Annotated in this window: 44 protein-coding genes and 1 pseudogene (1 of these 45 running past the window's edge); 20 read left to right on the top strand and 25 right to left on the bottom strand. The window is 58.7% G+C overall.

Annotation, left to right across the window (positions count from 1 at the left end):
• Positions 1 to 88, top strand: the end of a protein-coding gene (locus GOQ28_RS05590) for a pyridoxal phosphate-dependent aminotransferase (RefSeq protein ID WP_160355756.1). Its footprint begins 1,079 nt before the window's first position; the window shows 88 of its 1,167 coding nt (coding positions 1,080-1,167); its start codon lies off the left edge, out of view; its stop codon occupies positions 86 to 88.
• A 136-nt stretch (positions 89 to 224) separates the two neighbouring features.
• Here GOQ28_RS05590 and GOQ28_RS05585 read toward each other — a convergent pair whose 3' ends face one another.
• The 5 genes from GOQ28_RS05585 to GOQ28_RS05565 all read right to left on the bottom strand — a co-directional run bounded on the left by GOQ28_RS05585 (position 225) and on the right by GOQ28_RS05565 (position 5,541).
• Positions 225 to 1,751, bottom strand: coding sequence for a tripartite tricarboxylate transporter permease (locus GOQ28_RS05585; RefSeq protein WP_160355755.1), 1,527 nt, complete (start codon positions 1,749 to 1,751; stop codon positions 225 to 227).
• Positions 1,748 to 2,185, bottom strand: a complete 438-nt coding sequence (locus GOQ28_RS05580; RefSeq protein WP_160350014.1) for a tripartite tricarboxylate transporter TctB family protein — start codon at positions 2,183 to 2,185, stop codon at positions 1,748 to 1,750. The genes GOQ28_RS05585 and GOQ28_RS05580 overlap by 4 nt, the downstream gene beginning before the upstream one ends.
• 119 nt (positions 2,186 to 2,304) lie before the next feature.
• Complete coding sequence (locus tag GOQ28_RS05575) at positions 2,305 to 3,306, bottom strand: Bug family tripartite tricarboxylate transporter substrate binding protein (protein WP_160355754.1); 1,002 nt, start codon at positions 3,304 to 3,306, stop codon at positions 2,305 to 2,307.
• 116 nt (positions 3,307 to 3,422) lie between these two features.
• Positions 3,423 to 4,871, bottom strand: a complete 1,449-nt coding sequence (locus tag GOQ28_RS05570; protein WP_160355753.1) for a sensor histidine kinase — start codon at positions 4,869 to 4,871, stop codon at positions 3,423 to 3,425.
• Positions 4,864 to 5,541 (bottom strand): response regulator, encoded by a 678-nt coding sequence (locus GOQ28_RS05565; protein ID WP_160350011.1) that lies wholly within the window; start codon positions 5,539 to 5,541, stop codon positions 4,864 to 4,866. Before GOQ28_RS05565 ends, GOQ28_RS05570 begins: the two co-directional genes overlap by 8 nt.
• Positions 5,542 to 5,976: 435 nt before the next feature.
• Between GOQ28_RS05565 and ada the strand changes: the two genes are divergently transcribed.
• The 3 genes and pseudogenes from ada to GOQ28_RS05550 all read left to right on the top strand — a co-directional run.
• The gene (ada, locus tag GOQ28_RS05560) at positions 5,977 to 7,086 is read left to right on the top strand and encodes a bifunctional DNA-binding transcriptional regulator/O6-methylguanine-DNA methyltransferase Ada (RefSeq protein ID WP_160355752.1); all 1,110 of its coding nucleotides are present in this window, start codon (positions 5,977 to 5,979) and stop codon (positions 7,084 to 7,086) included.
• Between the two features lie 73 nt (positions 7,087 to 7,159).
• A complete protein-coding gene (locus tag GOQ28_RS05555) occupies positions 7,160 to 8,968 on the top strand; it encodes an ATP-binding protein (protein WP_160355751.1) in 1,809 nt (602 codons plus the stop codon).
• Positions 8,969 to 8,986: 18 nt separating this feature from the next.
• Positions 8,987 to 9,346: pseudogene (locus GOQ28_RS05550) on the top strand (response regulator); the annotation flags it as partial.
• Positions 9,347 to 9,432: 86 nt separating this feature from the next.
• On the opposite strand, the gene mnmE reads toward GOQ28_RS05550, so the two are convergent.
• Positions 9,433 to 10,791: a tRNA uridine-5-carboxymethylaminomethyl(34) synthesis GTPase MnmE gene (gene mnmE / locus GOQ28_RS05545; protein ID WP_160355750.1), complete on the bottom strand. Its 1,359-nt coding sequence runs from the start codon at positions 10,789 to 10,791 to the stop codon at positions 9,433 to 9,435.
• A 111-nt stretch (positions 10,792 to 10,902) separates the two neighbouring features.
• Between mnmE and GOQ28_RS05540 the strand changes: the two genes are divergently transcribed.
• From GOQ28_RS05540 to GOQ28_RS05500, 9 genes are all read left to right on the top strand, one after another.
• The gene (locus tag GOQ28_RS05540; RefSeq protein ID WP_160355749.1) at positions 10,903 to 12,489 is read left to right on the top strand and encodes an ABC transporter substrate-binding protein; all 1,587 of its coding nucleotides are present in this window, start codon (positions 10,903 to 10,905) and stop codon (positions 12,487 to 12,489) included.
• A gap of 18 nt (positions 12,490 to 12,507) precedes the next feature.
• Positions 12,508 to 13,482 (top strand): ABC transporter permease subunit, encoded by a 975-nt coding sequence (locus tag GOQ28_RS05535; protein ID WP_160355748.1) that lies wholly within the window; start codon positions 12,508 to 12,510, stop codon positions 13,480 to 13,482.
• Complete coding sequence (locus GOQ28_RS05530) at positions 13,479 to 14,402, top strand: ABC transporter permease (protein WP_160355747.1); 924 nt, start codon at positions 13,479 to 13,481, stop codon at positions 14,400 to 14,402. Before GOQ28_RS05535 ends, GOQ28_RS05530 begins: the two co-directional genes overlap by 4 nt.
• 10 nt (positions 14,403 to 14,412) lie before the next feature.
• A complete protein-coding gene (locus GOQ28_RS05525) occupies positions 14,413 to 15,516 on the top strand; it encodes an ABC transporter ATP-binding protein (protein ID WP_160350004.1) in 1,104 nt (367 codons plus the stop codon).
• Complete coding sequence (locus GOQ28_RS05520; protein ID WP_160355746.1) at positions 15,503 to 16,606, top strand: ABC transporter ATP-binding protein; 1,104 nt, start codon at positions 15,503 to 15,505, stop codon at positions 16,604 to 16,606. The genes GOQ28_RS05525 and GOQ28_RS05520 overlap by 14 nt, the downstream gene beginning before the upstream one ends.
• Positions 16,607 to 16,669: 63 nt before the next feature.
• Complete coding sequence (locus GOQ28_RS05515; RefSeq protein ID WP_160355745.1) at positions 16,670 to 17,869, top strand: M20 aminoacylase family protein; 1,200 nt, start codon at positions 16,670 to 16,672, stop codon at positions 17,867 to 17,869.
• Positions 17,870 to 17,998: 129 nt separating this feature from the next.
• Entirely contained in the window at positions 17,999 to 18,172 is a 174-nt protein-coding gene (locus GOQ28_RS05510) for a hypothetical protein (RefSeq protein WP_160350001.1), read from the top strand.
• A gap of 245 nt (positions 18,173 to 18,417) precedes the next feature.
• Positions 18,418 to 19,500 (top strand): calcium:proton antiporter, encoded by a 1,083-nt coding sequence (locus tag GOQ28_RS05505; protein WP_160355744.1) that lies wholly within the window; start codon positions 18,418 to 18,420, stop codon positions 19,498 to 19,500.
• 43 nt (positions 19,501 to 19,543) lie between these two features.
• Positions 19,544 to 20,137, top strand: coding sequence for a low affinity iron permease family protein (locus tag GOQ28_RS05500; protein WP_236844244.1), 594 nt, complete (start codon positions 19,544 to 19,546; stop codon positions 20,135 to 20,137).
• 30 nt (positions 20,138 to 20,167) lie between these two features.
• Here the strand turns inward: GOQ28_RS05500 and GOQ28_RS05495 are convergent, their stop codons facing one another.
• The 5 genes from GOQ28_RS05495 to rpmH form a co-directional block, all read right to left on the bottom strand.
• The gene (locus GOQ28_RS05495; RefSeq protein ID WP_160355743.1) at positions 20,168 to 21,625 is read right to left on the bottom strand and encodes a catalase; all 1,458 of its coding nucleotides are present in this window, start codon (positions 21,623 to 21,625) and stop codon (positions 20,168 to 20,170) included.
• A 186-nt stretch (positions 21,626 to 21,811) separates the two neighbouring features.
• Positions 21,812 to 23,494, bottom strand: coding sequence for a membrane protein insertase YidC (gene yidC / locus GOQ28_RS05490; protein WP_160349998.1), 1,683 nt, complete (start codon positions 23,492 to 23,494; stop codon positions 21,812 to 21,814).
• A gap of 61 nt (positions 23,495 to 23,555) precedes the next feature.
• Positions 23,556 to 23,828, bottom strand: a complete 273-nt coding sequence (gene yidD / locus GOQ28_RS05485) for a membrane protein insertion efficiency factor YidD (RefSeq protein ID WP_160349997.1) — start codon at positions 23,826 to 23,828, stop codon at positions 23,556 to 23,558.
• Positions 23,825 to 24,214 carry a ribonuclease P protein component gene (locus GOQ28_RS05480; protein ID WP_160349996.1) on the bottom strand — a complete coding sequence of 130 codons (390 nt, stop codon included), beginning with the start codon at positions 24,212 to 24,214 and terminating at the stop codon, positions 23,825 to 23,827. Before GOQ28_RS05480 ends, yidD begins: the two co-directional genes overlap by 4 nt.
• Before the next feature lie 48 nt (positions 24,215 to 24,262).
• A complete protein-coding gene (gene rpmH, locus GOQ28_RS05475) occupies positions 24,263 to 24,397 on the bottom strand; it encodes a 50S ribosomal protein L34 (RefSeq protein ID WP_003800771.1) in 135 nt (44 codons plus the stop codon).
• A 273-nt stretch (positions 24,398 to 24,670) separates the two neighbouring features.
• On the opposite strand from rpmH, the gene dnaA reads away from it, so the two are divergent.
• The 3 genes from dnaA to gyrB all read left to right on the top strand — a co-directional run bounded on the left by dnaA (position 24,671) and on the right by gyrB (position 29,801).
• The gene (gene dnaA, locus GOQ28_RS05470; protein ID WP_160349995.1) at positions 24,671 to 26,137 is read left to right on the top strand and encodes a chromosomal replication initiator protein DnaA; all 1,467 of its coding nucleotides are present in this window, start codon (positions 24,671 to 24,673) and stop codon (positions 26,135 to 26,137) included.
• Positions 26,138 to 26,139: 2 nt separating this feature from the next.
• Positions 26,140 to 27,249, top strand: coding sequence for a DNA polymerase III subunit beta (gene dnaN / locus GOQ28_RS05465; RefSeq protein ID WP_160349994.1), 1,110 nt, complete (start codon positions 26,140 to 26,142; stop codon positions 27,247 to 27,249).
• Between the two features lie 98 nt (positions 27,250 to 27,347).
• Positions 27,348 to 29,801 (top strand): DNA topoisomerase (ATP-hydrolyzing) subunit B, encoded by a 2,454-nt coding sequence (gene gyrB / locus GOQ28_RS05460; RefSeq protein WP_160355742.1) that lies wholly within the window; start codon positions 27,348 to 27,350, stop codon positions 29,799 to 29,801.
• A gap of 305 nt (positions 29,802 to 30,106) precedes the next feature.
• On the opposite strand, the gene GOQ28_RS05455 is transcribed toward gyrB, so the two are convergent.
• The 4 genes from GOQ28_RS05455 to GOQ28_RS05440 all read right to left on the bottom strand — a co-directional run bounded on the left by GOQ28_RS05455 (position 30,107) and on the right by GOQ28_RS05440 (position 39,641).
• The gene (locus GOQ28_RS05455; protein ID WP_160355741.1) at positions 30,107 to 30,895 is read right to left on the bottom strand and encodes an aminoglycoside phosphotransferase family protein; all 789 of its coding nucleotides are present in this window, start codon (positions 30,893 to 30,895) and stop codon (positions 30,107 to 30,109) included.
• Positions 30,896 to 31,197: 302 nt separating this feature from the next.
• Entirely contained in the window at positions 31,198 to 32,991 is a 1,794-nt protein-coding gene (locus tag GOQ28_RS05450) for an alpha/beta fold hydrolase (RefSeq protein WP_160355740.1), read from the bottom strand.
• Positions 32,992 to 33,113: 122 nt separating this feature from the next.
• Positions 33,114 to 37,427 carry a caspase family protein gene (locus tag GOQ28_RS05445; protein ID WP_160355739.1) on the bottom strand — a complete coding sequence of 1,438 codons (4,314 nt, stop codon included), beginning with the start codon at positions 37,425 to 37,427 and terminating at the stop codon, positions 33,114 to 33,116.
• Positions 37,428 to 37,448: 21 nt separating this feature from the next.
• Positions 37,449 to 39,641 (bottom strand): caspase family protein, encoded by a 2,193-nt coding sequence (locus tag GOQ28_RS05440; RefSeq protein WP_160355738.1) that lies wholly within the window; start codon positions 39,639 to 39,641, stop codon positions 37,449 to 37,451.
• 205 nt (positions 39,642 to 39,846) lie between these two features.
• On the opposite strand from GOQ28_RS05440, the gene GOQ28_RS05435 reads away from it, so the two are divergent.
• Both GOQ28_RS05435 and GOQ28_RS05430 read left to right on the top strand, forming a co-directional pair.
• A complete protein-coding gene (locus tag GOQ28_RS05435) occupies positions 39,847 to 40,410 on the top strand; it encodes an AAA family ATPase (protein WP_236844243.1) in 564 nt (187 codons plus the stop codon).
• A 181-nt stretch (positions 40,411 to 40,591) separates the two neighbouring features.
• The gene (locus tag GOQ28_RS05430) at positions 40,592 to 42,064 is read left to right on the top strand and encodes an MFS transporter (protein ID WP_160355737.1); all 1,473 of its coding nucleotides are present in this window, start codon (positions 40,592 to 40,594) and stop codon (positions 42,062 to 42,064) included.
• Between the two features lie 108 nt (positions 42,065 to 42,172).
• Here the strand turns inward: GOQ28_RS05430 and GOQ28_RS05425 are convergent, their stop codons facing one another.
• Positions 42,173 to 43,198 carry a linear amide C-N hydrolase gene (locus tag GOQ28_RS05425; RefSeq protein WP_160355736.1) on the bottom strand — a complete coding sequence of 342 codons (1,026 nt, stop codon included), beginning with the start codon at positions 43,196 to 43,198 and terminating at the stop codon, positions 42,173 to 42,175.
• 274 nt (positions 43,199 to 43,472) lie between these two features.
• On the opposite strand from GOQ28_RS05425, the gene GOQ28_RS05420 reads away from it, so the two are divergent.
• The gene (locus GOQ28_RS05420; RefSeq protein ID WP_160355735.1) at positions 43,473 to 44,129 is read left to right on the top strand and encodes a DedA family protein; all 657 of its coding nucleotides are present in this window, start codon (positions 43,473 to 43,475) and stop codon (positions 44,127 to 44,129) included.
• Here GOQ28_RS05420 and hpxZ read toward each other — a convergent pair.
• Both hpxZ and GOQ28_RS05410 read right to left on the bottom strand, forming a co-directional pair.
• Positions 44,117 to 44,491 (bottom strand): oxalurate catabolism protein HpxZ, encoded by a 375-nt coding sequence (hpxZ, locus tag GOQ28_RS05415; RefSeq protein WP_160355734.1) that lies wholly within the window; start codon positions 44,489 to 44,491, stop codon positions 44,117 to 44,119. The genes GOQ28_RS05420 and hpxZ overlap by 13 nt on opposite strands.
• Positions 44,492 to 44,563: 72 nt before the next feature.
• Entirely contained in the window at positions 44,564 to 45,034 is a 471-nt protein-coding gene (locus tag GOQ28_RS05410) for a cupin domain-containing protein (protein WP_160351135.1), read from the bottom strand.
• 263 nt (positions 45,035 to 45,297) lie between these two features.
• Here GOQ28_RS05410 and GOQ28_RS05405 point away from each other — a divergent pair, with 263 nt between their 5' ends.
• On the top strand, positions 45,298 to 47,568 hold the full coding sequence (locus tag GOQ28_RS05405) for a bifunctional diguanylate cyclase/phosphodiesterase (RefSeq protein WP_442862081.1): 2,271 nt from the start codon (positions 45,298 to 45,300) through the stop codon (positions 47,566 to 47,568).
• Positions 47,569 to 47,674: 106 nt separating this feature from the next.
• On the opposite strand, the gene GOQ28_RS05400 is transcribed toward GOQ28_RS05405, so the two are convergent.
• From GOQ28_RS05400 to GOQ28_RS05370, 7 genes are all read right to left on the bottom strand, one after another.
• A complete protein-coding gene (locus tag GOQ28_RS05400) occupies positions 47,675 to 48,649 on the bottom strand; it encodes a Bug family tripartite tricarboxylate transporter substrate binding protein (protein WP_160355732.1) in 975 nt (324 codons plus the stop codon).
• Between the two features lie 25 nt (positions 48,650 to 48,674).
• Positions 48,675 to 49,340, bottom strand: coding sequence for an RraA family protein (locus GOQ28_RS05395; protein WP_336603743.1), 666 nt, complete (start codon positions 49,338 to 49,340; stop codon positions 48,675 to 48,677).
• On the bottom strand, positions 49,337 to 50,155 hold the full coding sequence (locus GOQ28_RS05390) for a carbon-nitrogen hydrolase family protein (RefSeq protein ID WP_006220099.1): 819 nt from the start codon (positions 50,153 to 50,155) through the stop codon (positions 49,337 to 49,339). Before GOQ28_RS05390 ends, GOQ28_RS05395 begins: the two co-directional genes overlap by 4 nt.
• A 12-nt stretch (positions 50,156 to 50,167) precedes the next feature.
• Positions 50,168 to 51,085 (bottom strand): LysR family transcriptional regulator, encoded by a 918-nt coding sequence (locus GOQ28_RS05385; protein WP_160351133.1) that lies wholly within the window; start codon positions 51,083 to 51,085, stop codon positions 50,168 to 50,170.
• Positions 51,066 to 51,989 (bottom strand): TauD/TfdA family dioxygenase, encoded by a 924-nt coding sequence (locus GOQ28_RS05380; RefSeq protein ID WP_160351132.1) that lies wholly within the window; start codon positions 51,987 to 51,989, stop codon positions 51,066 to 51,068. The genes GOQ28_RS05385 and GOQ28_RS05380 overlap by 20 nt, the downstream gene beginning before the upstream one ends.
• A gap of 318 nt (positions 51,990 to 52,307) precedes the next feature.
• Entirely contained in the window at positions 52,308 to 54,698 is a 2,391-nt protein-coding gene (locus GOQ28_RS05375; RefSeq protein WP_160355731.1) for an ankyrin repeat domain-containing protein, read from the bottom strand.
• A gap of 146 nt (positions 54,699 to 54,844) precedes the next feature.
• Positions 54,845 to 57,671 (bottom strand): autotransporter outer membrane beta-barrel domain-containing protein (locus tag GOQ28_RS05370; protein WP_160355730.1); only part of this gene is annotated, 2,827 nt, incomplete at its 5' end.

The following is a 57,671-nucleotide window of genomic DNA, read 5'->3' as shown; positions in this document are numbered from 1 at the left end:
GGCCTCTAATCACGGCCTGGTGCGTTTTTGCTTCGCGAAGAAGGATGGCACACTGGATCAGGCAATCGAGCGCCTGAGGGGCGTTTAAAGCGGTCTGCGGGGGCGGCTTATGTCGTCACCGGCATGTAAGCCGCCACCCGACGACGCGGCCTTCACCCGCCCCAACGACAAAAGGACGGAAAACCTGAAGTTTTCCGTCCTTTTCTTTATTGCCTTTTTACCGTTCAGGCAGCCGGATTCGCGGCCTTGCGGCGTTCACGCAGCTTACGCAACGATTGCGGCACGATCACCACCGCCAGGGCGGCAATCCACAGACCGATCGACACATTGCTCTGGAACAGCACGGACACGTTGCCATCGGTGATCGACAGCGCGCGGCGCAAGTTCTGCTCCATCATGTCTCCCAGTACCACGCCAAGCACCAGCGGCGCCATGGGTACACCGAACTTGCGCAGGAAGTAGCCGATCGTACCGATGCCCACGACCAACAACAGGTCGAATGTCCCCGCGTTGATCGCGTACACGCCGATGAAGCTGATGCTGAGAATGCCAGGGACCATCAGCCAACCCGGCACCGACAACACTTTCGAGAACACGCGCACCATCGGCACGTTCATGATGAACAACAGCACGTTGGCGATAAAGAGCGAGGCGATCAGACCCCACACCAGTTCCGGCTTGGTGTCGAACAGCACAGGACCCGGCGTGATGTTGTAGAGCGTCAGCGCGCCCATCATCACCGCAGTCGTGCCCGATCCCGGTACACCCAGCGTCAGCATCGGCACGAACGAACCGATGGCCGAGGCGGTGGCGGCCGATTCCGGCGCAACCAGACCACGCATGTCACCCTTGCCGAATTTGGCGTCGGGGTCCTTGTTTTCGATGATGCGCTTTTCTTGCGAATAAGCGACGGCGGCCGCCACACTGGCGCCGGCACCCGGCAAAACACCCACGCCGAAACCGACCAGCGAGCTGCGCACGATGCTCCACCAGGTGAAGGCCAGCTCTTTCAGATTGAAAATCTTACGGCCGCTGGATTGCACTTCGACGCTTTGACCGCCCGTGACTTTTTCCAGCATCTCCAGCATTTCGGCAACCGCGAACAGCGCAATCACCACGACCACGAAGTCGATACCGTCGGACAGATGAACCGAATCGAAGGTATAGCGATACACGCCGGAGTTGGAATCAACGCCGATGGTCGCGATGCCCAAACCGATCATCGCGGCGAGCACGCCCTTGATGGGCTGCTTGCCAAGCAAGCTGGTCAGGCAGCAGAACGCAAACACCATCAGGACGAAGTATTCCGCCGGACCGAAAGCCAGCGCCCATTTCGCCAGCAAGGGGGCGAGCAGAATAATGCCGGTAACCGAGACAATCGCACCTACGAAGGCCGAAGCCGCCGACAGCGACAGCGCCACGTTAGCCATGCCTTGACGCGCCAACGGATAACCGTCCAGCGTGGTCATGATGGCGCTGGCCTCGCCCGGCACGTTCAGCAGAATCGAGGTGATACGACCGCCATATTCCGCACCCACATACACGGCGGCCAGCAAGATCAGTGCCGTTTCCGGCGGCAGGTTCATCGCGAACGCGATGGGGATCAGCATCGCCACGCCATTGATCGGCCCCAGACCGGGCAACACCCCGACCATCGTACCGATGAACGAACCGATCGCGGCCACCAGCAGGTTGGTCAGCGAAAAGGCAACGCCAAAGCCTATGGACAAATGATCGACAATGCCGCTCATAGCAGATCTCCCAACAAGCCGGCGGGTAGCACCACGTCCAACGCTTTATCAAACAACAAGAAGAAGAAAACACCCATGATCACGCCGCCCAGGGCACTCTTGCCCCAGCCACCGCCGAACAAGCGTCCGACGTATACGGTCATCAAGGCCGTTGCGATGACAAAGCCCAGCCACTGAAACAGAAACGCATAGGCCGCGGCACCCAGCACCATCAGGGCGATGCGCGGGTTCGCGCCGGGAGGATTGCCTTCGACGGGGTTACCACCCTTGATCGCCAGACGCAGGCCGCAAAGCCCGATAATCAGCGCGATCAATAGCGGAAATGCGCGCGGCCCAACGGGTTCGTAGGCGAAAGGCGCCTCGATATCCCAGCCTGCCCAGGTCATCAGGGCGGCCAGAACCAGGGCACAAATGCCCAGTGTCCGATCAGTCATGATCTTTTCTTCCTGAAATTCGGCGTGCCGTGGGTTGATAGTGCGAGCGGATGCTCATGACGGCACGCGGGACGGGTGCGCCGGATAACGGCGCACCCCAGACGGCAATGCGCCTTCTGTTACTTCTTGATCAGGCCAAAGCTATCGGCCAGTGCATGGTATTTCTTGACTTGCTCTTTGACGTAGGCGTCCAGCTCGGGACCCGTCTTGGCAAACGGGAAGAGACCTTGCTGATCACGCAGCTTGGCGTATTCCGGGGCAGCCATGGTTTTGTTGAAAGCATCGACCCAGAACTGATAGGCCTCGTCCGACACTTTCGGGCCAACGTAGAAACCACGGATGATGGGCCAGTTGATGTCGTAACCCTGCTCTTTCGCCGTCGGGATGCTGTTCAGCTTGCCCGGCAGACGTTCGTCGTTGAAGACAGCCAGCACACGAATGGGGGCGCCACCTTCAAGCATGGTGAACGCTTCCGCCGCATCACCCATGTAGGCCTGAATATGGCCACCACGCAAAGCGGTCACCGCCTCGCCGCCGCCTTCAAAGGCCACGAAACGCATCTTGCGATAGTCCACACCTGCCGCCTTGGCGGTCAGAGCAGCTTTCATCCAGTCCTGGCTACCCACGGTGCCACCGGCGCCCAACACGATCTTGGAAGGATCTTGTTTGAAGGCTTCCATCAGGCTCTTGAGGTCCTTGTACGGCGAATCATCGCGCACGACGGCCACGCCGTAGTCGGCGCCAATGCCCGCCAGCCAGCGCACGTCGTCGACGTTGTATTTGCCGAACTTGCCTTGAGCCAGGTTCAGCAGGGAACCACCCGAGAACGCCACGATGGTGCCAGGCTCATCGGGATGCTGAGCCACGATGTTGTTGTAGGCAACCGCACCAATGCCACCAGGCATGTAGACGATGCGCATAGGCTTTTGCAGCGCGCCGCTCTGCTTGAGGCCTTCGACAGCCAGGCGGCAGGTCAGGTCAAAGCCACCGCCAGGCTGGGCGGGCGCAATACATTCCGGCCGACGCGGTTCGTCGGCGGCTTGAGCGCCGGCAGTCATGCCGAGAGTCATGGCGCAAGCGCCCATTACCGCGGCGAGGCGGGCTTTCGAGAAGAGTTGCATTGTGCGGTCTCCGTGAATCGCTTTTTAGATGTCATCGTGAGCGGATCAAGTCTGCAAAAACACAGACAGTGATCGACGGAACCGAACCGTACCTAATCCAGCCTTTCCGGAACCTTTCAATTTTCAAGAATTTCGTGCGGCGTCGCAGCAATCCGGCTAGAAATAAGGGTAAACCCTAGTGCCACGCGCAATCCGGGCAATGGTTTCCGGTTCTCTAAAACCATCCATCCGCCATGTAGTTTTACGATGGTGCCAACGATTGCAAGGCCCAGGCCGGCGCCGGGTCGGTTCTTCCCGGCCGCGCCTCGGCGAAAGCGCACGCTAGCCTGCGCGATGTCCTCGGGCGACATTCCCGGGCCGCTATCCTCCACGGTGACACGAGCGAATTTTTCGTCCGCATAGACGCGTACCGTGACCTGCGAGCCGAATGGGGCATAGCGGATCGCGTTGTCCACCAGATTGCTCAAGGCCTCGCGCAGCAGCCAATCTATGCCGGGAATACAAACGGGGAATTGCCCGCCTTCCAGGCCCAGATCAATGCGCCGGGCCCGCGCGGCGGGCAGCAGCGTCCGAATGACGCTGTGGGCGATCTCGCCCAGATCGACGTTATCGGGCACCAGACCCGCTTCGCCCAGCGAGGCGTTCTTGGCCCGGGCCAGGGCCAGCATCTGATTCGTGGTGCGTACCGCGCGGTCCAGTCCTTCCTGCATGGCCACCAGGGCTGTGCGTATCTCCTCGGGGTCGGTTTCCCGCAGTGCATAAGCGATCTGGGTACGCAAAACCGACAAGGGTGTGCGCAATTGATGCGAGGCGTCGTCCAGGAACTGCCTTTGTAGCCTCGCCTGGGCCGCAAAACGGCTCATGTGAAGGTTTACGGCGTCCACCAAGGGGGCAACCTCCCCTGGGATGTCCGGAGCCTCTACGGGGCTTAAATCGTCTGCCGAACGCTTTTCCACATCCTGCCGCAATCGCTCCAACGGACGAACCGCGCGAAAAACACTCCAGACGACAACCAGCACCACGATGAGAATCACCACGAAATCGCGTTCCAGCGCGCGTAGCAGTGACTGGTTCAAGAAGTTTTGCCGCGAATCCAGCGTTTCAGCGACTTGAACCACCACTCTGCCGCCCTGGTTGTTGTAGAGCGGGGGGTCCATCGGCCGCGCGAGCGCGGCCACGCGTAGCGAAAGGCCCTGATATTCGGCGTCGTAGAACTGTGGTTGGCCCGAAATCAGCGGTTTGTTCGGCAGTGGCAGCAATTGGTTGCCGATTTCGGCAAGGCCGTCTTCAGTAGCAATGCGGAAATACACATTGCCATCGGCCGTCAGCTCAAAAAACTCCAGCATCAGATATGGCTGCTCGAAGCTTAATCCCCCGCTGGCTGTGGATATGTTGTGATCGATAGATCTGAGCGCGCCCGCCAGGGCGCGATCGTAGGCCTGATCCACCTGCGATCGCAGTTGATAATTCGACAGCCACAAAGCTATCAACATGATCAGCACCAAGGCGGGAATCAGCCACCAAAGCAACAACGATTTCAGCGTCTGAGGACGCGGGTTAAGCATCGGGTACGGTCTCCAGGGAGTAGCCCATCCCTCGTAATGTCACGATTTGCACACCGGTATCCGCCAATTTTTTGCGTAGTCGGTGAACCAATACCTCGATCGCCTCGAGATTGATGTCCGAATCGTCGGTTTGTATGCGATCGAGGATTTGTTGTTTGTTGATAGGTTCTCCACTGCGTTGAATCAGTACACGCAGTACGGCATGTTCGCGTGGGGATAACCCCAAAGGTTGACCTTTTACCGTAAAGCGCTGTGCAGAAGTATCCAGCGTCAAATCGCCCAGAGATAGCCGCGGATGTTCACGTCCGCGGCTGCGCCGGATCAGCGCAATCAGTCGCGCCTCGAGTTCTTCGAGCACAAACGGTTTTGGCAAGAAATCGTCGGCGCCCTCATGGAGGGTGCCGACTCGTTCAGCAAGTGAATCGCGCGCAGTAAGAACAAGTACCGGAGTTCGGTCATCGCGAGCGCGGATTTTTGCCAACAGGGTATGGCCGTCCATGCCCGGCAGACCTAAGTCCAAAACGACGGCATCGAACTCTTCCACAGCCAGACGCCTTTCGGCGACCAGGCCGTCGTCAGCCCATTCCACGACAAAGCCAGCATGGCGGGCCAGGCTGCGGGATAACCAGCGAGCCAGTTCTGATTCGTCTTCGATGAGGAGGATACGCATAGTTGAATTGTGCACTGGCGGCTGGTGGGAACGAATATATGTTTTTCCCTTTTCTTTTTCTTTATATAAAGATTAATGATTAATAGAGCCTGTGGATAACTGCATCAACTCGAAAAATCCATTTTATTTCAAACGCTTGTGGACAATTTTGCTTGTGCAGCAGTTCTGTTTGAAGCTGAGGACCCACTTGAACAACTTTTGGCCGATGGAAAGAAACCGATCCTTGTCCAACTTAGGTCCACACGCTGTGCACAGCGGGCGTTCTTAGAGGTTATCCACAGGCCACTTATACCCAACTGAAGCTGAATATCTATGAGTGTGAATACTTACTCACAGATGGTTGTGGGCAACTAATTTGGGCGCAAGAACCAGATTGCTGACCCCTCAACCGCGGACTATCGTGACGGCGTGTCGAGGGATATCAAGGAGCGCACCATGCTGACCGTGTATGACGATGCAAACGCCACGCCAACTGGCGCCTATGCCACGGACGATCAGCGCTGGCAGGCGGTCCAGCGGCGCGATGCGGCCGCGGATGCGTATTTCGTGTATGCAGTGCGCACGACGGGCGTTTACTGCCGACCCAGTAGCGCGAACCGCCTGCCTCGGCGGGAAAACGTGCTGTTTTTTAAATCGGCGCAGGCGGCGCAAGAGGCCGGATTTCGTCCTAGTCGACGGCGTAGCGCCGATAAGACCAGCGCTGCTACCCGGCGAGCGGAGCTGGTGGCGCAGGCGTGCCGCTGGATAGAACGTGCAGATCCCGCGCCAACGCTCGCGACGTTGGCTGAGCGGTTCGGGGTGAGCCTCTACCACTTTCAACGTGTGTTCAAAGCAGAAACCGGGCTTAGTCCGAAAGCCTACGCGCAGGCGTTCCGCGCAAATCGTCTACGTGACCAATTGCCGGGCTCCCCTACTGTGTTTAGCGCGATGTATGAGGCGGGCTTTAATTCGGCAAGCCGGTTCTACGCGGAGTCCGAGCGGATTCTTGGCATGCGTCCGCGTGACTATCGAACCGGGGGCGCGAATGTGGATATCCGCTTTGCGGTTGGGGAATGCTCGCTGGGGGCGATTCTGGTGGCCCGTAGTCAGCGAGGTCTTTGCGCGATTTGGCTGGGCGACGATCCCGAGCGGCTGGTGAAAGACCTGCAAGACCGGTTTCCACAGGCCACCCTATGTGGCGACGATGAAGAATTCGCGTCCTGGGTTGCCCAGGTCATAGGCTGCGTGGAGTCGCCTGGGCTGGGGATAAATTTGCCCTTGGATGTGCGTGGGACCGTATTTCAGCAACGAGTATGGCGTGCGCTGCAGGAATTGCCGCCGGGGACGACGGCTACCTATGCCGATATCGCCGCGCGCATCGGCGCGCCCAAGGCGGTGCGCGCGGTGGCGCAGGCTTGCGGAGCGAATCAGCTGGCGGTGGCGATTCCCTGCCACCGCGTGGTCCGCCGGGATGGCGATATCTCGGGGTACCGCTGGGGCGTGGAAAGAAAACGCGAACTATTGCACCGAGAAAGCGCAGTGAAATCAATCGTTTCTTGCGATTGACACTAAAAATTTCAGTTGTTGTCAGCTGTGGGAAAACATATACACTGCCCCACTTACACGCTGCCAGCACGCCATGACGCCTTCAGAATTCTTCGTGGGTTTAGACGGGTTGCCCACATTACGAGATCGCCTACCCACCCGCGTGATCGGGGGTTTGGTGTGCACGTTGATTGTGGTGCTGATGTTGTTGGCATGGACCTTGTCGCTTTCGCGAGGTCTGGAACGCGCGGTGGGGACGACGAAAGAACTCAGCAGCGTACGCTTGATGGCAAATCAGATCGCGATTGAGCTGCTGCGACCCGACAGTGCCCACCCGGACGCACTACAACAAGCCTTGCTGGTGCAAGATCAGGCGTTGGCGGGGTTGGCAGGACATAGTTTGACTAAACCCACACACCTACCGGCAGTGCCTCATATCCGGCACCAGTTGCGCCTGGTTGAGGAAGTCTGGCTGCACAAACTCAAGCCGGCGGCCATGCAGGCTGAAAGGAGTGGCGACGCGCAAGGCTACCTGAATGCGGTGCGGGTGTTTCTTTCCGAATCCGACCGGCTGGCGGGCATGATCGATATGGATATCGATAAGAAACGCACGCTGCTGCGATTTTTGCAGGGCGCGATCGCGGTGATCGGCAGCGTGGGCACGGCGCTGACGATTTACTTTCTGTATGTTTGGATTATTCAGCCGATGCTGAATCTACGCGATGGTTTGTACCGACTGACCGAAGGCGAGTTTCATACGCGTTTGCCAGTCAAAACGCGCGACGAGTTCGGCGTGCTGGCGCACGGGTTCAACCAGATGGCCGATAAGCTCGAACAGCTGTATCGCGAGCTGGACCTGGGCGTGCGTACCAAGACCGCAGAACTGGAAAAACAGAATCGCGAGACCGCTTTTCTCTATGCGATCACCGCGTTTTTAACGCTACCGAACGATAGCGAATCGATATGCCGCCTCTTTCTGCAGCGTGTGATCAGCGAGTTCGGTGCAGCGGGTGGCTCGGTGCGTGTGACAGATTTAGATGAAGGTCCCGAGCGCGTGATAACCGAGGGCGAGGTGGCGGCGCAAGAAAGCGCGGATCCCCAGGCGACCTTTGATATCGCAACCCGTGACGAGGAATTGGGTACATTCACGCTGCACTTCGCGAGCCAACGACAACTGTCGCCAAGTGAAGCGCGATTGCTTAAAACCTTGGGCCAGCACCTGGGTATCGCATTGGATAACCGACGACTGGAAGCGCAAGCGCGCAAACTCGCGGTCACGCAGGAACGCAGTCTGATGGCGCAAGGCTTGCATGACAGCATCGCACAGGGGCTTAACTTTCTGAAGATGCAGTTGCAGATGCTTGAGGATGCCCTGGCGCGCGGCGACGATAGGGATGTGCGAGACATCGCACAGTTGCTGCGTATGGGTGTTGATGAGAGTTATCAGGATGTGCGCGAGTTGTTGGTGAACTTTCGCACCAAGCTCGATCAAGTCGAGCTGCCCGATGCGATCGACGAGGCAATACGTCGTTTTCGTCGGCAGACGGGCATCGACGTACATCTGGATATGCAGTACCACACGGGTTTGCCGCTATCTCCTGAGCAACAGCTGCAGGTGCTCTTCATCATGCAGGAAGCATTGTCGAATGTGCGCAAGCATGCGCAAGCGGACCACGTGGATGTCATCGTGCGCAATCACGATGATTTCGAAATGCGTATCGTGGATAACGGTCGCGGCTATGCGCAAGACGATGTCGCGAGCCGCGAGGAAAATCATATTGGTCTGCATATCATGCGAGAACGCGCGGCCCGGGTGCACGCGGTGCTGCAATTGCGTTCACAACTTGGTCAGGGAACAACCGTGGAAGTGACCCTGCCCCATACCGAAAAATCCGTTGTTTAATCCCAGCGACCTTCACTCATGGCGATTCGTATTCTTCTCATTGATGATCACAGCTTGTTTCGCTCAGGCGTCAAGCTTATGTTGCAACGTCAGCCCGATATCGAGATTGTGGCAGAGGCGGCTGATGGCGTGGAAGGCATCAAGCGGGCGCAGGCATGTCATCCCGATGTGATTTTGTTGGATTTGAATATGCCGGGGTTGTCGGGACTGGAGACCTTAAAGCTCTTGGTGCAAGACGTGCCCGATGCCGCCGTGATGATCCTGACGGTATCGGAAGAGGCAGACGAGGTCGCACAGGCGATGCGAGATGGCGCGTGCGGGTTCTTAAGCAAGAATATCGATGCGGTCGAGTTAGTCAGCGCGGTGCGGCGTGCGGCGCAGGAGAGAGTCGCGAGATAGTGTTTTGATCGACCGCGGATGGAAACACGCGAGCATGGCGCCATGCATGGCACCATGCCGTGGATTTATTTCCCGATACAAAAACTCGAGAAGATCTCGCCCAACAAATCATCGCTGGTGAATTTGCCGGTAATGCTGCTCAAGCTGTCATGCGCGAGCCGCAGTTCTTCGGCGAACAGATCCAGAACACGATCATCTTGTGCCGCATGTTCGCCAGCGTTGGCAAGATGTTCGGCGGCATCTTGCAGTGCTCGCACGTGACGTTCGCGCGCGAGCCATGGCGATTCCGCCCCTGGGTTCCAGCCGGCAATAGACAATAGCTTTTCACGCAGTGCGTCCAGCCCCAAGCCTTCGCGCGCGGAGATGCCGAGCTGCTGTGCGCCGGGTACGAATGGCTTATCCAGCAAATCCACTTTGTTGTAGACGGTCAGTAACGGCGTACGTTCGGGCAAGCGCGCAATGATTTGCGCGTCGAGTTCATCGCCGGGTTGCGTCGCGTCCTGCAGATGCAGGATGACATCGGCGCGTTCGATTTCTTTCCAGGTGCGGTCTATGCCGATACGTTCGACCGTGTCTTCGGTTTCGCGTAATCCGGCCGTATCCACGATATGTAGCGGCACGCCATTGATGTGAATTTCCTGCACGACGCGATCGCGCGTGGTGCCCGCGATGGGCGTGACGATCGCGATGTCGTCACCGGCCAGCGCATTGAGCAGGCTGGACTTGCCGACGTTGGGTTTGCCGGCGAGTACAACGTGCAAGCCTTCGCGCAAGATCACGCCTTGACGTGCTTGTGCGATCAATCGGTCAAGATCGTGCGCGAGCGCTTCCAGTGTGGGACGCGCCTGGTATTTTTCCAGGAAGTCGATTTCCTCTTCGGGGAAATCGAGTGTGGCTTCGACCAGCATGCGCAGATGCACGATGCGGTCCGACAGAGCATTGACCTGTACTGAAAATTCGCCTGATAAGGACGCCATCGCGCCCCGTGCGGCGGCCACCGACGATGCGTCGATCAAATCGGCAACGGCTTCGGCCTGCGCCAGATCCAACCGGTCATTGAGAAACGCGCGGTGCGTGAATTCACCCGGTTCGGCCAGACGCAAACCGATATCGGCGCCCGCCTCCAGACAACGATCGAGAATGCGCCGCAATACCGCCGGCCCGCCATGGCCCTGCAACTCGAGCACGTCTTCGCCGGTGTACGACTGGGGCGCGCGGAAATACAGGGCGATGCCTTCGTCCAGCCGTTCACCATCTTCGGCGGTAAAGGGCAGATAGTGCGCGTGGCGTGGTGTCAGCTCGCGGCCAAAAAGCTTCCGAATGAATGACGACAGATCCGGGCCGGAAACTCGGACGACACCGATGCCGCCGCGGCCGGGAGCCGTGGCGATGGCGACGATAGGAACCTGATGAGAGACGGACATGGGAGCGAAGAATGAATACGGCAATAAGGGAATATAACTGTTGCGCGCGCACTATTTTGCTGGTTATGGTGTCCGGGCAGTCCAATCGATAGGTCGGCTAGGGAGAGCAAGATGGCATCTCGTTGGTTACGTTTGATGGTGGGCGGCACGGTGGCAACGGTCATGGCGCTAGGCGCGGTGACGGTGGCCGCGGCGCGCGATTTGGTCGTGGCGCTGAAAACCGAACCCAGCTCGATGGACCCTCAATATCATGCGTTGACACCGAATACGCAGATATCGCAGACGCTATTCGACCCTCTGGTGCGGGCCGACGCGAAACTGCAACCGATTCCCGCGTTGGCGGAGTCATGGACGAACGAGGGTAATGTCTGGACCTTTAAACTGCGGCCCAATGTGAAGTTCTCGGATGGGTCGCCGTTCACGGCCGAGGATGTGGTGTTCTCCTATGACCGTATTCCCAAGGTGCCCAACAGCCCCTCCCCGTTTACCTTGTATCTCGGGTCAGTCGCCAAGACCGAAGCCGTCGACCCGCTGACGCTGCGCATCACGACCAAATCGCCCGCCCCCAATCTGCTCATTAATCTGGCGCAGCTGCCGATTTTGTCGAAAACGGCGGCCTCTGGTCCCGCTCCGGAGGGCAAGACCACGACGGAACTCAATAGCGGCAATGGCCTGGCTGGCACCGGCCCGTATAAGTTTTCTTCGTGGAAACGTGGTGCGGAGCTGGTGTTCGAGCGTAATGAGCACTATTGGGGTGAGCCGCCGGCCTGGGACAAAGTGATCTACCGGCCCATGTCCAATGCGGCCGGGCGGGTCGCCGCGCTGTTGGCGGGCGATGTGGACATGATCGAAGATCCCCCCACCGATGATCTGGCCAATCTCAAAAAGAACAACAAGCTCTACATCGAAGAAACGCCCTCCGTGCGCGTGATGTACGTGGCCATGGATCAGCATGCCGAGCCGACACCGGGGATTCCGGGGCTGCAGAAAAACCCGTTAAAAGATAAACGCGTCAGAGAAGCTTTGTCCCTGGCGATCAATCGCGAAGCCATTGTGGATCGAGTGATGGGGGGCGTGGCCAAGCCCGCGGGCAATATGCTGCCCTACCCCATGTTTGGCGCATCGAAAGAACATGCCGAGGCACCCAAGGCCGACATTGAAAAGGCCAAGGCTTTGTTAAAAGAAGCGGGCTATCCGTATGGATTTTCCATCACGCTGGGAGCACCCTCGGGCCGTTATGTGAACGACTCCAAGGTGGCGCAAGCGGTCGCATCCATGTGGTCGCGCATCGGCGTCAAAACCAGTGTCGAAGCGTTGGCGCCCTCGGTGTTTTTCAAAAAGCGCGATGGTTATGAGTTCAGCGCTTATCTGGCGGGCTGGTCGGTGACCAGTGGCGAGATGCTCAATCCGCTGGCCTCGCTCTTGATGACGCGTAACCCGGAGGCGGGCGAAGGCACCACCAACCGTGGGCGATATTCGAATCCGGAGATGGACAAGCTCGCACGCGAGGCGGCCGGCACCATGGACAATGACAAGCGCGCCGCGCTCTTGCAGCAGGCCAGCAATATGGCGATGGATGACTTTGCGCTGTTGCCCCTGCATTTCGAGCTGTCGGTGTGGGCCATGAAGGACGATATCCGCTACGAGGGCCGTCCGGATCAAACCACGCTGGTGCAATACGCCACGCTAAAGAAATAGCCGGGAGCGATAAGCAACGTGCTGGCAACCATCATCCGCCGCCTGTTGCAGACGCTGATCGTACTGCTGGTCATGTCGGCGCTGGTGTTTGCCGGGATTTATCTCGTCGGCGATCCGGTGTCGATGTTGGCCAGCCCGGAGGCGACCGATGCGCAGCGCGAGGCTATCCGTACATCGCTGGGCTTGGATAAACCGTTATGGATGCAGTATGCGGTGTTCCTGGGCCATGCGGTGCAGGGTAATTTTGGCAATAGCTTTCTGACGGGCGAACCCGCCATGCGCTTGATTCTGGAGCGCATGCCGGCCACGCTGGAACTGGCGACGGTAGCGATGTTGCTATCGGTGCTGATCGGTGTGCCGCTAGGCATTATCGCGGGCTTGCGGCCGCGCGCGGTGGGATCACGCGCCATCATGACCGGTTCGGTGTTGGGTTTTTCGCTGCCGAATTTCTGGGTCGGTCTGATGCTGATCATGGTGTTCGCCGTCGCATTGGGATGGCTGCCCGCCAGCGGCCGTGGCGCGACGGTGCCGGTGTTTGGTGTGCCACTAAGCGTGCTGACATTGAGCGGCTGGGCTTGCCTGATCCTGCCTGCCGCGACGATTGCGTTGGCCAAATGCGCGATGATCATTCGCGTCACGCGCGCGGCCACGCGCGAGGTCCTGCCGATGGACTACATCAAATTCGCGCGCGCCAAGGGGCTGGGCGAAATCCGCGTGTTGGGCGTGCATCTGTTGAAAAACATTTTGATCCCCGTCGTGACCATCGCCGGTCTTGAGTTTGGGCAAGTCGTGGCCTTTGCAGTGGTGACAGAGACGGTATTTTCCTGGCCGGGCATGGGCAAGCTGTTGATCGACTCCATCATCAATCTGGACCGTCCCGTGGTGGTCGCCTATTTGATGCTGATCGTGTTTTTCCTGGTGGTGCTGAATTTGCTTGTGGATATCTTTTATACCGTGCTGGACCCGCGCGTCCGGCTGGAGCGCCGGGCATGACGACACCCGTGATTCCCGCAGCCGCGGACATTAAACCCGCCCCCGTCGAAACGCCGTTGCGCCGCTTTGTGAAGGATTTCTGTGCGAGCAAACTGGCGCTGCTGGGGCTCGTGCTCTTGATCGTCACCGTGGGCGCGGCCGTGTTCGCACCATGGATTGCGCCGCAGGATCCGTTCGATATCGGCAACCTGGATATCCTGGATTCAAAACTGCCGCCCGGCAGCGAAAGCAGCGACGGCAGCATGACGTACTGGCTGGGAACGGACGGACAAGCGCGCGACGTGTTCTCGGCGATTCTGTATGGCCTGCGCACCAGTCTGATGGTGGGCGCGATATCGGTGCTGGCGGCCTTTGCGATTGGCGCGACGGTGGGCTTGATCGCCGCTTACTTTGGCGGTCGGGTGGATGCGGTGCTGATGCGGGCTGTGGATATCCAGTTATCGTTCCCGGCCATCCTGGTGGCGTTGATCTTGCTGGCGATTCTCGGCAAGGGTGTGGATAAGGTGATCATCGCGCTGGTGGTCGTGCAATGGGCCTATTTCGCCCGGGCGGCGCGCGGCGCAGCCCTGGTCGAGCGGGGCAAGGAATACGTGGAGGCCGCCCGCTGTCTGTCGCTGCGTTGGGGGCGCGTGCTGTTTCGTCATGTCCTGCCCAACTGCATGCCGCCGCTAATCGTGATTGCGACCATCGACCTGGCGCATGCGATCGCGCTGGAGGCGACGTTGTCGTTTCTGGGCGTGGGCGTGCCGGTGACCGAGCCTTCGCTGGGGATGTTGATTTCCAATGGATTCGAGTATCTGTTGTCGGGTCTGTATTGGATTTCTTTCTTTCCCGGCATTGCGCTGGCGATCGCCATCATCGGCATCAATCTGGTGGGGGATCATCTGCGCGATGTGTTGAATCCTCATAACGTGGCATGAGGCGCGGGCGATGAGCGAAAGCGATCCCGTCGTGCAACACGACTACCACGAGCCAAATGCGGCTGACGCTGCTAGCGGGCGGGTCAGTCATCACCCGGAGGACCTGGACCCTCATCCTGTGGATAACCTGCCGGCCGGGACAGCGGTATTGCGCGTGCAAGGGCTCAAGACCCACTTCTTCACGCGTGGCGGCGTGGTCAAGGCCGTCGATGGTGTGGACCTGTCCGTGGGGCCCGGCGAGATCGTCGGGCTGGTCGGCGAATCCGGCTCGGGCAAGAGCATCACAGGGTTCTCATTGCTGGGTTTGGTTGACGCGCCGGGCCGCGTGGTGGACGGGGAAATCCTGTTCAAGGGCGAGGACCTGCGCCGCGCCTCGCCGCAGCGCTGGCGCGCAATTCGGGGCAGCGAGATCGCGATGATCTTTCAGGACCCGATGATGACGCTCAACCCGGTGCTGCGCGTGGATACGCAGATGATCGAAACCGTGTTGGCGCATCGCCGCGTCAGCCGCGCCCAGGCCAGGGGCCGCGCGTTGGAGGTGTTAACGCAGGTGGGCATCCCCTCGCCCGAAGAGCGGCTGCGCGCTTATCCACATCAGCTGTCGGGCGGGATGCGTCAGCGCGTGGCGATCGCGATTGCGTTGTTGAACTCCCCTCGCCTCATCATCGCGGACGAGCCGACGACCGCGCTGGATGTCACGATACAAGGGCAGATTCTGTACGAGATGCAAAAGCTCTGCCGCGAGACGGGGACGGGGTTGATCTGGATTACCCATGATCTGGCCGTGGTGGCTGGATTGGCCGATCGCGTTGCGGTGATGTACGCGGGGCGTGTGGTCGAAACCGGAGCGACGGCTGACGTGATCGGGCAGCCTCTGCATCCCTATACCCAGGGTTTGATCGCCTCGATTCCCACGCCGCAAACGCGGGGTCAGCCGCTATCTCCCATCGCGGGGATGACGCCATCGCTCTTGAATCTGCCCGAGGGATGCGCGTTTCGCTCCCGCTGTCCGCGCGCCACACCGACTTGTAGCCAGTCGCCCCCGGCGCAGGAGCATCGCCCGGGGCATTGGGCGCGTTGCTGGCATGTGGAGAACTCGAATGCATACGTCTAACGGCCCCCGCGCAGATTCCGAACGGGCAGCCGTCGCGGCGACACCGCTGTTAACGCTGCGTGGCGTTGAACAGCACTTCGTCCAGCCCGTCGATCTGGCCGGACGCATCGCCAATCTGTTCGGCGCGGGGCTGAAAACCTTGGTGGTGCAGGCAGTCGGCGGCGTGGATCTGGAGGTGTATCCCGGCGAAGTCATAGGCATCGTCGGCGAGTCCGGCTGCGGCAAATCGACGCTGGGCCGGATGGTGTGCGGGATATTGCCACCCACCGGGGGGGAAATCGTCTACCGTGGCGTGCCCCTGGCGCGAATGTCGGCCGCCCAGCGGCGCGAATACGAGCTGGGCGTGCAGATGATCTTCCAGGACCCGTACGCGTCGCTCAACCCGCGTATGCGAGTGCTGGACATTATTGGCGAGGCACCCGTCGCTCACGGCCTGATACGGGCGCGCGACCAGGCCGATTACGTCGCCGAACTCATGCGGCAGGTCGGCCTGGACCCAAGTTATGCACAACGTTATCCACACCAATTTTCCGGGGGACAACGGCAGCGGATCGGCATCGCGCGGGCCTTGGCGTTAAAGCCCAAGGTCATCGTTTGCGATGAGGCCGTGGCGGCACTGGATGTCTCGATCCAGGCACAGGTGCTGAATCTGTTCGCGCGCTTGCGCGAAGAGCTGGACCTGACCTATCTTTTTATCAGCCACAACCTGAGCGTGGTCAGTCACATCTCGGATCGCGTGGCGATCATGTATTTGGGGCGTATAGTGGAGATCGCGGCGACGGACGATGTGTTCTCGCGCGCGAATCATCCCTATACGCAGGCATTACTGAAGGAACTGCCGGATCTGCGGCCCGGACGGCGCAATTACCAGCCTATTAAAGGTGAATTGCCCTCGCCGCTGGCGCCCCCGCCGGGATGCGCGTTTCATCCGCGTTGCCCCCATGCAATGCCGCGCTGCGCCGAGGAACGTCCGTTACTGCGCGCCGTGGGCCCCGGCCATGCGAGTGCCTGTCACCTCAATGACATGCCAGGTTGGGACGGCGTGGAGCGCACCCCCGATGCGCGTATAGCAGGTGTGCTACAAGTCTGAGATTACCGGGCGGATCCGTATGGGAACCCCCTATTTTGCTTTTACCTTGCGTGACCGAATGCCATGAAAACTTTAGACGAAATCGAACGTGCCCATGCCGACCTGACCGCCTTGCGACGCGACATCCATGCGCACCCGGAGCTGGCGTTTAACGAGACACGCACCTCCGCGCTGGTAGCCGAACGGCTGCGCGCCATGGGGATGGAGGTTCATACCGGGCTGGGCAAGACCGGCGTGGTCGGCGTGCTGAAATCCGGCACCAGCGAGCGCAAGATCGGCCTGCGCGCCGATATGGATGCGCTGCCGATGCCGGAACACAACCGCTTCGAGCATAAGTCCACCATCGAAGGCCGCATGCACGGCTGTGGCCACGATGGGCACACGACGATTTTGCTGGGTGCGGCAGAGTACTTGAGCAAGCACCGTAACTTCGACGGCACCGTGCATTTTATTTTTCAGCCCGCCGAGGAAGGCGGTAACGCCGGTGCGCGCGCCATGATGCAAGACGGGCTGTTCGAGAAATTCCCGTGCGATGCGATCTTTGGATTGCACAATATGCCGGGCATGCCGGTGAACCAGTTTGGTTTCCGCCCTGGCCCTGCCATGGCGTCGAGCAACCGCTGGGACATCACCATCCGTGGCGTGGGCGGTCATGCCGCGCAGCCGCATAATGCGGTGGACCCTATCGTCATCGCGGCAGACATGGTGCACGCGCTACAGACCTTGATTTCGCGCCATAAGGACCCCTTGGAATCGGCGGTGCTGAGCATTACGCAGATCCATGCCGGCGACGCCTACAACGTGATCCCCGGCGAGGCCGTCTTGCGCGGCACGGTGCGCACCTATACGGTCGATGTGCTAGACCGTATCGAGGAAGGCATGCGCCGCATCGCCACGACCCTCCCGCAGGTCTACGGCGCGACGGGCGAGCTTGATTTCGTGCGCGCCTATCCGCCCCTGGTGAACTGGGAAAAGGAAACGGCTTTCGCCGCCGAGGTGGCCCGCGAAGTCTTTGGCGATGAACAGGTGGACTTCAATATCCCGGCCTTTATGGGGGCGGAGGATTTTTCGTTCTATCTGGAAAAAGTCCCTGGCTGTTATTTGTTCCTAGGCAATGGCGACGGCGATCATCGCATCGCCAGCTATCACGGCATGGGGCCGTGCCAGCTACACAATCCCAACTATGACTTCAACGACGCCCTGCTGCCGGTAGGCGCGACGTACTGGGTCAAGCTTGTGGAAAAGTATTTGGCTCGTAATTAAGGTGCCTGAAGGCCGCGCGCTTTGCGGCGCGGCCTATATGACGAAAGGCTCTGATCAAACTGCTATTACGTAGTTTGGTTATGTGGCGTGCTTTCGCATAATGGATCGCTCTAGCATTCGGAGCGATCCATGTCTCGTCAATCTGCGCCGTCCTCGGCCGCCCAGCGCGTCGTAAGCGCCACGCTGCTCGCCCTGGCTATCGCGGTGATGGCCTTGGTATCGCCTACTCCGGCCTTGGCCGATGGTGTCGCCATCGGCGCGCCGGCTTGCTCGTTTACTGCGCACCCATCGACCCTCCCGTGATCGCATCAGGGTTGCATCAAACTCCACCTGTTTAAAAAAGCCCCCGTTATCCCAGGCATGACAGTTGCTCGGAAGTTCGGCGTTGCCGACTTTTCCACGTTTTATGGGTTTGCTTTGTCATGCGGCGCTCAGTTGCCGGGATGCCCGCCGCGAGGAGGCTGGCCTGCCGCAGCGCCAGCCCCTCACCACTATTGGACCTGATCGTATCCCCGCTGTAAGCTGCTTGACGACTACGGGGGATCATCATGCAGGCATTGCTCTCGCACGAGCGGCTTCTGGTTGTTGCAGGCGTGGCCACGGCGGTGGCGTATGTGGCGGGCGACAGGCTCATCACCAATGGCTCAACCGTGGCTATCGCGTCGACGGTAGTGCTGGTGCTGGCGATCATCTGTGCATCGCAACGGGTCGCGTATCACGCCGAGCAACTGGCGCATCGATTGGGCGATCCGTACGGCACGATGGTGTTGACGTTGGCGGCCGTGTTGGTCGAAGTCGTGGTGTTGGCGATCGTGATGTCGCACGAGACCTCGCCTACGCTGGTGCGCGATACGATTTATGCCGCCGTGATGCTCGACATCAACGGCATTCTCGGTCTGGCCGCGCTGATGGGCGGCATCAAACATGGCGAGCAGGCCTACAACGACGACTCGGGCCGCGTCTATACCGTGATGATTCTCACGGCCATGGCGATATCGATGATCATGCCGGAGTTCGTGCCGGCGGATCGCTGGCACCTTTATTCCGGGTTCACGATCTTTATCATGATCATGCTGTATGCCGTCTTTCTGCGCATGCAGACCGGGCCGCACAGCTATTTCTTCAGTTATGCCTATCCGGAAAAACGGCGCCCGGTGGTCAAGACCGTGCCTGGCCCGGACACCGTGTGGTCGGTGGGGCTGTTGATAACCGGTGTGGTGCTGATTGGCGCATTGTCGGAAGTCATGGCGCAATCGTTGAACGTCTCGCTCGCGAACGTCAATGTGCCGCCCGCCCTGCCCGCGTTGGTGGTGGCGTTGATCTCGGCCAGTCCGGAAATGCTCACAGCGTTGCGTGCCGCGTTGGCCAATCGCATGCAGTCCGTTGTGAATATCGCCTTGGGGGCGTCTTTATCCACAGTCATCTTGACGGTGCCCTTGATGGAGGCGCTCGCGCTGTTCACCGGTCAGCCTTTCGAAATGGCCATGACGCCCATTCAGACCATGATGGTGCTGATCACGCTGGTGATCACCGCGATCAATCTGAACGACGGACAGACCAACGCTATCGAGGGCATGACGCATTTCGCGTTGTTCGCCACCTTTCTTATGTTGACGGCGCTAGGGCTGTAGGCGACTCAGGCAGCCGCCGCAGCTGTCGCTGTAGGAGTTTGCCTTGAACCAGAATATCGATGCCACCGGGCAGGACAAGGCCACGGATCCTTGCCCGCCACAGTCCATTCCTATGCTGGAAGCCTGCCGTTCGCGCATCGCGCGGATGTTCGACCATTTCGCGAGCGGCGTGGCGCGCGCCACCGGTTCGCCGATTGCCTTTGCCTGCGCGATGATGGCGATATTCGTATGGGCGCTAGCCGGGCCCAGCGCCGGGTTTTCGGAAGTGTGGCAGCTGGTGGTCAATACGGGTACGACCATCGTTACCTTCCTGATGGTGTTCTTAATCCAGCAGAACCAGAACAAGGACAGTCGCGCGGTGCATGTGAAGCTCGACGAGCTTTTGATCGCGCTCAAGGGTGCCAACGAGAAGCTGGTCGATATCGAGGATATGGAAGAAGACGAGATCAATCGCGTCGCCGCCCGATATCGGCGTTTGGCCGTGGCGGCGCGCGATGGGCGTACGTTGAACCGGGCGATGGATGGAACTACCCAGGTGGTCGATGGTGAACCCGCGTCCGCCTCGCGTAGAACGCGTCAGGGGCGGCGACCCGCTCGCGGACCACGCGGCTTTAAAGCCGCGCGACGCGAGGGATAGAAGGGGCTGGGCCGCCGTGCCCCGGTCTGCTTATTTCTCGCCGGACCATTCCAACCCTAAAGCGGCAGCGACGCCCGCGCCGTACGCCGGATCGGCGAGCTCGAAGTGACGGATTTGGCGACGTTGGATTTCCTCGGGCACGCCGGCCATCGCGCGCGCGATATTGCCAAAGAGCCGTTGTTTCTGATCGTCGCTCATCAAACGGAACAACGCGCCAGGCTGCGAGTAGTAGTCGTCATCCTCGCGGTGATTCCAACGATCCGCGGGTTGCCCATCGAGACCCAATGGAGGCTCGGCCACCTCAGGCGTTTCCTTCCACTGACCGAAGCTGTTGGGCTCATAGTTCAGCGTACGACCGCCATTACCATCCACACGCCCCGCACCGTCGCGATGGAAGTTATGGAACGGGCAGCGTGGCGCGTTGACGGGGATCTGATGGTGATTGACCCCTACGCGATACCGCTGCGCGTCACCGTACGAGAACAAGCGGCCTTGCAGCATCTTGTCCGGCGAGAAGCCAATCCCAGGCACGACATTAGCGGGCGTAAACGCCGCCTGTTCGACATCGGCGAAGTAATTTTCCGGGTTGCGATTCAGCTCGATCGTGCCTACGTCGATCAAAGGGTAGTCGGCATGCGGCCAGACCTTGGTGAGATCGAACGGATTGATATGGTAGGCGGCGGCCTCGGCTTCCGGCATGACCTGGATTTTCATTGCCCAGCGCGGGTAGTCGCCACGGTCGATATGGTCGAACAAGTCGCGTTGCGCGCTTTCACGATCCTGGCCCACGGTGTCTGTTGCCTCGGCATCGGTGTAATAGGTGATGCCCTGCAGCGACTTGAAGTGGAACTTCACGTAGAAGCGCTCGCCATCGGCGTTGATCATGCTGAACGTATGCGAGCCAAATCCATGCTGTTCGCGATAGTTTTTCGGCAAGCCCCGGTCGCTCATCAGGATGGTGACCTGGTGCAGCGATTCAGGATTCAAGGACCAGAAATCCCAGGCCGCGGTGGCGCTGCGCAGGTTGGTGTAGGGATCGCGTTTCTGGGTGTGGATAAAGTCCGGGAACTTGATCGGATCGCGGACAAAGAACACCGGCGTGTTGTTGCCCACCAAATCCCAATTGCCCTCTTCCGTATAGAACTTGATGGCAAAGCCACGCACATCGCGCTCGGCATCGGCAGCACCCCGTTCGCCCGCCACCGTGGAAAAGCGGATAAAGATCGGGGTCTGCTTGCCCACCTCCGAGAACAGTTTGGCCCGGGTATAGCGAGTGATGTCGTGGGTGACAGTGAGCGTACCGAAAGCGCCCGAGCCCTTGGCGTGCACGACGCGTTCGGGGATGCGTTCGCGGGCAAAGTGAGCGAGCTTGTCGATCAGCCAAACGTCCTGCAGCAACACCGGACCACGGGGGCCGGCGGTCATCGAATGATTGTTGTTGGAGACGGGGGCGCCAGCGGCGGTGGTGAGGGTCTTCTTGTCGGTCATTACGGCTTCCAATCTGTGGGACACAAGTCTGTGTCGAACACTTCAGATCATAGAAGCAGTCAATGCGTTTACGGAAATTGATTTATTTATTAAATCTGATAGCGACAGGCTAAACCGGTCCCTACAAACGACGACAGCCCCGGCGCGTCTGTACGCCGGGGCTGTCGTTCAACCGCTAAGCCTTAATCAGCGACTGGCTGGAGCTGCCGATTGCTTCGTGATGCTGCGGGTGATGACCCACTGCTGAGCGATGGACAGAATGTTGTTCACGCACCAGTACAGCACCAGACCGGCCGGGAAGAAGAACATCATTCCACCAAACACCAGCGGCATGACCATCATGACCTTGGCCTGGATGGGATCCGGCGGCGTCGGGTTCAGCTTGATCTGCAGGAACATGGTGGCCATCATGATCGCGGGCAGAATGAAGTACGGGTCACGCACCGACAGATCGGGCACCCACAGAATCCACGGTGCGCCGCGCATTTCCACGCTGGCCAACAGCACCCAGTAGAGCGCGATGAACACCGGGATCTGCACCAGCATGGGCAAGCAGCCGCCCAACGGGTTGATTTTCTCGGTGCGGTAGAGCTCCATCATGGCCTGATTGAGCTTTTGACGGTCGTCGCCGTACTTCTCTTTCAGGGCTTGCAGACGGGGCGCCACTTGCTTCATGCGGGCCATCGAACGATAGCTGGCCGAGGCGAGCGGGAAGAACACGGCCTTGATGATGACCGTCAACGCCACAATCGACCAACCCCAGTTGCCCAGGAGGCTATGCAGCCAGGTCAGCAGTGCGAAGAGCGGCTTGGCGATGATGGTCAGCCAACCATAGTCCACCACCAGCTCCAGCCCGGGGGCCAGCGCCGAAAGCGCCTTTTGATCCTGCGGACCCACCCAAAGGTGCGCGTCCACCTGGGCGCTCGCGCCAGGTTGCAGCGTGCCGGCGGACTCGATCGTACGGGCTGCGAACAGATTGGGGCGAACTTGCAGCAGCTCGTTCACGCGCTCTTTGCCCTCTGGCGGCACCCACGCCGTCACGAAGTAGTGTTGCACGACCGCGATCCAGCCGTTGTCGGCCTTCTTGATGTAGTCGGACTTGTTCTTGGCGATGTCCGAGAAGGAAACCTTCTGGAATTTCTCCTGCTCCGAGTACACGGCCACACCAGTGAACGTGTGATAAAAGCTGGACGTATCGGCCGGGTCGTTGCCATCGCGCTCGAGCTGCAGATACACCGAGGGCGAGAGCGGCTGATCGGACACGTTGGTCAGGCCATGCTGGACATCGATGTCATAACGGCCTCGGTGCAGGCTAAAGGTCTTGGTGACCTTCATGCCACCCGATTCAGCCTCGAACACCACATCAAGCGTGTCACCGGACAGGGCACGCTCGGTAGAGACCAGACGGAACGGCGTTTGGTGATGGGGGAAGCTCTGACCGCCAGGCGCGCCGACCACACCCGATTGCGCGACATAAATCAGTCCGGCGGACTGATCGAGCAGCACCGTGGGCTGATCAGGCTGACCCGGAGCCGGGAATTTCAACAATTCGGCGCGAATCAGCTGCGCGCCGACCGTGTCGAACGTCAGGCGCAGCACGTCGGTCGTGATGACCACCTGTTCGGCCTTGGGCGGCATGGCCGCCGCTGGCGTATCGGGGACCGTATTGTTGGCCGCGGTCGCGGGCACATTCGGCACCGACGGTGTGGCGGCTTGTCCATTAGCGTTGTCGCCCGAAGCTGCGGTTTCGGTTGCAGCAGGCGGCGTGCCGAACAGCGACTGCTTGCCGTTCTGCACCTGCCAGTTGTTCCACAGGAGCAACAGCGAGAAGGAGAAAATCATCCAGAGGATGGTTCGTCGGATATCCATAGTGCCTACGGTAGGGATGCGGGCCGGCCCGAAACGGAGCGGCAAACCCACAAGTTTAGCGTCAATTGGGATCCGTGCGGCGGCCATGCCGGCAGCATGAGGCCCCATCGGAATGATGTGCGGGCGGTACCGGGTCGAGCCCGCCCACCGTCCAGGGATGGCAACGTCCGATTCGGCAAACCGCCAGCCAGAAGCCGCGCAGCGCGCCGTGAGTTTCTATCGCCTCGATGGCGTATGCCGAACAGGTCGGTGTAAACCGGCACTGCCGGCCCAGCCAGGGACTCAAGAAAAATCGGTAGAACCGGATCGGCGCAATCAACAGGGCTTTGATCACGATTTGGGCCCTCGCGGCTTGGCCCGCGCAAACAGCGCGTCCGCATCGGCACGCGCCGCGCGTTTTAACGCCGTCAGTGACGCAGGGGCGACCTTGCTGTGCAGACGCACAACATAGTCTTGAGGGGGCAGCTGCAAGCGGCAGTGACGGAATGCCTCGCGTATGACACGCTTTAAAGCGTTACGCGTGGTGGCATGCGCGGCGAACCTCTTGGCGATCACCATGCCCAGGCGCGCCTGTGGCATCTGTTCCGTGGGCGCATCGCCAGGTGCGGCGGCGCTGAGCACGAAGAAAGCCCCTCGGGCTAACCGACGCGCTTTTAACGCGGCAGTGAACTCAGAGGGGCGATGCAGCCGCGCCTCTGGGGGAAGCGTGGCGCGCGGCATGGACAACCGGGGATCGGTGCGTAAAACGCGGATAACCCGGTGCTGGCCTTAGACGGCCAGGCGCTTGCGGCCCTTGGCGCGGCGAGCGTTCAGCACGGCACGGCCGCCGCGGGTTTTCATGCGCACGCGAAAGCCATGGGTACGCTTGCGGCGGGTAACGGAAGGTTGGTAGGTGCGTTTCATGGACGATCCACAAAAAGAACAAAAGTCAGAAGGGACCTGCCCGACGGGTTCTTGGCCACCACACCATACATCGTGTTAGCCCACATAACGGAGGGGTCGCCCCCACGTAGTAAAAGAACCTTCTGACAGACAGAATTCGGAAAAGCCCATCATTTCAGCAAGTTTCCTCTGTTTTGTCAAACAGTTACGCACGTTGGTAACAGAACAGCCTTAGTAAGCCTGTGGATAACCTACCCCCAACCAAGGTAGAATCGAGGTTTGCACAAGAGCGACATGAAAGAATTTTGGCAGACCTGCGTCAGTCGTCTAGAGCAGGAACTCCCCCCCCAACAGATCAGCGCCTGGATCAGGCCGCTGGTTCCGCTTGCGTACGACGAAACGCAGGCCGTGTTGCGCATAGCCGCTCCGAACCGCTTCAAGCTGGACTGGGTGCGCAAGAACTTTTCGACTCAGATCGAGGCCCTGGCCACCGAGTGGTATCAACGCCCCGTGCAGGTGGTGTTCGAGCTGCCTTCGAGCAGCGCGGCCGCCCGCATTCCCGTGACGCCGCGCGCGCCCACACCGGCGCCTACCCCAGCAGCCGCCCCACCAGGGATGGCTGCCATGGGCGCCGCACCCGCCGCGGCGGCGCCGGCTATGCCAGCGGCCCCTGCCCCGGCTGCCGCAGTCAATGTGGCCGCCGCGTTGCAGGCCGATGCCGCCGGCGCCGTGTACGAGCGTTCGCGTTTGAACACCGACCTGACGTTCGAGAACTTCGTCACCGGTAAAGCGAACCAGCTCGCGCGCGCCGCCGCATTGCAAGTGGCCGAGAATCCTGGCATTTCCTACAACCCGCTGTTTTTGTATGGCGGCGTGGGCCTGGGCAAAACTCACTTGATCCATGCGATCGGTAACGCCATGGTCGCGGCCGGCACCGGCGTGCGCGTGCGTTACGTGCATGCGGACCAGTACGTGTCCGACGTGGTGAAGGCCTACCAGCGCAAGGCGTTCGATGACTTCAAGCGTTATTATCATTCGCTCGATCTGTTGCTGATCGACGATATTCAGTTCTTCTCGGGAAAAAGCCGCACGCAGGAAGAATTCTTCTACGCGTTCGAAGCGATGGTGGCGCAGCGCAAGCAGATCATCATCACCAGCGATACCTACCCCAAGGAACTGGCCGGTATCGATAGCCGTTTGATCTCGCGCTTTGACTCGGGTCTGACCGTGGCAATCGAGCCGCCCGAACTCGAGATGCGCGTGGCGATTCTGCTGCGCAAGGCCGAATCCGAGGGCGTGCCCATGCCCGAGGAAGTCGCCTTCTTTATCGCCAAGCATCTGCGCAGCAACGTGCGTGAGCTCGAAGGCGCATTGCGCAAGGTGCTGGCTTATGCGCGGTTCCATGGCCGCGATGTAGTGTCTGTCGACGTGTGCAAGGATGCACTGAAGGATCTGCTGTCCGTCTCCAACGGCCAGATCACGGTGGAAAACATCCAAAAGACCGTGGCCGATTTCTACAAAATCAAGGTCGCCGACATGTATTCGAAACGGCGCCCTGCCAATATTGCTTTGCCGCGCCAGGTGGCGATGTACCTGGCCAAGGAGCTCACACAAAAAAGCCTGCCCGAAATCGGTGATTTGTTCGGCGGCCGCGATCACACGACCGTGCTGCACGCGGTACGCAAGATCTCTGACGCACGCGCGAAACAGGCAGAGCTGAACCATACCCTGCACGTGTTGGAACAAACTCTAAAAGGATGACCATGCAACTCGTACAAACCACGCGCGATGCATTGCTAAAGCCGCTGTCGACTGTGGCGGGAATCGTCGAAAGACGTCACACCCTGCCCATCCTGGCGAACATCCTGATGCGCAAAGAGGGCAACCGGGTGGCTTTCATCGCAACCGACCTCGAAGTGCAAATCACGACACATGCGGATTTCGGCGTGGGTCAGGATAACGAGTCCACCACGGTCGCGGCGCGCAAGCTGCTGGACATCCTGAAAGCCCTGCCCGACACCGGCGAAGTCAAGCTCGCATTGGCAAGCAACAAGCTCTCGGTGCAATCGGCCAAGAGCCGCTTTGCGCTGCAAACGCTGGCCGCCAGCGAGTTCCCCACCGTCGCGCAACCGGAAAAATGGGATGTGTCGCTGACGCTGCCGCAACGCACGCTGCGTCACTTGTTGAACATGGTGCACTTCGCCATGGCGCAGCAAGACATCCGTTACTATCTCAACGGTATGCTGTTGGTGTTCGAAGCCGGCCGCGTGCGCGCGGTGGCGACTGACGGTCACCGTCTGGCGCATTGCGCGACCGAGGCCGATGGCATCGAACAGCGTCATGAAGTCATCGTGCCGCGCAAGACCGTGCTGGAAATGCAGCGTCTGCTCGAGGATTCCGACGAGCCGGTATCCATCGATGTGGCGCCGGGTCAGATCCGTTTCCGCTTTGGCGATGTGGAGCTGGTGTCCAAACTCGTCGAAGGCAAGTTCCCCGATTTCACGCGCGTGATTCCGTCGAACTACACGCGTCAGTTCCTCGTCAACCGCGAAGCCCTGCAAGGCAGCTTGCTGCGCGCCGCGATTCTGACCACCGACAAGTTCAAAGGGGTGCGCCTGCAGCTCGCGCAGAACCTGATGAAGATTTCTTCTTCCAACGCCGAACAGGAAGAAGCGCAGGAAGAGCTCGACATCGATTACGGCCACGAGCCGTTGGATGTGGGCTTTAACGTCAGCTACCTGTTGGACGTGCTGTCCAACGTCAAGGCTGAAAACATTCAATGGTCGGTGATGCCCGATGCCAATGCGTCGGCGTTGCTCACCTTGCCTGATGACGACCAGTTCAAGTATGTCGTCATGCCCATGCGGATCTGATCGATTCGCGAGTTGGGCAGATGTCGCGGCGGCGTGTGTTTGACCGCCCGCCGCGCTCCGGTCGCAAGACCGTTTTTTGAAGTGTTAGCGATATAGACATGGCAGATCAGCAGAACAGCAATCCCGAGAACGCCGGCTACGGCGCCGATTCGATCAAGATGCTCAAAGGGCTGGAGGCCGTGCGCAAGCGCCCGGGCATGTACATCGGCGATACGTCCGATGGCACCGGCTTGCATCACATGGTGTTCGAGGTGGTGGATAACGCCATTGACGAAGCGCTCGCAGGTTATTGCGATGACATCGTCGTGACGATCCATACGGATAACTCGATCTCCGTGACCGACAACGGGCGCGGTATTCCCACCGACGTGCATAAAGACGACGAGTTCCACCGCAGCGCGGCCGAAATCGTCATGACCGAATTGCACGCGGGCGGTAAGTTCGATCAGAACTCATACAAAGTGTCCGGCGGTTTGCACGGCGTAGGTGTGTCTTGCGTGAACGCGTTGTCGGAGTGGCTGCGTCTGACCATCCGCCGCGATGGCAAAGTCCATCAAATGGAATTCCGTCAGGGCGAGCGCGTCGCGCCCCTGGCCGTGACCGGCACCACGGACAAGCGTGGCACCGAAGTCCGCTTCCTGGCCGACCCGATCATCTTCACCAACATCGAGTACCACTACGACATTCTGTCCAAGCGGCTGCGCGAGCTGTCGTTCCTGAACAATGGCGTGAAGATCCGTTTGATCGATCAGCGTCAAGGCAAGGAAGAGAACTTCGCGTTTTCGGGCGGTGTGCGCGGGTTTGTGGAATACATCAATCGTTCCAAGACCGTGCTGCATCCGAACATCTTCGCGGTGTCGGCCGAGTCCAGCGCGGGCGGTGTGCCCGTGGGCGTGGAAGTCGCCATGCAGTGGAACGACTCGTATAGCGAGCAGGTACTCTGCTTTACCAACAACATTCCGCAGCGTGACGGCGGCACCCATATGACGGGTCTGCGCGCGGCCATGACGCGGATCATCAACAAGTACATCGCCGACAACGAACTGGCCAAGAAAGCCAAGGTCGAGACGTCTGGCGACGATATGCGCGAAGGCCTGGCCTGCGTGCTGTCGGTGAAAGTCCCCGAGCCGAAATTCAGCAGCCAGACCAAGGACAAACTGGTTTCCAGCGAAGTCCGCCCCGCCGTGGAAGACGCCGTGGCGCGCACGCTGGAGAGCTGGCTGCTTGAAAACCCCAACGATGCGAAAGCCTTGTGCGGCAAGATCATCGAGGCGGCCCGTGCTCGAGAAGCCGCACGCAAAGCCCGCGAAATGACGCGCCGCAAGAGCGTGCTGGAAGGCGCCGGCCTGCCCGGCAAGCTTGCGGATTGCCAAGAGAAAGATCCCGCGCTGTGCGAGCTGTACATCGTTGAGGGTGACTCCGCAGGCGGCTCGGCCAAGCAAGGCCGCGACCGTAAATTCCAGGCCATTCTTCCGTTGCGCGGTAAGGTGCTCAACGTTGAAAAGGCGCGCTTTGATCGTTTGATCGCCAGCGAGCAGATCGCTACGTTGATTACTGCTTTGGGTACCAGCATCGGGCCGGATTTCAATCTGGAGAAGCTGCGTTATCACCGTCTGATCATCATGACTGACGCGGACGTGGACGGCGCGCACATTCGTACGCTGCTGCTGACGCTGTTGTACCGTCAGATGCCTGCGTTGATCGAGGGTGGCCACGTTTATATCGCGCAGCCGCCGCTGTACAAGGTCAAGGTTGGACGCGAAGAGCGTTATCTGAAGGACGATCAGGAAGAAGCGCAGTTCATGCTGCAGCTGGCGTTAAAGGACGCGAGTCTGATCCCGTCGCAAGGCGCCACGCCGATTACGGGCGAGGCGTTGGCGGAGCTGGCGCGTCAGTATGTGCTGGCTGATGCGGTCATCGCGCGTTTGACGCGTTTGTTCGATGTGGATGCGCTGTCGGCGATGGCCGAAGGCGTGGAGATCGATCTGTCGTCGGCCGAGGCCGCCGAGGATTCCGCTCAGCGTTTGACGGCGGCATTGCGCGAGGCCGCGGTGGGTAATGCGGTGACGGTGTCGGCGGAATTCGACGAAGCCAATGAACAGCATCGCTTGATGGTGCGTCGTTTGCATCACGGCAATACTCGCGTGAGCGTGATCGATGCGGACTTCATCAATGGATCGGATTATGCGGTGCTGGCGAAGTCGGCGAAGACCTTCCTCGGCTTGATTGGCCCAGGTGCGGTGATCGCGCGTGGCGAAGGCGACAAGCGCAAAGAACAGTTCGTGTCGGACTTCCGCGAAGTCATGCAATGGCTGCGCAACGAGGCCGAGCGTGGGATTTCGAAGCAGCGGTATAAGGGTCTGGGTGAGATGAATCCCGAGCAGCTGTGGGAAACCACGATGGATCCGAAGGTTCGTCGTTTGTTGCGTGTGAAGATTGAGGATGCAATTGCCGCCGATGAGATCTTTACGACGTTGATGGGGGATGATGTTGAGCCCCGACGTGCGTTTATCGAGACGCATGCGTTGTCGGCTTCGAATATTGATGCTTGATGGTGTAGCAGGACCCATAACGTGAGATTTTGGGAGGCATCTATTGAGACTTTTATCGAAAGATGGGTCATGATAGTGCCGACTGACTTGTCACTTCCTACTGCATGGCTCTGGAAACAACGGTGTAGGTTTTAGGAGTCATGGCTCATTGTCTTTGGGTAAGTCGGCCAGCGTCCTGAGAGCAGTATTTGAGGGCTGTCGCTTATGCGATGGCCCTTTTTGCCTTTAAGTTGTTTGAGTTTTAGGGGTTAGGCAATAACGAAAGACAGTTATCGACCAGAAGCAGACATCGAGGCAGCACGATGTCAGAATTTGGCCAACGCCATTTGAGCGACAGCCAAGGCTGTATCAGGCATGGAACCGTCCTCAAGATGCCACGAGGCGGAAAGACCAGCCCATGCAAGAATCCACTGAAGCAGTCGCCTATGGTCAAGGCCCGCTGCGGCTGCGACGACATTCACTCTGCAGGAAAACCGCTCCGGATTGACTGCAGTCTTGAAGTCGGTATTGCAGAAGAGATTGGCATAGTCAAAGCCGCGCTCTCCCACTAGCCCCTTCGGGTCAATGGCTAGCCACCCGCGCCGGCCGAAATCGAGGATGTTGTTGTGGTGTATGTCCCCATGAAGTGCACGAACATCCTGCGGTGAAGTCAACAGTTCCCGTGCGGTCGCTGCGGCGACAGCAAAGATTCCGCCATGTGCCGTGGCGCTAGCCTCAAGTCCGCGAAACCACTCGGACAGGGCCGTGAGTTGTGGCGGCTCCTCAGGCCTCGGCGCGTGCAGTTTGGACACCACCGCGCAGATGATTCGGCATGCTTCTTCGTCGTGTCCATCGCGGACCAGTTCGGCGAGCGCCACGCCACCCTCTGCACGCTCCAATAGGAGTGCCGCTCCTTCATGGGCTAGAACTCTGGCCGCACCTTCGCCGCGCCACCAACCCATCAAGGCAGCACCTAACTTTTCCTCTTCTTGGGCCGCAACTTTCAGCATTGCCGGCATCCCGTTGTATTGAACTGGCAAAAGGTGCCCGCCGTTCGTCACGACAAGCGAGCCATCGGGAACGAGACCCCAGCGATTTATGTACTCGTTAATCATCCCGCTACGTTACTACGGGATAGGAATGAATCCGAAGCCTGCGTGCGTGCTCCGGTAACACCCCTCATTTTTAACGGCACGCATATTAGCAACGCTATGCGGCAATGGCCAACCGCTGTGTGCAGGTTATGCTGCCCAGGGCCATACTTGGGCGTTCGTCAATGGCTCCGGCGCCCGGCTAAACAGCCGCTCACGCGGCTTGATGCGCAGATTCAACTCGAGTTCGCGGTAGTTTCGAGACACCCGCTTATCGGTTCAGTTAAAGCCCCGGACATTGCTTGACATGACGGACAGCCCCAATCCTATCGACGAGGCCCTGCTGACTCGATCAATTGCTCGAGGGCTTGCGTGATCTGTTGCCACTCTTGTTGCGCTTGTGTCACGCTGCTCGCCTGTGCATCAAGCGCCATTTGCTTTGCGTAATCCAGTGCTTGTGGTCCACGCGCATGCCAGAGCGACATCGCCGAGAGCCAAACCGAGCCATTGCAGCGTGCTGGATCGAACTGCCAGTGTTCGCCTCGATTTGAAGCTCGAGGTACCAGACCACAACGACTCTCGGGACCTTGAGCCACTGTAAACAGACTCAGAAGATCAGAAAGCGCCGAAGCATCATTCGCAAAATAGGAATGACCCAGGACATCATCTCCAAGCGCTGTCATATCGACGGTATCGATCGCGTTCATCACGAGAATATCATCGCCCGCCTGCCCCGCTCTGGGCCGGCTGCCGTGCAGTTTGCGTGACACCGAAAGCGCCAGATCCTGATCTGATGCGTACAGGGTCAGGCGCTTAGCAATCGGCCTGATGGTTTGCACCATTTCCGAAAACAGTCCTGCATCCACATCCGGTGCCGTGAAAATGATCTGATCAAAGGCGGGCTTTGATTCCTGGGCATGACGTACAGCGTACAGCTCCAGGGCATCCGTCAAAGCGCGGTTGCCCATGGAATGGGCGACTAGATGTATGCGTTTGGCGCCCGACTTTTGCACGATCTCCTCAAGAAAACGCAACAGGTTCCGCCCGCTGTGTCGCACGACGGCCGTGTCGGCAATGTAATCCAGTGTGCTGGCGCGTGACGGCCACGAATAAAGTATTGGCAGTCCGGGAAAATTCAGATCGTATGCAATCTGCGCGGTACGTCGGGCTGCGTCGGCGAATGATACGTTGTACCCGTGCACAAAAACGAAAGCCTGATCGGAGCCTTGCTGCTCGAGCGTGCGACGCATTTCTTGCAATGCCTCTTGACCGTCGAGCACGGTCATGCTCATGAGCACCATGTGACGCTCGGGGCTTTCGTGGACTTCAAAAGACATTATCGAGGGGCGCTCCACGGCACCCGGTTTGTGCGTGCGGGGCACACTGACATCGACCGTCCCCCAGTTGAACTGGCCCCGTTCTCCACCAAAGTAGGAATCGGGTTTACGCGATCCCGTCACATTTCTATCAGTCCCAAAAAACACTTTCACTCGCGCGAAATTATTGGGATTAACCTCACCGTAATCGACGTTAATGTGGTCAATAGCGGGCACGGGTACGGTGGGGACGTTGGCCTGACGACCGCGTCCCCGCGACAGAGGCTGATAGGCCGCGACAGCTTCAGAGTCACCGATCTCGGTTGCCAGGGCCAACAGTCGTTGACGTGCGGGCACGAGCGCAGGATGAGCGGCCCCCAGATTGGCCTGGTCAACAGCAAATGCGGCACGCCCTTGTTCAAAAGCCTGGCGGGTCAAACCGGCCCGTTCATAGGCCTTCGATGCGGCTTCGTACCATTGAGAAAGTTCGGGAACGCGCTCGCCTTTCCACCTGGCCAGCACTGCAGCACCTTGCTCCCACGTCTGGGCCGCATCTGACCATCGCTCTGCCACTTCGTAGACCATGGCAAGACGCTGCAACAGGTCGAGCCGCACTTCGGTGTCTTGTTGCGGGGTGGTTGCCAGCGCGTTGGTTATTCTGGCGATCGCCTGATCAAAATCCTTCTGAGCGACCGCAGTCTCGACATCACCGACGAGCAACAGATCCGGCGCAGCCTGTGCATTTGTCAACGCCAGACCACCACACAGCAACAGCGCTGCCACGATTGAACGTTTGATTCTCATCGTTGACCCTAAAATTCATCCTCAAAGGTACACACCCTGCGCGTTCGCCGGCCAGCAAAGTGTCACACCGGCCACAGCAACAGAGCCCGTACTATAAATCCACAACACCTCTTCATGTAACACTATTGACGCAGCTGAGTTGACAGCCTCGTCTGCCCGACGTCAGATACTGGCATGAGCTTCCAGGACAGGAGCTGCCCCTGTCCATCGAGCGCGGCAAGACGCTCCCCGTCTGGCGCAAACGCCCAAGGCAGCGTCGTCAGAACATTACCCCGATAAGCCCAGTCGATATCAAGGGCGTTTTGCAAATCGACCATGCGAATACTGGCACCATCGAGCATGGCAAGTCTCGGTGTTGCGGCGATCTGCATGGCGAGCAAAGCCGGATTCAGATAAGACTCGAGTTCCCCGGATTTCGCTTGTGACGACGATATCAAGGCATTATTCTTGCCCAGAGGGCGATCAAACAGCCAGGCCTTTTTCTCAAGATCCCATACACCCAGCAGGCGTTTCGAGTTTGAATCAGCAGGCCCGACTTGATATGTCCGGCTGAAGTAGCGCCCATTGGTCCCCAGAGCCACCTTTGCCATGACGTCAAACTGAGCCTGTTCGCCGTGCGGTGTGGAAAGCTTCCAGCGATTTAGTATCTGTCCGGAGGCAACGTTCAACTCCACGACCTCTCCATACTCATCGACCAGGCGCACCTGCGATTGCGCCAAACCTGCAATCGCATCGACGAATCCCTGAAGTTTTATATCCTCGCGGCGCCACTGTCGCGGATCCGAGCTCGGAATCACCAGTAGTCCGCGTTCGGGAAAGCCCCCCTCAATGACAAACCATTGCCCGTCGCCGGTAAAAGCCGCCGTCAATTCGGGGCGAGATAGTGTCGATGCAATCCCGATCTCGTCAAACGGGGCGACAGAAAACCTCTCAAAGTCGATCCAGTGGCGCTTCCTGTCCGAAGAAACCAGCCCCGAGGTGACGGCGTAACGCGCCTCGGGCCCGATCACGACCGAGTCGACCCGCGACAAGGAAAGGGGTAATACTTGCCGCTGCCCATTCTGAAGATCCAGGCGAATGATGGACTGGCCATCCGCAATCACGAGAAAACGTCCTGTCGGATCGTACGCCAGGGCGCTGCCGAACCCGTCGCGAACCCGTACATCGGCAATCGCGTCGACCCCTGGGCTGGGATCACTGGCCTGAGCAAGAACGATGGGCATTTCGTGATTAACTGCTCGCGCTGTGGGCAACTGACGTCCTTGCGTCAACTCGGCGACGCGGTTGGCGACATACTGGCGCAACTCGTCCACATGAATACGCCGATCCAGATCCGTATCAGCGGCACGCGACCCCAACCCTTCCAGGACGGCTGCCGTAAACACGCCGTTGGACCACTGGGGCGACTCCAGAGCAAATTCTTCTGCACCCGCCGCGGCAATGATGTGAGCACCACTACCCATCTGCAGATCAACAAAAACATCTTCCAGTAATGGTCGGCGAAGATCGGGCGCACTTGGCGGGACTGTGCTGACACGCCGCAGCCCACGCGCACTTACCTGATCCGGTGACGACTGACTCGCCACCAGGACTTGCGGCTGCGGTTCGAGTCCGACTTTAGCCTCATCATTCTGGCCGGCGTGGCAGCTGTCGAGCATTAACAGGCGCGCTCGGGCCGGTGTCGCATCGAGCAGACCTTCTATCTGCGCGAAACTCAAGCCCTTGCGTTCGGGATCGGAAAAATCCATATCCGTAGGCGCAAAGTAATACTGCCCGCTAGCGGACAACAAACCATGGCCCGCGAAATATAGAATCACCCGATCGGTCGGGCGAGCCTGCGCTAAAAACCTGCTTGCTTGTAAAACATTGTCCTGAGTTGCCGCAGCGTCAATCAACAGATGTGTTTTAAGGGTATGCCCAAGTGTTTTCTCGAAGAAGTTGGCGACGTCCCGGATATCTTTGGCCGCATAACGCAGGTCGTACTGCGACTGCAGATAGGTTGAGACCCCAACGCCCAAAAGATAAGTCGTCGGTGTCTGATCGGGCTGTGATAGATGCACGAAAGCCGCCAGTGGAGACGAGCTTACCGCTGTGGAGGTCTCCAAGGTCACCGTGACGCGGTTGTCTCCCGGCACCAGGGTCACGGGAACCTCGACGTTTCCAGCGCTGACCTGCAAGCCCTCGCGTGGCGTCACAGAGACACCCGACAACGCGACATGCAGACGACCATCCTGTGGGACTTTTATCGACAGTGTGTAAGCCGGACTCTGTGTTTGCAGCGAAAGCTGCCGGGCCCAGGCGAGGGGTTCTCCCTCTACGTTGACAGTACCCTGCAGCGCCAGGCGACGCACCCGCTGCTCATGGAGCTTAGACATGGCATCCAGATAGGCGGCAGAGGCATACCCGAGTCGGGCCAGAACCTGATCCGGACGGTTGCGCTCCAGATCGAATCCTGAGAACTCTTGCAGCCCAGTTGCATCCACGCGCGTCAGCGCACTTACTGCAGTGCGTGACGCCGCGTACAGACCATCTGGTGCGATCAATGCGCTGCCGTGCTCTCCGATACGGTAAGCGCTGACAATCCAGTCGCCGGTGGCGCGATCGTAAATACGCAACGCTGAGTCCGGCATCATTGCATAAATGCGCTTGTCTCTCTGCCTGATCGCAACCGGTGCCACACCATTCGTCTCTAGCGTCTGTCGCACCTTGCGCGTCTGTAGGTCAATGACAACAATGCCTTGGTCCGTCCCCAGCACCAGATCATTGCCTAACCGATCATGACTCTCTATCCAGCCCTCAAACACACTTTGCCCGGTCGCATCGAGCACGCCGTCACGCCTGACAAACCAAAGCGAATCTGCATCCGTGAAGGTCACATCGAGCAACATGCTTGACCAGGCGGCGGGGCCGGAACCCGCTCCTAGAGAATGAGACTGAGGGTTGGCGCGCAGCCTTTGCAGTTGCTGTCCGTCGGGAAGACTGTAAATGGACAAGGCACCTTCAGCGTCGCTGGTGAACAAAAGCGCCGGCGTTGATGCGTCACTCGACCCGGAACTATCCGCAGGGCTTCTTGCGCGCAACCAGTTCACAGGCGCACTTAATCCTTGTACAGCGGTCTGCACTTTGCCGTTCGCGCAGCGCACGATTCTATCGGTCAGTCCAAGCCACAACTCCCCTTCCTCGGAAAGCCAGCGATAGCTCACAGACGGATCGTGAGCCGGTTCGCACCACGATGGCCAGCGTTGCCCTATCCATGCCAGCCACTGGTCATAGGGCAGCGGCGTTTGCTGCCCGGTTGCGAGATCCCATCGATACAGGCCTTGTCCGAGATACCGTCTGGCGGGCGCACGGTCTCGCCAAGCCATCAGGTCAGGGTCTGTTAGGGCCGGTGAGACTGCGATGATCACCTCTCCCTTGGCTTCATCGATCTCTGCAAGCTCATACTGCCTCGGATTGACCGGCAACTCGCCGATCACCGCACCGGTTTCAACATCAAAGATCCTGCGCGCAGCAAGTACCGCGCCGTCTTTGAGCACCGCAAACTTTGGCGATGCATCGTAGCGACAGGCTGCGCTAGACGGGGTTAATCCGTTTTCCTCGGACCATATGTGCCAGCAACCATTTTCATCGAGGCCCAGCAGACGTCCATCCTCGAGAAACTGCCACTGCCGTATGTTCTCGGGAAGGATCGTGCGTTTCCCCGACCGCACAGAGAACAAAGACGACGGCGCTGAACGGGTGCGGCCAGACATCACAAGCAGCGATTTTTGATCGGGTGAGAATCGCAACTGACCCGGCTCGAACGGAGGGGTATCGGGCACCTCCCACAGGGTGTCGAGCTTGGGAAGTGCCAGCATGCGTAACCCATCGTGGCCAAACACAGCAAGGAACTGACCCTGATCATCGAGTGCAAGCCGTGCCCCTGCCCCTCGAGGTATCGCCTTGAGTCGGTTCTCCTGTTCAGACGCGGTATCAAGCAAAGCCGCCTCTGACCAAGAGCTCATGGCAATCCAGTGGCTATTGCTGCTTGCGGCCAGATCTACCAGCCCTTCTTGACCGAAGAGGATTGCACGCGATTGCTCAAACACAGGCTGACCGGAGACCCGGTTCCAGATTGCGAATTTTTGAGCTGAGACCACCAGTATGCTGGATCGCCCTGCGACCCATTGCAGTTCCTGCACCCCATTGGGTTCGCCTCGCACTGCAGCAATCTGACCCAGGCGCTGACGTCGCGACAGGTCCCAGAAACTGACGTTTCCGCTGGCGTCACCAATGGCCACAGTCACTGCATCGGCAGCGACTGCCATCGCACTTGCACCGCCTAACCCTCCTGACTGCTCAGCTGTCTGGACCACGATGTCGCTTGCCTTGACTGGCAAACTGACCCATAGGCCCATCAAGATACAGACCATGCTGAACAACTTGGCGACCATCATTGCTCAGTTCCTTTTCCGCTGTTACCTGGGCTGAACCCGGAAGCTGAACACCTGCGCCGACATAGGCTGCCCGCCTTGCCGGGCCGGTCTGAGACTGCGAGTCGCCACATTCCCAAAACCTGCATCCATCATGAGCGCCGTAAACGGGTCTTGCTGGCCTCGCGTTCGCACCGAAGTATCAAGGTTGTCCTGTGCCAGAAACGCCAGACTGATGGGCTGGGATGGCTGTACTACGGGCAAGCCGAGCACCAGCAGTCTTTCGCGCCCAAGGCTGTCGGACAAAGCTTCGTACTCGCCAATTGCCACCTTCGCACCGGCCTCGATTCTGGGATTGAACATCTGCGGCGAATCAGGCCAGAGCGCAGTCATTCCGAAACCAGAATGCACCAGCATGATCGTCAGATCCACGGCGGACGTGCTGGTATTGTGAACAATGAGGCTCAGGCAGTCGCCCTCGTGAAGCTCCATCTGAGAACCCGGCTCGTAGGCTTGGCTGCCCTGCCGCGGCGCAGGTTGCGTGAGCTCATCGCAAGCAGGCTCGCCGGGCTGGGGCCGCCGTACCCAGGCTTTGACATCAAGCGCCTTGCCCATGCCCGTTGCTTGAGCCACTCGGAGCACACTGAGTACACGGGACGCCTTGAGCAAGGCATCTGCGATCGTATCTGCAACCTTATCTGCGTCTGATGACTGCAAGGCGATCGCAGGTGCAGGAACATCCACCGTTGCGTCTGCATCCAGTAGCTCCAGACGATCTGCGCGCAAGCACAGCCATAGATCCACTCCAGCGGATTCAGAAGTCAGCCACTGCACTCTTTTAGCCAGAGCGTCTTGTTGACGGAGTTTGTTCAAGGCAGATTCAAGCGCGGGAGTTGCAGGCTCGCACCCGCTGTTGCCACCGTGCTGCAAGGCCACTTTGAGCCGCCAGTCGACTTGCGTCTGCCACGCACGTGCGTACATGATCTCTGGCAAACGGTTGACCTCGACCGCGTGGCCGTCGGTTTGCAGCAATTTGACGTCGGCATCAACCGCTCTGGCCTGACTGACGACAACGGTCGCCAGCACGTCTTCGTCCTGGGCTCCTGGCGTTTGATACAGCTTCAATGTCGAACCCGGCGTCTGGTCATGCATGAGGCCTGCGGACAGGGTCATATGACCGCCTTTACGGTTGACGCGCCACGCTGTCGCCTGATTCTGCTGACCTCCCCACACTCGAGCAGATAACGCTGTGCCTTCGATCATTGGCACGGCCGTCGCCCCGGCAGTAGCCTGAAAACGCTGCATGACACGTTCGATCAATTCGGTATAAGAAGCATTTGGCGCTTGCTCAAGCACCTGCAGCAATGTATAGCTGAAGACGCCATGTTCACGCGCATCGGGGGCGCCCGGCGGAAGGGCGAATTCAGGCGTTTCCTGATGGCTCTGCGCTGCGTAAAAGGCCACCAGATCGCCGACAGGTTCGGCGCGTTCAGGTTGTGGCTGGCCCTCGGATCGCTGACCAGAACGGTCAGCCACTGAGCCGACGGATCGTGCGCGGGCTGCTTGCATCACGTCAGGCGGTATACCGAGTTGCTGCGCCGAAACCTGGCGGTATCGCACGGCTGATGGCCTGACCGCACGGGTCATGGTTGCCGAGTGACAGGTGTCAAATACTGCCCAGACAAACGCCTTCTTGGCGCGAATCTTGTCGATTGCTTGCTTGAACTCGGTGTCCACGATCGCATTTTCGACCACCGCCCGTGCTGAATCCCAGCCTCTGGCATCGCGTGGTAAAAAAATCTCATCGAGACCATCCGGCTCATCTCGTATGGATGCCTGGGACGCAGGCTGTTGTGCACCATGACCGGCAAACATCAGGAATACAAAATCCCCATCGCGGGCCTCGCCGGCAATGCGTTCAAGCTCCTGCATGATTGCCTGTCTGGTAGGCAGCCCGGCATCTTTGACGCCATCAGCCAGGACGGTAAGAGAGACATCGGGTCTGGACCGGGTCAGGTAATCGCGCCACAAAGCGACATCATTGCGCGGCCCCAACAACTGGGCGCCTGGGTCTAGAAAGGGATAATCGGACACCCCCACCAGCAACGCATGCGCAGTGCCTGGTGAACTTGCCCCAGCAGCCAGCCCGGCTCTCGTATAACAACCCAGAAGAACCAGCACCACCCATACAGTGATCCGCCAAAAAATCCCCAACCTGCCTGTCACGCGACTCTGCATATCCCCCCGCTTTACTAACAGAAACAAGCTACTGCCAGATCCTACACCGAGCGGATCTGCGAAGTGAACCCTCTTTGCACTGCGGGAAGAGGTTTCTACTGTCTGTAAATAGTGTGTTGAGGGCTGTCGTTTTTGCGATGGCCCTTTTTACTGTGGTCGCACGACAACGTTTGAGAGGCGGTTATCGGCCGGATGAGGACACTCAATGCCTTCCGCAGTGCCACAATTTCCCTCTATGCCAATATTGAATGATTTAGGTCCTCGCATCTGCATTCTTGGGCCATCCAACAGCGGCAAGTCCACCCTGGCGGACGCGATTGCGCGCAAGCGCGGTCTGCCCGTCATTCATCTCGACCAGCTTTTTCACATCCCCTATAGTGATTGGGTTCCCCGGCCCGCACAGGAATTCCGTCAGTTACATGACGAGGCGATAATGCAGGAGCAGTGGGTGATGGACGGCAATTACACAAGTACTTTGGCCCAGCGTCTGTCCAGGGCAACCGGTTTTATTCTATTGGACGTACCAACATCGACTAGCCTATGGCGCTACTTGCGTCGTACTTGGTTCGAACGGAACAGGCGAGGCCGACTCGCTGGTGGGCGAGACACTGTCAAATGGCAGATGCTTCATCACATCGCCGTGGTTACTCCTCGAAATCGCCGCAGGTATGGCGACTTGTATGAGCGAGTTTCATTGCCAAAAATCAGATTAGCAACGACAAACGACTTAAATCATTTTTACGATGTCGAACAGCTTTCTCGTCACTAACGGCTGCAAAGGGTCGACAGCTGCATCGTGAACGCCGAGCTTATAAGAGCTCGAGGTGGCCAAGTTTCTTAGGATAAGTTGGCCGGTGTTACGACAGCAGTGTTTGAGGGGGGCGCTTTTGCGATGGCCCTTTTTTCGTTTAAGTAGTTTGAGTTTGTATATATTCTCCAAGGTTTTTCTCATGAAGTCACAAGCTCGCTGGTTGACACTCGCAGTGGTGTCAACCGCCTTGTTTCTAGTCGTCATCGACATGACGGTTCTCTATACCGCGTTGCCAAGTCTTGCCCAAGCTTTGCACACCACCGCATCAGAAAAGCTGTGGATTCTCAATGCTTATTCATTAGTCATGGCTGGGCTGATGCCGGCAATGGGTGCACTGGGTGACCGCTTAGGGCATCGGCGCGTATTTATCTTTGGCATGCTGATGTTTGGGCTGGCTTCATTGATAGCTGCCTTTGCGCCAAGTGCTAATGTGTTGATCGCAGCGCGCGCGTTACTTGCTGTTGGCGGCGCGGCCATGATGCCCTCAACGATTGCTATCGTCCGTACCACGTTTCAGGACCCAAAAGAACTGGCTTTTGCCATAGGTATTTGGGCTTCTGTTGCTTCAGGTGGAGCCGCTGTAGGGCCACTGCTAGGAGGCGCTTTGCTGGAACATTTTTGGTGGGGATCCGTGTTCCTCATCAATGTCCCAATCATTGCGGTTGGTACTGTTCTGGCTTGGTTTCTAGTACCTTATAAGGCAGGTGACCCCAGCATCCCCATCGACTTCCGCAGTTGCTGGCAAAGCATGCTCGGGATCATCGCTTTGGCGTGTGGCATTAAAGAATTTGCCAAGCCAGATAGCCATGCACTGTTAGCTTGCAGCACTTTGGTCTTAGGAGTTTTTACCCTGACCATCTTTGTTCGGCGCCAACTGAAACTGGAACGGCCTTTGATTGATTTCAAACTGCTTTCTGCTGCGCCGATAGCTACAGGAATCTTGATCGCACTTGTTGCGTCTATGACGCTCATTGGCTTTGAGTTAGTACTGAGCCAGCGTCTGCAGTTGGTCTTAGGTAAAACTCCATTGGAGGCAGGCGCATTTGTGCTTCCCATTTCTCTGGGCTCATTCATTGCAGGCCCGTTAGCTGGGACTCTGATTGGCCGGATAGGATCACCGCGTGTCATAGCCGCGGGGCTGGCTATGTGTGCAATGGGTATGGTGGGTTATCTAGTCTTTGGAGATTCAAACACCGTTTTCCCAATAGCGTTCCTGGCGCTTTGTGGTATCGGGATAGGCTCCAGCCTTACTGCCTCAAGCACGCTGGTAATGAGCAATGTTTCTGAGGAACGTGCAGGAATGGCGGGGTCGGTCGAAGGGGTTGCTTACGAGTTTGGGGGAGGATTCGGTGTGACCGTATTTGGTTCACTAATGACCGCTGTGTATGTGGCGGATGTCCGCAACAACGGGATTGATGCTATGGCCGGAAGTAGTCTTGACGAAGCGCTGGCCTACGCCATGAAGCACAACGAATCGCAGGCGATGCTGGCCCGCGCAATGCATGCATTTGAATCGTCCTTTACTGCCGTGAGCAGCATTGTGATTGCCACGCTTTTGGCGCTTTCAGTCTTTGTACTTGCTGTAAATCGCCGAGTGCTGAAAAACAGATAGGCCGCTTTGGGGCGGAAGCTGATTCGCCGCCAGCGTCTCGTTAATGGACGTGTTTTAGGTAAGGGCCGTCACCCATGGCGACGGCTAACCAACCAACAAGTCCTGTGCTCAGGCTTTCGCGGCAGCCCTGGCCTTGAGCTGCTTGAGCATGGTCAGATCCAGAAACTTCAGGCCGCTGGCGGGGGTGAACTTGTCGGTGACATCGCCGGCCAAGCCGCCTTCAACAGCCAGCTGGCTTCCCAGATCAATCTTGCTTTCGCCCGAGTCTGCAGCGAAATTCAGACCATCCAGATCCACCCAGATGATGTTCGGGCGGGTCGTAGACTCGAATACCAAACGACGTCGGGTTAGGTCGGCCACGGATTGCCAGATGGTCTGCGAAGCATCGGGTTTGCCAGGATCGGGCACTCTGAACGGCTGCGCCACGTTGCGCATCACGCTAAACATCGCGGCAATAGCCTCAACTTGGGATTTGGGCCGGGCGAGGCGGTTAACGTAATAAGCCGCTCGGGCAAATCTATCGGAAGCCAGCGTGCTGCCCGGCAATGACAAAGTGCCACCGAATCCTTGCACCTGCTTCAGCATTTCAAGTTGCTGATCGTAGGGTGGCGAGTTGGTCATTACCTGATGGTCAGGCGAATGATGAATCCTGAGCTCACCGTCGATGTACTCAAAAATCGCAGAGTCGCCACTGGCATCGTCGAGCGCCAGATGTATAGCCGGTACTTCCCCACTGGCGGGATCGACGAGTTGGAAAACTTGCGTGTGGTTTTCTTTTACCCAAGCTACGGCTTCCGCGACGTTCGCATAGTTATCAAGAAAATATTGCAGCCAAATGGCCTGGCTGAGGACGGGGCGCGAAGCGTCATACTCGCCATAGACCGATTCGGCCAACCACAGAATATGACCGGATAAACCTGCCTCGTTGAGGCCATCGACGGTCATCATGTCCAAGGCGGTAATGGCGACACTGCCATAACGTGCCGTCCAGCTCAGGGCACCGTTCACGCCGTCATCGCGCTTAATACCGCGCGGCAGTTTCCATAGGTTCGTTGCAAGGTCACGGTGATAATCCATGTTGCGGCCCACAAGCACCGCACCATTGGCGTCTCCCCAAAGTACTCGAGTACACATGCAAATCTTCCTTCAATCCAACCGATACCCTGTCCGGGGCGGATTATTAGAATAACGACAATACCACTACAGGCCGAGCAGTTTAAAAGAAAGATTCAAGCTATGACGATTTGGTGGAGTGAAGCGACAGATTCCGTCTTTTTCGAGGAATAACTGTCGCCGCGTCATTAGCTTAAGCCACCTTTTTATCGTTGATCCTGAAGTCTACGCGCCGTGACCGCTAGAAGTCTTCTGAATCCGCTATCCTAGGCTTTTGCGATTTTGGGAGTCTGGGTTGGAATATATATGGACCCTGGTGGACTTTATCCTGCACGTCGATCAACACCTGCAAGCCTTGATCGCCAACTACGGTGCCTGGGTGTACGCCTTGCTGTTTTTAATCGTGTTCGTGGAAACGGGCTTGGTGGTGATGCCCTTTCTGCCCGGCGATTCGCTGCTTTTTGTGGTCGGTACACTCGCCGGCGCGGGTCTTTTGGAGTTACCCGTCGCCATGGCGCTGTTGCTGGTGGCTGCCATTGCGGGTGACCAGGTGAACTACAGTCTCGGGCGCTACTTCGGACCGAAAGTATTCCGTTGGGAAGAATCGCGCTTTTTCAGCAAGACTGCGTTTAACCAAGCGCATGCGTACTACGAACGTTACGGTGGCATCACTATCCTGATCGCCCGCTTTATGCCTTTCATCCGTACCTTCGCGCCCTTTGTAGCCGGAATCTCCGAGATGTCGCGCAGCAAGTTTACTTTCTACAACGTGACTGGCGCTTTGCTATGGGTGGTCGGTTTGACCTTGTTGGGCTATTTCTTTGGCAACCTGCCATGGGTCAAAGAACATCTCAGCATCATTATCTGGTGCTTGATTATCGGTCCCGGTTTGCTGGCGCTGTTCGGTTTGTGGCGTGCTCGTAGACGGGAGGGCAAAGGTCAGGCCATCTGACTGACATGCGCGGCGCACACCCGCCACCCGTCGGGTGTGCGCACCCAAGTCTGACTCTGCCGTCCTGTCCCAGGGACCCCCGCGCGTTTGAATTCCATATTGCAGGTAGCGAAATCTCTGCCGTATGTTGTGATGACGCTTTTCATCACCTCGCGGTCGAGGCCCTTTGAGGGACGGGCCGCGCGAAACGCCTTGATCTGGTCATAGCCGTATAGATTCTCGCCGGCCCCGTAGCGCAGGGTGTGGGGACTGTTCCAGAACAATTCGTCGAGCACCGCGACATCATTACTCGTTAACGCTCGTTCATAGCGCTCGAATTGCTCGCGAACCTCGGCTATGACATCCGGCAGATTAATTTCCATCAATGTGACACCTTAGGCAGTCGGACTTGATTTCTGAGCTTTTATTCTAGCGAGGTCATATGCCCGGGGCTCTTAACGATCCGGAAACCCCGGCTCCAGAATGGTGATGGTGGGTTTGCCGGGAGGCAGGATGAAAGTGTCTATCAGCAGCGCGTCCTCAGTCCCCAGATTCGCTGCCGCCATCGGCACATTGGGCGGCATGTAATAGCAGGAGCCGGTGGGCCATTTGCGGGGGGCATGACCTTCCATGAACCCAGTAATCTCACCGGATAGAACGCAGGTGTGGCCCCCGAATTCATGTACATGGATAGCCACGCGCGTGCCGGCTTTGCGCACCCCCTTTTCAACGACTATGCGCTGGCCGTTTACATCTATCGTGTCGAGCATCTTCGTGGAGCCCACCAACCGCGCCATTTGGCCCGGCAGGGGTTCACCATTGATAGTAGTAATGGTTTGACTTGCGATAGGCTTTGTCGTGGGCGCGTGCGTTGCGCAGCCATGCAGAGTAGCAATACACGCCAATACCAAGGCCTGGGTCGTCATGCGTAACATCGGTTGTTCCCTTGAATGAATTTTTTCATAGGCTGGTATGTCTCGTAGACATCCAGCGCGTGCATGTTCTAGGACTCTGGACGGCGCGGTACGAACAGGCGCGACCAGACGTAAACGTCGCTGTCCATCCCTCACCCACAGAGTTGGCGATAAAGATAGCAGGAAATCGGTCCGGGCCCCCTGCTCCTGAGCACGGCAATTCGGAAATTATTTTGCGGGTCAGCTATAGTCTGTAACACCCGACTTCCGATCGAATCAGCGATGTCATTCGACCCCCCCCCCACAGTGACAACCTGGTTCCGAGCGGCCAAGAGCATCTGCGGCAGTTGTCCTCCATGGCGGATACCACTGATGCGGCAGTTCTTATTACCGACGCTCAGGGGCTGGTGGTTTATCACAACAGCGGATTCAGCCGAATGTTCGGATGGACGCTGGACGAGGTTCGTGGCCAACACGGCCCTACGTTGCTCGCCCGGCAGGCATCAGAAGAATTTTTTGCCAGCATCCGCAAGGCACTGCTCGCGGGACGTTCCGTTAAAGTCGATGAGCTAATTATCAGCAAAGAGGGGCGCCGCCACTGGTGCAATCTGGTTTGCAACCCGGTGACGGACCCGGAGGGTGAATGGCTGTACACCATATCGGTGCTGCTGGATATCACCCGAACCAAGATTTACGAGGTATTAAACAACCGCGTCCTCGAAGCCATGGCGCGCGATCTGCCGCTCATTGAAGTGCTGGAGATGGTTTGCGAGGAAGTCGAACAAATCGCGCCCGAAATCAGCGCCAGTATTTTGCAGGTCGATGATGAAGGCGTGCTTCATCCACTGGCCAGCCCCAGCTTGCCGTTTTCCTATTCCTCGCAACTCGATGGCGTGGTCATCGGTCCAAGTGTTGGTTCATGCGGGACCGCCGCGTGGCGTAAAGAGCCGGTGCTGGTCTTGGATATCGCGACCGACCCACTCTGGGCGGATTACAAGCATTTGATCCTTCCGCTGGGTTATCGGTCATGCTGGTCCACGCCCATAATGAATAAAGACAGCAAAGTGCTGGGCACGTTCGCGTTCTATTACCGCGAGAGCGGGCCGCATGTTGCCTCGGCGTTTCACCAACAGCTTGTGCAGGCTTGTATCTACCTGTGTGCATTGGCGATGGAGCGCGAACAAACCCGCTTGCGTATCCGTCACTTGGCCTACTATGACGCGCTCACGGGCTTGCCTAATCGCAGCCTGCTGCAGGCCAGCGCCGATCAGTTGCTGCAGCAACAGCACAGCGAGTCGCAAAGCGCCGCAGTGCTGTTTATCGATCTGGACCGCTTCAAGCATGTCAACGATTCGTTGGGGCACTCGGGAGGAGACGCGTTGTTATGTGCCGTAGCGGACCGCATAAAAGGTTTGCTGCGCCATGCAGGTATTGCCGGACGGCTATCGGGCGACGAATTCGTCATGGTGCTGCCTCATACGGATTGCGAGCACATTGGTCTGTTGATCGAACGCGTGCAATCGACCCTGACGCAGCCCTTGCATCTGAAAGACACGGCGGTTGACGTCTCCGCGAGCATCGGCGTGGCCGTCTATCCTCAGGATGGTCACGATATCGAGACGCTGATACATCGGGCCGACATGGCCATGTATCAGGCGAAAAAGGCCGGTCGCGGTCGCTTCAGTTTTTTCAGTAAGGAAATGAATTCGCTGGCCAAAGAGCGCCTGGGATTGGAACAGGCGCTACGGCAGGCTCTGGTAGGGGACGACGGGACATTACATCTGCATTACCAGCCTCAGGTCGACATCGTGACCGGCCGTCTGTATGGCGTGGAAGCCTTGGCCCGGTGGCGCCACCCTTTGCTCGGTGACATATCCCCAGAACGCTTCATTCCATTGGCCGAAGAAACGGGCTTGATCGGCATCTTGGGACACTGGGCAATGAAAACTGCCTGTGCGCAGATGCGGCAATGGCGGGAGGCCGGGCTGGAGGTTCCAACTGTCGCCGTGAACATGTCTCCCCTTAATTTCCATAACCTGCACCTGCCCGCCTTGGTTGCGGATACGCTTTCCTTGAATGCGTTGCCCCCATCGAGTCTGACCCTGGAACTGACCGAAAGCCTGCTGTTGGAAGCCAATCCGGCCGTCCTCAAGACCATTGAGACCTTGAACGAGTATGGTGTGAGATTGTCTCTGGACGACTTCGGCTCGGGCTATTCCAGCCTCAGTTATCTGCGCAGTCTGCCCATCAGTGAACTCAAACTGGACCAGTCATTCGTGGCCGACCTTGCCCATGACGCGGCGGAGCGAAACCTGAGTGCCGCCATTCTGGGCATCGGCGAAAGTCTCGGCCTGACCGTCATCGCGGAGGGAGTCGAGACCACGGTGCAACTGGAGACCTTACGCGAACAGGGCTATCCGGTGGTTCAAGGCTATTTGTTCTCCAAGCCGTTGTCGCCTACGGCGTTTGAACAATGGCTGCGTGCGTCCGATTTCTGTCGTCGGGCACCGCCTTATGACACTGGCGTATCGAACTCAGCGGCCTAACCCCGGATAGTCAATGCATTAAAGCGCGGTGTAAAAGAGCCATCGGTGCCGGTTCAAGCGCCTGCAACCCGGCTGCTCGTTGCAACCGGGCGCATGACGAGATGCGTTAGTTTTTGGCGCCGGAAATATCGACGACCTCTTTCCACTTTTGCGATTCGTCTTTGAGGAAAGCCGGGATCTCCGATTGGGGCATGTTCATCGGGACCAGACCGAAGCCCAACAGACGGCCCTGCATGTTTTTATCCTGCATGACCGCTGCGACCTCCGTTTCCAGGCGCTTTTTTACGTCGGCAGGCACGCCGGTAGGCGCCATGAGCAGGATCCAGCCTTGCATGCTGAAATCTTTCAAGCCTTGTTCGGCGAGGGTGGGCACGTCGGGCAGCGTGGGAATGCGTTGCGCAGAGGTCACTCCGATGGGTTTGACGCGCTTGCCGTCCAGGGCCGCACTGAAAACCGGTACGTTGTCGGACATGAAATTGACCTGACCACCGACGAGATCCGCCAGGCTTTGCATGCCTCCTTTGTAGGGGATATGTTGGCCCTGAATCCCGGCATCATGCAGGAACTTCGAGATCACCAGGTGAGGCGTCGTGCCGACTCCGGGGGTCCCATAGGTCAAGGGATTGCCGCTTTTTTTCGTCTGTTCGATTAGCCCGTTGATCGTGTCGTAGGGTTCGTCGGTACGCACCACCATGACTTGCGGCGCCCAGGCTACCGCGGCGATGGGCTCGAGATCTTTGAGCGGATCGTAGGTCATGGAATCTGGACGCAGCCACGGGCCGATCGACAGAGGGCCTGTCGATCCCATGGCCAAGGTGTAGCCGTCCGCGGGCTGTTTGGCGGCGAAACCCGTGCCGATCGTGCCGCCTGCACCGACTTTGTTCTCGACAATGACTGCCTGCCCTAAACGGGGCGCCAGAAGTTCGGCTAGCAAACGCATTGAGACATCGGAAGAGTTCCCAGGTGGGAATGGCACTACGATTTTGACCGGCCGTTCTGGCCATGCCGCGTGCGCGACGGTAGCCATTAAAGCCAGATAACCCGAGGCAATACCGGAGGCAATAAGCTTGCATAGTCTCATGCGTTTTCCCCTTGAAGAGTGCTTGTTAAGCTTGTTCTAAAACGTATTTGCTGGCGCCCGACAGGTCGCCGAGGCGCTCGCCGCCACGCATCCGTTCGCCGTTCGAGTTGCCGCGAGCTTGTTTTTCCAGCGCCATTCTGGACACGTCCGCGACTTCATCGGGCGGCAGCACGAGCACGCCGTTTTCATCTGCCAGGATGATGTCGCCGGGGTTGACGACCGCCCCGCCGCAGGCCACTGGTTTGTTCAGTTGGCCACCGATGTTGTAGATGCGCGTGGTGATGGGCGACACGCCGCGTGCCCATACGGGGAAGTTGTAGGCTTCGAGTTCGGATGGGTCGGTGCACATGCCGTCGATGATTGCACCGTGTGCGCCGGCGAGCACGGCGCCTAGCGCCACTCCGCCGCCCAGGCACGCGTGTTTCTGGTCGCCGAGGCGATCGATGACCAGAATGTCCCCCGGACGTAGCAGACTCAAGGCGTGATGCAGCAAGGTCGAGTCTTGTCCCGGCAGCGACAAGGTCACCGCAGTGCCGATGATCTTGCGCGAGTGGTTGATCGGCTTGATATCGGGGGCCATAAAGCCCCAGTGACGAAAGTGTCCGACCGTCGCGGTTTCGACTTCGGAAAGCAGGTCGACGTATTTCGAGTCCAGCGGGGCTGGCATAGGATTGAGATCGAACTTTTTCACTGCAGCACCTTGTGTTTAGCTAAGGGAATTTGTTTGCGAACTTGATTGATCAGCCCGGTGTCCAGGCGCGCGGTGACGAAGCCGTCGCCGTCGGAGCATTTGGCAATCACGTGGCCCCAGGGATCGACGATCATTGAGTGGCCGTAGGTGTATCGCGTCTCGCCATTCTGGGTGAACGGGCCGTGCGAGCCGCAGGCCACGACATAGGACTGCGTCTCGATGGCGCGAGCGCGGCATAGCACTTCCCAGTGATCCTTGCCGGTTTGCAGCGTGAATGCCGCAGGCAAAACAATGACATTGGCGCCCATGCCGGCCAGGCGTTGGAATAGCTCCGGAAACCGCAGGTCATAGCAGATCGCAAGGCCCAGACGGAAGTCACCTACGTCGACCGTGCTGACTTCCGAGCCTGCCGCGACGGCGTCAGATTCTCCATACCGAAGGCCGTCGGGCGTAAAGATGTCGAACATATGAATCTTGCGATAGCGCGCGATTTCTTTGCCATGCGGGTCGAAGACCACGGTGGTGTTGTACACGCGGTCTTCTCCGGGAACTTTTTCATAGAAGCTGCCGGAATGCACATAGATGCCGTATTCAGTGGCCATGCGTGCGCATAGCCGATAGGCGGGACCGTCGGCGTGCGCTTCGCCAGCCGCGACCTTGTCGGCTACGCTGCCGCCTGCCCAATCAAAGTGTTCGGGAAAGACGACCATGTCCGGCGCGTCTTGCATGACGGCGGCACGCGTCAGCCGCTCCGCCAGGGCGAGGTTGGCCGCCTTGTCGGAAACGGAGTTCATCTGGATTACGGATATTTTCATTAGAGGTTCTCTTTATTGCCACGCGATCCGCTTGTCGACGGATTCGCAATACGTTGCCGCGACATCGCGCGCCAGGGCGGCGACTGCTCTGGCCAGGCCTTGGCCTTGATCGCGCAGGAAGACGGCCTGGTAGTTCACCGAAACGAAGGGATGTTTAAGTTTGATCGGCACGAGTTCGCCCGTCGCAAGCTCGCGCAGGACGATGGCTTCCGGGACCGCTGCCACACCGATTCCCGAGGTGGCAAGCTGCAGATTGGTCGGAACGGCTTGAGAGACATGAATGATCTGAGGCCGGATGCCGCAGCCTTCAAAGTATCTGTCGAGCCTGGCCTGCGATCGGGTGCCGGGCGGATATCCGATGATGGGATATCTGGCGAGGTCCTCTGGCATGGCGTCGATCAAGTCGATGCCCAACTTCGGACTGGCCACGAAGATCATCGCGAAGGAACACAGCGGAACCAATTCGAAACGCTCATGCACGGCTTCATTGTCCGCGCCCAGCACGAGATCGACTCGCCCGATCTCCAGTTCCTTCAGCAATTTTTCGGTCAATTCGGTTTTGAGACTGATCGAGATGCCGGGGTAGCCTCTACGCAACGTGTCCACGAGCCCGGGAAGAATGGTCGGGATCAAGGTGCTCGTCATGCCGATGCGCAACGAGCCGGACAGTTTGCTCGAGTCCAGCATGCAAGCGCGCAGCGACTGGTGAGCGTTGACAATGCGCTGGGCATGCTCCAGGAACGTGAGCCCCGCGGAGGTCGGTTCGAAGCCGTCGCCTCCGCGAGTGAAAAGGCAAGCGCCAAGATCCTGCTCGAGGTTGGCGATTCGGCTGGAGACAGCGGCCTGGGTCAAGCAGAGCTTTTCCGCAGTCGCTTTGATGCTCTTTAGCTTCGCCAGCCAAAGTGCCGTTTCAAGAAATCGAATATTCATTTAGCATCGCCGACGATATGCCTGCGCTCGACCGTGCCATGATGGGGAGTTCCCCCTCCAGCGTGGTTCTGTGCATGGTCCTGACGTACTTCGTGTCGTCGAAGCCGGTCGCGCAGTGTTGGGTGCAGCGATTATCCCAAAGCACAGCGTCGCCAACGTTCCATTTATGCGTGTAAATGAACCGAGGTTGTTTGGCGAAGTCCTGGAGGAACTTGACCAATGCCTGCCCTTCTTCGGCAGGTAACCCCTCTACGTCGCAGGCCCAGCGACCGATGTAGAGCGAGGTGCGGCCGCTGACCGGGTGCTTGCGCGCCAACGGATGGTAGACATCCGGACGGGCGAGTTTCTCTTCGTCAGTGAGCGGCGCCATCAAGGGATAGTGGGTAGCGTGTAAGTCGATGCGGCTGTAACGCGCGCGCCGTCCGGCGATGAGTGTCTTGATACTCTCGGGCAATGCTTCGTACGCGGCATACATATCGACGAATAGCGTGTCGCCGCGCTCGGGCGGAACCTGCCGTGCGTAGAGAAAAGAGCCGGTATTGGGGATGGCTTTATCTTCGCCATCAGTGTGAAAGCCTTCGCCAGCGCGGCGCAGACCGGCGTCGCCTTCCGCATTGCCCGCAACCGGCTTGGATGGATCGGCCTTGCTGGCGTTCGAGACGACGAACACCTCGGGATAACCATCCAGGTTAAATTTCAGGGGCGTCATGATATGCAACTCGCCCAGACGCCGGCTGAACGCGATATGTTCGGCAGGCGTCATGTCCACGCCGCGGAAACATAGAATCGAATGATCCGTCCAGGCGCGCACGAGCTGACTCAGCTCATCGTCCGTCACTTTTAAGCCGGCCGGGCAGTCTGTGACTTCCGCGCCAAACCCTGTGCTATTGGGTGTTATCTTCACGATCGAACCTCCAGTAAGTGAGGACGATGATGAGATAAGCGGGATACCCTGACAACATTAAAATTTTTGGATTCGGCTTAACTTTTTTTGTAGAGCAATCACCCCCCGCGTGCCTGGCGGCTGTAGCAGTATGCGCGGCCTATCGCTGCACCAACGAAAGGCGCGGTCGTCACCAGAATGATGCGGTTGGGGTTCGAATGCCCCAACCTGACGCCTGTGCCCTTGTTCGGTGCGTAGGGTTGCTTTGGCAACTTCATCCACATAGCGCTACGTATGACCAGGATCGGGATTTCCCCGGCGACAATGAAGGCGCAAGATCTAGACACCCGGGGGTGCGCCAAGGAGAGTTGGATGTTTCCCCGAAGCGACAAGACGCTTTAGTGCGCCAGCATCCTCATTATTTCTGGCCAAGGTCTCTAACACTTCATCGGCGTCAAAACCGGCCATGTGCAGGAAACGCAACCGGCTATCCCTGATGTCGTCGGTTAGCGTTTTGTCCCGCAGCAAGCGCAATGCCACCTCCTTGCCTACCGATGGGTCTGCCTCGACAAGGCCTACTGCAGCCGCTTTATCCGATCGCTCCAATGCTTGCCACAAGGCCACGGACCTGTCCGCGCCAACTAGAAGCAGCCGCTCTCGGATTTCAGCCAGGTTATTGGCCGGGGCGAGATCTGGCTGGAACGTCAATCTAAGTGTCTGATGACGATCTACTCCCCAGGCCAATAATTTTCTCGCCGCCGCAACGCAACTACGCCGTAAGAGCCAGAACAACGCGCCAGGGCCGTCCGCCCCTGCAGTCAAGAGTTTCCGGGCAGCAGCCTCATCCATGCTGAGGGCGAAATGGACGAGCGCGTCTGCACCACTAGACAGGGCTGGAATTATCGTTGTGATGGACAGCTCGGGATCGTCCAGCGCTCGAATTAGCAACCGTGTCGTCAAATCCTCAGCGGTGTGTGACGACAATTCGGTTTGCGCCATTATTGCTGTTTTAAGAGCCACGGCGAACTCGATGTCATTTGCTTTCAAACACCGGATAAGCATCTCGAACGGGTCCATGCCCCCTCTGATCAAATGGTATATGCTGGAATGCAGCTCCGTTGTTGACATCCCTTTCATCACTGCGAGGGGATCTGTCTCCTGTTCGAGCAGCAGCGCGACGTCCAACACTTGTCCTTGCGACGCCGCTTCGGATAGCTGCTCATGTCTTTCGGTGTTTGACAGGCTCGCGTAGCGTTGGCGCTGCAGGTGGATTTCTTCCTCAAGCTGTACCCTGAGCGAGTCGGACAGAGGGGCAGCGTTCGCCCCTGCGATGAGCAACAGTTTCATCCGCTTCCGGCAGAGCTCTAAAAACTCCTTTTTTTGCGGAAAACGATCGGCCGCAGAGACTATAAGTAGGATGCCTTCGGCCCTACAACCTGCGCGAATCGCTGTTCTTAGGGCGCTTAGATGAAGGTTGCGCACGAAGGACCGAAGACCGTCGTCGTCATCGAGCAACTTCAGGCGAAGGAGAACGGATATGGCGTCTACGGCGCCGCTCTCGGCCAAACTTTGCCAAGATCTGAAGCGACCCGCCAGAGGCGCCAAGGCTTCCAAAGCGGCGAGATTGTTGTGACGAGCAAAATATAGTATCCCCGCTTCCGTGGGTCCTAAACGCAATGCCGATATCATGCGGCGAAACTTTTCGAGTGCATGGGTCGCATTTTTTTTCGCTAGTGTTATTAGCAGTGGGTCGTACTTCGCACCACTCTGGAGTAGATGTTGCAACTGCTGAGGGTCGTTGTTCAATGCCCACGAGAGCCGCGCTGTATCGTCCAATCCCAGCAAGACTAGCGTGGGCAAACTAAAAAATGTTTTGGTCTTAAGCGAGTAATCTAACGCTTGGGAAGCTGTCGCCCCCTGAGACAAGAGATATGTCACCGCTTTGCCTCTCGCAGCAACGTCCATGTCGAGCTGACTTAGGACCATTGCCAGTGCGGCCGAGGGGCTGCTGTGCGCGTCAGTCAGCACCTTTGCCGTGTCTTCATGGCCATGCGAAACGGCGTGGATGAGTGCGCTGGCGAGGGCGTCGCCATACTTGCCCGTATTCATCCATGCAAGGACTTCTTGCGCGAGACTTTTCTTAATCAGCACCTTATGTGTGAACTGCAGGGCGTCAGTTTTAACCAGCACTTTGATTGTGGCCGTGTACCCGTTTTTAGCGGCATGCTCGAGCGCTTTGAAGTCTTCGTCACGCGCGCCGGCTGTCATGAGTGTCCCGACCAGTCGGGGACGACCGGATTTTGCCGCGAGTAGTAATGCGTCGGACAGACCCTCTTGTACCCCTGCTTCGAGCAAAGCGGGAATCAATACCCAATCAGGGGTTTTGACCTGCACAGCATACATGAGAGGCGTGTGGCGGTCTGCGTCCCTGCTGCTTAGCAGCTGATTCACGGAATCGCGAGATAGTTCGGTGAGCAGATACAGTGCGATGGAATTGGCACCGCTTTTGATCGCCAGATGCAGACAATTTTGATCGCCATCGAAGCGATGCCCGGCAATGTTTACAGCGGGATCGGCTAACAGCGTTTTGAACGTCTCCAAGTCATCCGAGCTGATGGCGGCGATTAAAAGCGAATGAATATGCTGGTCGTCAGCGTTCGTGTCCGAGAAATCAAGCACTCCCGTTGTGCCGGAGGCCGACATCGCAAGCGCGCGATCAATGTGCGACATTAATAGTTCCTTAGCGTTGAGAATGATGGCGTATCGAAAACGCGTGCTGCGCGCTTGACACTGCCGTCAATCAGACAATGGCGTAAGGAAGTTTTTTCGGTGGATGGTTAAAAGCAGACTTGCAGAACCTGCCGTTTGCTGTCGTTCTAATATCGCCAGCTCGCTTTCAATGAACCTCCATGACTTTGCACACGGCTTGAATACAGCCCGTCATACTGCAGGCGCACATCGAACGCCTCGCCTCCGAATATCTGCATCCCGGCAGTGACTCGGCCGAAGCTGCGGCCTGACTCCAGCGTGGCCTTTGCCGCGCGGCTGCCGTCCGGGGCGGCTTCGAGCCGGGCGTAGCTGTCCCAGTGGTCTGTGCTGGTCAAACTCAGGCCGACGTGCAGATACGGTCGCAGCACGTGTTTGCCGTTCAGATCGACGCGACCGCCAATTTCGATGCCCGGAGTCAGTATCGCCGCCCATTTATCAGCGGATTCGTAGTGGAGATTCAACGCGCCGGCGCCCTGCTCGGAATACGAGGGCATTCGGGTGTAGATCAGATCCACGTCGACCATGGGCTTGATATAGGCTTGGTTCATCGCATGGGTGTACGCCACCCGTAATCGTTGCCCCAGCGAGAACACGTCGGGTGAGCTTTTCGCGCTGAGATCCCCGTGTGCGGTCGAAGAGATGCGTCGGCTGCTGTCGTAGCTGGCATAACTGCCGGTCAGCGTGCCCGCTATCGTCCAGGGGCCGGATTCATGTTTTAGCGTCGCCCCCAGGTAGGCGGTGTGACCGCTGAGCTTTTGGCGGCCGTCGTCGGCACGGATATGGCCGTTCTCGTATGCCGCCGACACGCCCACGAACCACTTTGACGCAAGCTGTTGCTGTACGCCAAGCTGATAGGTCACGCCGCTGGCATCGAACGATGACGTGCCATGGCTGCCGTCGACATGGGTGCTGCGGGTTGCGATGTTGCCCCACACGCAAGGCGACTCACTCAGTCGCAGGTCGGCGCTTTGGAACTGAGGGCAGCTTTGCATGGAGCTGGCAAAGCGTGCCATGTCCGCCTGTTTCAGCGCGGCGGGTGCCGCGGAAATGCCGGGTGCCAGGTTCGCCAAAGCGTCGTTGAAGCTCGAGGCACCCTGCCGGGCGGCCTGATCGAACCCCGCATAGAGTTCCGCCAAGCGCTCGTCGCTGCCGCGCGCCCAGATGTCCTGCAAGTGATCGCCCAGTTCGCGCAGATTGCTGCCGGCGCCATATTCGCGAGCCAGCGTATCGAAATGCGAGGCGCCCATCGCCACGGTGGCGTGGCCAGGGGCATACGTTGTGTTGTAGTCAAACAGCGGCGATGCGCCGCGCGGTGTACTGGCCGGATTGATCAACGTCGACTCCAAGAACACCACGGGCCGTTCAGGCATCAGGCGGCTGCTCTGGATGTTCAGCGTGCCGCCGAGCGTGGCCTGGCCATCGACTCGCAGCACGTCGGCTGTCTGATCGACGAAGTCGGCCCCAATTTGCAGCAGGCCGTTTGGGGTTTGATTGAAGTCGCCAGTGATATGGGTGCGCGCCGCGCCTCGGGACTGACCCACCAGAAATTGGCCGTGATTGTTGACCCGGCCATCGATGGTGTCTGCGTTGAGGACCTGACCATGATTTTCCAGTGTGCCCGGCCCGTTGCGTCCGTTCAGATACTGGTTGCCTTGCACGCTGCCGTGATTGGTGAAAACCACCGGTTGCAAAGCCGTGTTGTTGATGGCGGTCGGCGCCGATAGCGACGCGCCCGACGAGAGGGTGACCGTGTTGGATTGCGCGGTGCCGTCGATCCATACCCCGCCGCCCGTCGGGGCCGTCGCGGACACATCGCCGTTGATGAGAACGCTGACGGTATTGTTGTTGCTGATGTTGCCGTCGCTTTGAGCGAAGATCGCGTACGCGTTGTTGCCGCTCACGCTGAGTTTGCCATTTTGCCCGATCGAGACGTTGCCGGCCGTGCTGCCCCCGGCGCCCGCTGCGGTATGGTCGTAGGCCGAACCCGCATAGCTGCCCACGCTGTCGCCGGCCAGCCCGCCGCCATCGGCGATCGATTGGGCGATGATGCCGAATGCGCCATCGCCGGTGGTACTCAGCGTGCCGGTGTACTGCAGTACCACTTCGCCGCCGGTGCTCGCACCGCCACGCGGTTCCTTGAGCGGCGTGCCGTTCCATTGGGGCGTCAAAACGCCGTTTGCCGTATACCCGGCGATGCCGCCTCCACCGCCTATGGATTGCAATACGATGCCGTGCGAGCCCGTGCCGGTCGTCGCGATCACGGCCGGATTAGGCGAATTGGCCTGACTGCCGAAGTTGCCGATCGTGATGCTCAGCGTGTCGCCAGCCAGGCCCTGGCCCGTGGGACTGCCGCCGATGGCCACCTGGGCGACATTGCTTGCCGCGCCCGAGGCGACGATGCCGCCGCCGCCGCCGATGCTCTGTGCCACCAGACCGAATGCATGCTCGCCACTGGTATGCACGTTCAGCCAGGCTTCCACGCCGATCGGCCCGCCAGAACTGCTCGATACGGGTGACGCGATGCCGCTGTTGTAGGCCCCGCCGCCGCCGCCCAGAGTGAGGGTGAAATTCGGCGTAGCGCCACCGTCCGAAATGTCTAGCGAGGCCACACTGGCGGTGCCGCCTCCTCCGCCTATCGATTGCAGCACGATACCGTGCGAATTGAATCCGGCGGTGTTTACCGATAACACGCTGGCACTGCTGCCATTGCCCGTGGTGATCTGACCCCCGGAGCCCCCGTTGGGTGTGGCGCCGCTCGCGCCCAGCGTGACACTAGACGTGGAATTGCCGGACTGGGCCGTATTGGCTGACCCGTCGGCCCCCTGCCCGCCGCCTCCGCCGATGCTTTGCGCGAGCAGGCCATAGGCCACGTCCCCCGTGGTCGAGATCGCCCCCCGGTTCATGGTCCCATCGCCCTGTAGATCCAGATAGATG

It is taken from the genome of Bordetella sp. 02P26C-1, from assembly GCF_009763255.1.
Taxonomy (GTDB): domain Bacteria; phylum Pseudomonadota; class Gammaproteobacteria; order Burkholderiales; family Burkholderiaceae_B; genus Bordetella_A.
Note: the sequence above shows the minus strand (reverse complement) of the source record. Positions and strands in the feature narration are given on the sequence as shown.

Excerpts from the sequence above, each read along its gene's own strand:
- GOQ28_RS05585 (WP_160355755.1), bottom strand. The coding sequence starts at position 1,751 with ATGAGCGGCATTGTCGATCATTTGTCCATAGGCTTTGGCGTTGCCTTT.
- GOQ28_RS05580 (WP_160350014.1), bottom strand. The coding sequence starts at position 2,185 with ATGACTGATCGGACACTGGGCATTTGTGCCCTGGTTCTGGCCGCCCTG.
- GOQ28_RS05575 (WP_160355754.1), bottom strand. The coding sequence starts at position 3,306 with ATGCAACTCTTCTCGAAAGCCCGCCTCGCCGCGGTAATGGGCGCTTGC.
- GOQ28_RS05570 (WP_160355753.1), bottom strand. The coding sequence starts at position 4,871 with ATGCTTAACCCGCGTCCTCAGACGCTGAAATCGTTGTTGCTTTGGTGG.
- GOQ28_RS05565 (WP_160350011.1), bottom strand. The coding sequence starts at position 5,541 with ATGCGTATCCTCCTCATCGAAGACGAATCAGAACTGGCTCGCTGGTTA.
- ada (WP_160355752.1), top strand. The coding sequence starts at position 5,977 with ATGCTGACCGTGTATGACGATGCAAACGCCACGCCAACTGGCGCCTAT.
- GOQ28_RS05555 (WP_160355751.1), top strand. The coding sequence starts at position 7,160 with ATGACGCCTTCAGAATTCTTCGTGGGTTTAGACGGGTTGCCCACATTA.
- mnmE (WP_160355750.1), bottom strand. The coding sequence starts at position 10,791 with ATGTCCGTCTCTCATCAGGTTCCTATCGTCGCCATCGCCACGGCTCCC.
- GOQ28_RS05540 (WP_160355749.1), top strand. The coding sequence starts at position 10,903 with ATGGCATCTCGTTGGTTACGTTTGATGGTGGGCGGCACGGTGGCAACG.
- GOQ28_RS05530 (WP_160355747.1), top strand. The coding sequence starts at position 13,479 with ATGACGACACCCGTGATTCCCGCAGCCGCGGACATTAAACCCGCCCCC.
- GOQ28_RS05525 (WP_160350004.1), top strand. The coding sequence starts at position 14,413 with ATGAGCGAAAGCGATCCCGTCGTGCAACACGACTACCACGAGCCAAAT.
- GOQ28_RS05520 (WP_160355746.1), top strand. The coding sequence starts at position 15,503 with ATGCATACGTCTAACGGCCCCCGCGCAGATTCCGAACGGGCAGCCGTC.
- GOQ28_RS05515 (WP_160355745.1), top strand. The coding sequence starts at position 16,670 with ATGAAAACTTTAGACGAAATCGAACGTGCCCATGCCGACCTGACCGCC.
- GOQ28_RS05510 (WP_160350001.1), top strand. The coding sequence starts at position 17,999 with ATGTCTCGTCAATCTGCGCCGTCCTCGGCCGCCCAGCGCGTCGTAAGC.
- GOQ28_RS05505 (WP_160355744.1), top strand. The coding sequence starts at position 18,418 with ATGCAGGCATTGCTCTCGCACGAGCGGCTTCTGGTTGTTGCAGGCGTG.
- GOQ28_RS05495 (WP_160355743.1), bottom strand. The coding sequence starts at position 21,625 with ATGACCGACAAGAAGACCCTCACCACCGCCGCTGGCGCCCCCGTCTCC.
- yidC (WP_160349998.1), bottom strand. The coding sequence starts at position 23,494 with ATGGATATCCGACGAACCATCCTCTGGATGATTTTCTCCTTCTCGCTG.
- GOQ28_RS05480 (WP_160349996.1), bottom strand. The coding sequence starts at position 24,214 with ATGCCGCGCGCCACGCTTCCCCCAGAGGCGCGGCTGCATCGCCCCTCT.
- rpmH (WP_003800771.1), bottom strand. The coding sequence starts at position 24,397 with ATGAAACGCACCTACCAACCTTCCGTTACCCGCCGCAAGCGTACCCAT.
- dnaA (WP_160349995.1), top strand. The coding sequence starts at position 24,671 with ATGAAAGAATTTTGGCAGACCTGCGTCAGTCGTCTAGAGCAGGAACTC.
- dnaN (WP_160349994.1), top strand. The coding sequence starts at position 26,140 with ATGCAACTCGTACAAACCACGCGCGATGCATTGCTAAAGCCGCTGTCG.
- gyrB (WP_160355742.1), top strand. The coding sequence starts at position 27,348 with ATGGCAGATCAGCAGAACAGCAATCCCGAGAACGCCGGCTACGGCGCC.
- GOQ28_RS05455 (WP_160355741.1), bottom strand. The coding sequence starts at position 30,895 with ATGATTAACGAGTACATAAATCGCTGGGGTCTCGTTCCCGATGGCTCG.
- GOQ28_RS05450 (WP_160355740.1), bottom strand. The coding sequence starts at position 32,991 with ATGAGAATCAAACGTTCAATCGTGGCAGCGCTGTTGCTGTGTGGTGGT.
- GOQ28_RS05445 (WP_160355739.1), bottom strand. The coding sequence starts at position 37,427 with ATGATGGTCGCCAAGTTGTTCAGCATGGTCTGTATCTTGATGGGCCTA.
- GOQ28_RS05440 (WP_160355738.1), bottom strand. The coding sequence starts at position 39,641 with ATGCAGAGTCGCGTGACAGGCAGGTTGGGGATTTTTTGGCGGATCACT.
- GOQ28_RS05435 (WP_236844243.1), top strand. The coding sequence starts at position 39,847 with ATGCCTTCCGCAGTGCCACAATTTCCCTCTATGCCAATATTGAATGAT.
- GOQ28_RS05430 (WP_160355737.1), top strand. The coding sequence starts at position 40,592 with ATGAAGTCACAAGCTCGCTGGTTGACACTCGCAGTGGTGTCAACCGCC.
- GOQ28_RS05425 (WP_160355736.1), bottom strand. The coding sequence starts at position 43,198 with ATGTGTACTCGAGTACTTTGGGGAGACGCCAATGGTGCGGTGCTTGTG.
- hpxZ (WP_160355734.1), bottom strand. The coding sequence starts at position 44,491 with ATGGAAATTAATCTGCCGGATGTCATAGCCGAGGTTCGCGAGCAATTC.
- GOQ28_RS05410 (WP_160351135.1), bottom strand. The coding sequence starts at position 45,034 with ATGACGACCCAGGCCTTGGTATTGGCGTGTATTGCTACTCTGCATGGC.
- GOQ28_RS05400 (WP_160355732.1), bottom strand. The coding sequence starts at position 48,649 with ATGAGACTATGCAAGCTTATTGCCTCCGGTATTGCCTCGGGTTATCTG.
- GOQ28_RS05390 (WP_006220099.1), bottom strand. The coding sequence starts at position 50,155 with ATGAAAATATCCGTAATCCAGATGAACTCCGTTTCCGACAAGGCGGCC.
- GOQ28_RS05385 (WP_160351133.1), bottom strand. The coding sequence starts at position 51,085 with ATGAATATTCGATTTCTTGAAACGGCACTTTGGCTGGCGAAGCTAAAG.
- GOQ28_RS05375 (WP_160355731.1), bottom strand. The coding sequence starts at position 54,698 with ATGTCGCACATTGATCGCGCGCTTGCGATGTCGGCCTCCGGCACAACG.